Source organism: Paraburkholderia sp., assembly GCF_028283785.1.
Classification (GTDB): Bacteria; Pseudomonadota; Gammaproteobacteria; order Burkholderiales; family Burkholderiaceae; genus Paraburkholderia.
The window spans coordinates 288,190-345,860 of sequence record NZ_JAPWKB010000018.1 but is presented as its reverse complement, the minus strand read 5'-3'; the positions used below and the strand labels follow the sequence as shown (position 1 = coordinate 345,860).

General features: G+C 63.9%; 45 protein-coding genes and 1 pseudogene (2 of these 46 only partly in view). 16 read left to right on the top strand and 30 right to left on the bottom strand.

From position 1 onward, the window contains the following. On the top strand, positions 1-1,347 hold the 3' portion of the coding sequence (locus PW947_RS21350; RefSeq protein ID WP_299634385.1) for a nucleoside-diphosphate sugar epimerase/dehydratase. The gene continues 531 nt to the left of window position 1, outside the view; the window shows 1,347 of its 1,878 coding nt (coding positions 532-1,878); its start codon lies off the left edge, out of view; the stop codon is at positions 1,345-1,347. A gap of 73 nt (positions 1,348-1,420) precedes the next feature. Here the strand turns inward: PW947_RS21350 and PW947_RS21345 are convergent, their stop codons facing one another. The 4 genes from PW947_RS21345 to PW947_RS21330 form a co-directional block, all read right to left on the bottom strand. Further along, positions 1,421-2,521, bottom strand: a complete 1,101-nt coding sequence (locus PW947_RS21345) for a glycosyltransferase (protein WP_299634384.1) — start codon at positions 2,519-2,521, stop codon at positions 1,421-1,423. A 94-nt stretch (positions 2,522-2,615) separates the two neighbouring features. Next, positions 2,616-2,996: a GtrA family protein gene (locus PW947_RS21340; protein WP_299634382.1), complete on the bottom strand. Its 381-nt coding sequence runs from the start codon at positions 2,994-2,996 to the stop codon at positions 2,616-2,618. Between the two features lie 28 nt (positions 2,997-3,024). Continuing rightward, positions 3,025-5,166: a hypothetical protein gene (locus PW947_RS21335; protein WP_299634381.1), complete on the bottom strand. Its 2,142-nt coding sequence runs from the start codon at positions 5,164-5,166 to the stop codon at positions 3,025-3,027. Positions 5,167-5,217: 51 nt separating this feature from the next. After that, positions 5,218-6,201 carry a glycosyltransferase family 2 protein gene (locus PW947_RS21330; RefSeq protein ID WP_299634380.1) on the bottom strand — a complete coding sequence of 328 codons (984 nt, stop codon included), beginning with the start codon at positions 6,199-6,201 and terminating at the stop codon, positions 5,218-5,220. A gap of 506 nt (positions 6,202-6,707) precedes the next feature. On the opposite strand from PW947_RS21330, the gene PW947_RS21325 reads away from it, so the two are divergent. Then, positions 6,708-8,252 carry a methyl-accepting chemotaxis protein gene (locus tag PW947_RS21325; protein ID WP_299634379.1) on the top strand — a complete coding sequence of 515 codons (1,545 nt, stop codon included), beginning with the start codon at positions 6,708-6,710 and terminating at the stop codon, positions 8,250-8,252. Between the two features lie 1,069 nt (positions 8,253-9,321). Here PW947_RS21325 and galE read toward each other — a convergent pair. The 4 genes from galE to PW947_RS21305 form a co-directional block, all read right to left on the bottom strand. Continuing rightward, positions 9,322-10,344: a UDP-glucose 4-epimerase GalE gene (gene galE, locus PW947_RS21320; protein WP_299634378.1), complete on the bottom strand. Its 1,023-nt coding sequence runs from the start codon at positions 10,342-10,344 to the stop codon at positions 9,322-9,324. Positions 10,345-10,355: 11 nt separating this feature from the next. After that, positions 10,356-11,534: a glycosyltransferase family 4 protein gene (locus PW947_RS21315; protein WP_299634377.1), complete on the bottom strand. Its 1,179-nt coding sequence runs from the start codon at positions 11,532-11,534 to the stop codon at positions 10,356-10,358. A gap of 76 nt (positions 11,535-11,610) precedes the next feature. Next, positions 11,611-12,450, bottom strand: coding sequence for a glycosyltransferase (locus tag PW947_RS21310; RefSeq protein ID WP_299634376.1), 840 nt, complete (start codon positions 12,448-12,450; stop codon positions 11,611-11,613). Then, positions 12,447-13,709, bottom strand: coding sequence for an oligosaccharide flippase family protein (locus PW947_RS21305; RefSeq protein WP_299634375.1), 1,263 nt, complete (start codon positions 13,707-13,709; stop codon positions 12,447-12,449). Before PW947_RS21305 ends, PW947_RS21310 begins: the two co-directional genes overlap by 4 nt. A 318-nt stretch (positions 13,710-14,027) precedes the next feature. Between PW947_RS21305 and PW947_RS21300 the strand changes: the two genes are divergently transcribed. From PW947_RS21300 to waaA, 4 genes are all read left to right on the top strand, one after another. Beyond that, entirely contained in the window at positions 14,028-15,422 is a 1,395-nt protein-coding gene (locus tag PW947_RS21300) for a phosphomannomutase/phosphoglucomutase (RefSeq protein ID WP_299634373.1), read from the top strand. 140 nt (positions 15,423-15,562) lie between these two features. Continuing rightward, on the top strand, positions 15,563-16,564 hold the full coding sequence (gene waaC, locus PW947_RS21295; protein WP_366146137.1) for a lipopolysaccharide heptosyltransferase I: 1,002 nt from the start codon (positions 15,563-15,565) through the stop codon (positions 16,562-16,564). A 148-nt stretch (positions 16,565-16,712) separates the two neighbouring features. Next, on the top strand, positions 16,713-17,597 hold the full coding sequence (locus PW947_RS21290; protein WP_299634370.1) for a Kdo hydroxylase family protein: 885 nt from the start codon (positions 16,713-16,715) through the stop codon (positions 17,595-17,597). Positions 17,598-17,646: 49 nt separating this feature from the next. Continuing rightward, the gene (gene waaA, locus PW947_RS21285; protein ID WP_299634368.1) at positions 17,647-18,960 is read left to right on the top strand and encodes a lipid IV(A) 3-deoxy-D-manno-octulosonic acid transferase; all 1,314 of its coding nucleotides are present in this window, start codon (positions 17,647-17,649) and stop codon (positions 18,958-18,960) included. Positions 18,961-19,021: 61 nt separating this feature from the next. Here the strand turns inward: waaA and ureG are convergent, their stop codons facing one another. From ureG to PW947_RS21205, 16 genes and pseudogenes are all read right to left on the bottom strand, one after another. Continuing rightward, on the bottom strand, positions 19,022-19,669 hold the full coding sequence (gene ureG / locus PW947_RS21280; protein ID WP_299634367.1) for an urease accessory protein UreG: 648 nt from the start codon (positions 19,667-19,669) through the stop codon (positions 19,022-19,024). A gap of 9 nt (positions 19,670-19,678) precedes the next feature. Beyond that, positions 19,679-20,359: an urease accessory UreF family protein gene (locus tag PW947_RS21275; protein ID WP_299634366.1), complete on the bottom strand. Its 681-nt coding sequence runs from the start codon at positions 20,357-20,359 to the stop codon at positions 19,679-19,681. Then, positions 20,346-21,021 (bottom strand): annotated as a pseudogene (gene ureE / locus PW947_RS21270) (urease accessory protein UreE). The gene PW947_RS21275 and the pseudogene ureE overlap by 14 nt, the downstream one beginning before the upstream one ends. 12 nt (positions 21,022-21,033) lie before the next feature. Further along, a complete protein-coding gene (gene ureC, locus PW947_RS21265) occupies positions 21,034-22,740 on the bottom strand; it encodes an urease subunit alpha (RefSeq protein WP_299634365.1) in 1,707 nt (568 codons plus the stop codon). Between the two features lie 97 nt (positions 22,741-22,837). After that, positions 22,838-23,143 (bottom strand): urease subunit beta, encoded by a 306-nt coding sequence (locus PW947_RS21260; RefSeq protein ID WP_299634364.1) that lies wholly within the window; start codon positions 23,141-23,143, stop codon positions 22,838-22,840. A gap of 10 nt (positions 23,144-23,153) precedes the next feature. Further along, on the bottom strand, positions 23,154-23,456 hold the full coding sequence (gene ureA / locus PW947_RS21255; RefSeq protein ID WP_006476699.1) for an urease subunit gamma: 303 nt from the start codon (positions 23,454-23,456) through the stop codon (positions 23,154-23,156). 250 nt (positions 23,457-23,706) lie between these two features. Continuing rightward, on the bottom strand, positions 23,707-24,519 hold the full coding sequence (locus tag PW947_RS21250; RefSeq protein ID WP_299634363.1) for a transporter substrate-binding domain-containing protein: 813 nt from the start codon (positions 24,517-24,519) through the stop codon (positions 23,707-23,709). A 254-nt stretch (positions 24,520-24,773) separates the two neighbouring features. Continuing rightward, on the bottom strand, positions 24,774-25,676 hold the full coding sequence (locus PW947_RS21245; RefSeq protein ID WP_299634361.1) for an urease accessory protein UreD: 903 nt from the start codon (positions 25,674-25,676) through the stop codon (positions 24,774-24,776). Positions 25,677-25,929: 253 nt separating this feature from the next. Further along, the gene (gene urtE / locus PW947_RS21240) at positions 25,930-26,622 is read right to left on the bottom strand and encodes an urea ABC transporter ATP-binding subunit UrtE (protein WP_299634597.1); all 693 of its coding nucleotides are present in this window, start codon (positions 26,620-26,622) and stop codon (positions 25,930-25,932) included. 833 nt (positions 26,623-27,455) lie between these two features. Further along, on the bottom strand, positions 27,456-28,319 hold the full coding sequence (urtD, locus tag PW947_RS21235) for an urea ABC transporter ATP-binding protein UrtD (protein ID WP_299634360.1): 864 nt from the start codon (positions 28,317-28,319) through the stop codon (positions 27,456-27,458). Beyond that, the gene (gene urtC / locus PW947_RS21230; protein ID WP_299634358.1) at positions 28,319-29,500 is read right to left on the bottom strand and encodes an urea ABC transporter permease subunit UrtC; all 1,182 of its coding nucleotides are present in this window, start codon (positions 29,498-29,500) and stop codon (positions 28,319-28,321) included. Before urtC ends, urtD begins: the two co-directional genes overlap by 1 nt. Before the next feature lies 1 nt (position 29,501). Beyond that, positions 29,502-31,127, bottom strand: a complete 1,626-nt coding sequence (gene urtB / locus PW947_RS21225; RefSeq protein WP_299634357.1) for an urea ABC transporter permease subunit UrtB — start codon at positions 31,125-31,127, stop codon at positions 29,502-29,504. A 231-nt stretch (positions 31,128-31,358) separates the two neighbouring features. Further along, positions 31,359-32,657 carry an urea ABC transporter substrate-binding protein gene (gene urtA / locus PW947_RS21220; RefSeq protein WP_299634355.1) on the bottom strand — a complete coding sequence of 433 codons (1,299 nt, stop codon included), beginning with the start codon at positions 32,655-32,657 and terminating at the stop codon, positions 31,359-31,361. 378 nt (positions 32,658-33,035) lie between these two features. Next, complete coding sequence (locus PW947_RS21215) at positions 33,036-34,547, bottom strand: TolC family outer membrane protein (protein ID WP_299634596.1); 1,512 nt, start codon at positions 34,545-34,547, stop codon at positions 33,036-33,038. Between the two features lie 196 nt (positions 34,548-34,743). Beyond that, a complete protein-coding gene (locus PW947_RS21210) occupies positions 34,744-35,070 on the bottom strand; it encodes a rhodanese-like domain-containing protein (RefSeq protein ID WP_299634353.1) in 327 nt (108 codons plus the stop codon). A gap of 104 nt (positions 35,071-35,174) precedes the next feature. Then, entirely contained in the window at positions 35,175-35,828 is a 654-nt protein-coding gene (locus tag PW947_RS21205; protein WP_299634352.1) for a protein-L-isoaspartate O-methyltransferase, read from the bottom strand. A 245-nt stretch (positions 35,829-36,073) separates the two neighbouring features. Between PW947_RS21205 and PW947_RS21200 the strand changes: the two genes are divergently transcribed. The 6 genes from PW947_RS21200 (at position 36,074) to PW947_RS21175 (ending at position 42,986) form a co-directional block, all read left to right on the top strand. Then, the gene (locus PW947_RS21200) at positions 36,074-37,084 is read left to right on the top strand and encodes a LacI family DNA-binding transcriptional regulator (RefSeq protein WP_299634350.1); all 1,011 of its coding nucleotides are present in this window, start codon (positions 36,074-36,076) and stop codon (positions 37,082-37,084) included. A 3-nt stretch (positions 37,085-37,087) separates the two neighbouring features. Beyond that, entirely contained in the window at positions 37,088-38,575 is a 1,488-nt protein-coding gene (locus PW947_RS21195) for a sugar ABC transporter ATP-binding protein (protein WP_299634348.1), read from the top strand. Beyond that, positions 38,556-39,569, top strand: a complete 1,014-nt coding sequence (locus PW947_RS21190) for an ABC transporter permease (protein ID WP_299634346.1) — start codon at positions 38,556-38,558, stop codon at positions 39,567-39,569. Before PW947_RS21195 ends, PW947_RS21190 begins: the two co-directional genes overlap by 20 nt. A 166-nt stretch (positions 39,570-39,735) precedes the next feature. Next, a complete protein-coding gene (locus tag PW947_RS21185) occupies positions 39,736-40,707 on the top strand; it encodes a substrate-binding domain-containing protein (RefSeq protein ID WP_299634345.1) in 972 nt (323 codons plus the stop codon). A 48-nt stretch (positions 40,708-40,755) separates the two neighbouring features. Beyond that, positions 40,756-41,805 carry a sugar phosphate isomerase/epimerase gene (locus tag PW947_RS21180; RefSeq protein WP_299634343.1) on the top strand — a complete coding sequence of 350 codons (1,050 nt, stop codon included), beginning with the start codon at positions 40,756-40,758 and terminating at the stop codon, positions 41,803-41,805. A 29-nt stretch (positions 41,806-41,834) separates the two neighbouring features. Then, positions 41,835-42,986 (top strand): Gfo/Idh/MocA family oxidoreductase, encoded by a 1,152-nt coding sequence (locus tag PW947_RS21175; protein WP_299634341.1) that lies wholly within the window; start codon positions 41,835-41,837, stop codon positions 42,984-42,986. A 21-nt stretch (positions 42,987-43,007) separates the two neighbouring features. On the opposite strand, the gene PW947_RS21170 is transcribed toward PW947_RS21175, so the two are convergent. The 4 genes from PW947_RS21170 to PW947_RS21155 form a co-directional block, all read right to left on the bottom strand. Next, positions 43,008-44,081: a J domain-containing protein gene (locus tag PW947_RS21170; RefSeq protein ID WP_299634339.1), complete on the bottom strand. Its 1,074-nt coding sequence runs from the start codon at positions 44,079-44,081 to the stop codon at positions 43,008-43,010. A gap of 14 nt (positions 44,082-44,095) precedes the next feature. Further along, on the bottom strand, positions 44,096-44,365 hold the full coding sequence (locus PW947_RS21165; protein ID WP_299634338.1) for a hypothetical protein: 270 nt from the start codon (positions 44,363-44,365) through the stop codon (positions 44,096-44,098). Positions 44,366-44,427: 62 nt separating this feature from the next. Beyond that, positions 44,428-47,610: an efflux RND transporter permease subunit gene (locus PW947_RS21160; RefSeq protein WP_299634337.1), complete on the bottom strand. Its 3,183-nt coding sequence runs from the start codon at positions 47,608-47,610 to the stop codon at positions 44,428-44,430. Positions 47,611-47,625: 15 nt separating this feature from the next. Next, entirely contained in the window at positions 47,626-48,849 is a 1,224-nt protein-coding gene (locus PW947_RS21155) for an efflux RND transporter periplasmic adaptor subunit (protein ID WP_299634336.1), read from the bottom strand. A gap of 247 nt (positions 48,850-49,096) precedes the next feature. Here PW947_RS21155 and PW947_RS21150 point away from each other — a divergent pair, with 247 nt between their 5' ends. Next, positions 49,097-51,184 (top strand): S8 family serine peptidase, encoded by a 2,088-nt coding sequence (locus PW947_RS21150; protein WP_299634335.1) that lies wholly within the window; start codon positions 49,097-49,099, stop codon positions 51,182-51,184. A 5-nt stretch (positions 51,185-51,189) separates the two neighbouring features. Beyond that, entirely contained in the window at positions 51,190-53,082 is a 1,893-nt protein-coding gene (locus PW947_RS21145; protein WP_299634334.1) for a tetratricopeptide repeat-containing glycosyltransferase family protein, read from the top strand. Here PW947_RS21145 and PW947_RS21140 read toward each other — a convergent pair. Next, on the bottom strand, positions 53,063-54,262 hold the full coding sequence (locus tag PW947_RS21140; protein ID WP_299634333.1) for an ABC transporter substrate-binding protein: 1,200 nt from the start codon (positions 54,260-54,262) through the stop codon (positions 53,063-53,065). The genes PW947_RS21145 and PW947_RS21140 overlap by 20 nt on opposite strands. Positions 54,263-54,436: 174 nt before the next feature. Then, on the bottom strand, positions 54,437-55,378 hold the full coding sequence (locus PW947_RS21135; RefSeq protein WP_299634332.1) for a CysB family HTH-type transcriptional regulator: 942 nt from the start codon (positions 55,376-55,378) through the stop codon (positions 54,437-54,439). Between the two features lie 224 nt (positions 55,379-55,602). On the opposite strand from PW947_RS21135, the gene PW947_RS21130 reads away from it, so the two are divergent. Continuing rightward, positions 55,603-57,282: a nitrite/sulfite reductase gene (locus PW947_RS21130; protein WP_299634331.1), complete on the top strand. Its 1,680-nt coding sequence runs from the start codon at positions 55,603-55,605 to the stop codon at positions 57,280-57,282. Positions 57,283-57,302: 20 nt separating this feature from the next. Beyond that, a protein-coding gene (locus PW947_RS21125; protein WP_299634330.1) for a DUF934 domain-containing protein crosses the window boundary here: on the top strand, positions 57,303-57,671 show its 5' portion. 174 nt of this gene lie beyond the right edge of the window; the window shows 369 of its 543 coding nt (coding positions 1-369); the start codon lies at positions 57,303-57,305; the stop codon falls past the right edge of the window.

The window sequence follows — 57,671 nt, the reverse complement described above, 5'->3', positions numbered from 1 at the left end:
GATCCGGTCAAGCACGGCCGCGAAATCTACGGTCATCGCGTGCTTGGCGCGATCAGCGATCTGCAGAAAATCTCCGCCGACCTCAAGGTCGAACACGTGATCATCGCGGTGCCGTCGGCATCGGTGGAAGCACATCGGCGTATTGCAACGCTGTGCGTGCGCGCCGGCGTCCGCGCGATGGTGTTGCCTGCGCTTACGCCGCTCACGCAAGGTCAGGGCTTTCTGTCGCGGGTTCGTCAGATCGACCTCGAAGACTTGCTCGGCCGCGACCCCGTCGCGATCGACACCGCGCACGTCGAAGCGCTGCTGAAGAATCGCGTCGTGATGGTGACGGGCGCGGGCGGCTCGATCGGCTCGGAACTGTGTCGTCAGATCCTGCGTTTCGGACCGGTCCAGCTGATCGCGTTCGACATCTCCGAATTCTCGATTTACCGCCTCAACGAAGAGTTGCGCGATACCTATCCGGAAGTGTCGGTGGTGCCGACCATCGGCGACGCGAAAGACTCGCTGCTGCTCGATCAGGTGATGAGCCGTTATCGTCCGCACATCGTGTTTCATGCAGCCGCATACAAGCATGTGCCGCTGATGGAAGAGGTGAATACGTGGCAGGCGGTGCGCAATAACGTGCTCGGCACGTACCGCGTCGGGCGCGCGGCGATCCGCCACGACGTGTCGCATTTCGTGCTGATTTCCACGGACAAGGCTGTCAACCCGACCAACGTGATGGGTGCGACCAAACGCCTCGCCGAAATGGCGTGCGCCGCGCTGCAACAAAGCGCGAAGCGCACCAAGTTCGAGACCGTGCGGTTCGGCAACGTGCTCGGCAGCGCAGGCAGTGTGGTGCCGAAGTTTCAGGAACAGATTGCGCGCGGCGGTCCGGTGACGGTCACGCATCCGGAGATCACCCGCTTCTTCATGACGATCCCCGAAGCGTCGCAACTGGTGTTGCAGGCGTCGAGCATGGGACATGGCGGCGAAGTGTTCATCCTCGACATGGGCCAGCCGGTGCGGATCGCCGATCTCGCCCACGATCTGATCCGTCTGTACGGCTTCACCGAAGAACAGATTCGCGTGGTGTTCACTGGTTTGCGTCCCGGCGAAAAGCTCTACGAAGAACTGCTGGCGTGCGACGAAACCACCACGCGTACGCCGCATCCGAAGCTGCGCATCGCGCGGGCGCGTGAAGTATCGGACGATCTGCTGGATACGCTGCTGCCGTGGCTGATGCAGCACCGCGTGCCGAACGACGACGAAGTGCGGCGCGATCTGCGTCGCTGGGTGCCGGAGTATCAACCGGCGGTTGCGCCGGCGTTGCGCAGCGTCACACCGGTGGCGCAGGCATCGTGATTCGGGACGGTTCGATGCGATTCGGTTGAATCGCGAGGGTAAAAAAAGGCGCTCGTTCGAGCGCCTTTTTTATTTACCGATGACCTTTGCGCACCACCAGCCAGCGCGGCGCCTTGAAGCGCACGATCCGCATATAGAGCCACACATACGTCAGCGCGAAGACGACGACGAAGCAGAACAGGTGCAGCGTGTGCCGCCAGAACAGCGTGGCGGGAATCACCGCGATCAGGCACAGCAGCCACAGATACGGCGACGTCAGCGAGTTGCGCCGCGTCAGTTCGCGTGCGGCGCGCGAACCCACTGCCCAGCGCATCAGCCGCTTGTAGACGAGCATATGCAGATGCACGCCGTCGGGGATGCCGGGTGACATGCCACGAATGAATTTCTTCCGGTAGATCGAGAAGCAGGTCTCGAAGATCGGGTACATGAACAGCAGCACCGGATACCACGCGGAGACATCGCGGTTGCGCATCACCAGCATGATCGACAGTTCGGCGAGCATAAAGCCGATGAAGTACGCACCGCCGTCGCCGAGGAAGATCAAACCGGCCGGGAAGTTCCAGATGAAAAAGCCCATCACCGCGCCCATCATGATCAGCGACGCCGACAGCACGACCGGGTCCGATACCTCGAACGCTACGTAAGCGAGCGACGCGAACATCATGAACGCGACCATCGACGCAAGGCCGTTGAAGCCGTCGATGATATTGATCGCGTTGGCGAGCGCGGCGACGGCCAGCACCGTGACCGCGCAGGAAATCACCGCGTACGACAGCAGAAAATCGAGCGGCGGCACGCTGATCCGCGTGACCGCAATATTCAGGAAGAAATAGGCGAGGGCGGCGGCGGCCATCGTGCAGACGAGGCGCGCGAACGGCGACACGCGTTTGGTCAGGTCTTCGACGAGGCCGGAACCGAAGGCGGGCAAACCGCACGCGACCAGACCGAGAATGCCGCCGGATACCGCCGGATACGCGTAATGCAATTGCAGCGCCGACAGCACGAGACCGATCAGAATGCCGGTTCCGCCGATGCGCGGCACCGGGCGTGCGTGGAATTTCTGCACGCCGGCGAGATCCGTGTCGGTCGAGAATTTTTCATGCAGATGCGCATACCGGACGATCAGCAGCGTGACCAGCAATGAGACGATGAAGCCGAGCGCGAAACTGAGCATGAAAGAGAGCCTGTACGGAGACGCGGCATTATACAAATGAAACGCGTCGGACTTCGACGGTGCGCGGCGGCAATCGCCGCGTCCGACGATGTCCCTAGCGATGTTCCTTGAACGTCCAGACCGAGTTGGCGGCGAAACTGTAAAGCAGCAGCAGGCCCGACGTGAGCAGTTGCGACAGCAGATAGTTCGCGTGCAGCATCTGCGTCAGCAGATACATCAACGCCGTATTCAACAGCAGACTGCCACCCGCGATGATCAGAAACTTGTAGATCGTCTCGGTATGCTTTTTCGTGCTGCGAAAAACGAATGAATACGCCAGCACGTAATTGACGACCGCTCCCGCCAGCGCGCCGAGCAGCGAGCCGAGCACCGGATTGCCGCCTGCGCCTTGCACGACGATAAACAGGATCACGTACTGGCACAGCGTGCCGGTCGCGCCGGCACTGGCAAAACGTAAAAACAGCTTGATGAGCATGCCGCCTTGGCCTCGGTTGCGGGTTGGATTACTGCGTGCGCGCTTTCAGCATCGGATCGCGCCAGAACACCGGACGTTGCGGATCGTGGCTCTTCAGATCGACTTCGATCTCGCCGGTGCCGGCCGGAACCGGCAGTTGCACGACGTTGTCGTTGACCGACAGCGTCTTCGTCACCGACTTCCCATCGCGAACGATCGTGACGTCGCCTTCTGTGGCCGCGCGCTGCACGTCGTGAACCCGAATCTGCACCACGCAGTCTTCGCACGACGGGAACCGGAACACCGCACTGCCTGCGTTGACGCCGAGGATCAGCATCGTTTTGCCTTCCTCGTCGGGACGCAGCAGCGCTTCGACCGCTTTGTGGTTCTTGTTGTACGTGTAGACGTTGTCGTAGAAACGGTTGACTAGCGACGGCTTGGCCTTCGGCACCATGATCTCCAGGTTGGTGTCGTACTGGAGCACGCGAACCGGCGTGTAATTCGTCATGATGTAGTTCGACAGATCATGCAGTTGCGGCGACAAGCCGGCCACTTGCACGAGATCGCGGAACACCAGTGTCGGGCGCGATTTCTGAAGGTCGGCGATCGCGTTCGCGACGTCCGTCGGCGTGGTCTGCGGCGCGAACTCGATAAAGCGCGTCGCATGAAGTTGGGTGAAGGCGTAGTACTCGGCGCGGATCGGATAGCTGAAGATCATCTGCGCATGACGCGTGGCGATTTCCTGCTGCACCGCTTCCAGTTCCAGCTTGCGCTGCGGCGACATCTGCACGCCGCTGAACGCGTTGGCGGGTTTGTACTGGTAGGAATCGTAGTCGAACGTGAACGTGCCCCACGTGGTCGGATAGCCGAGCGCGAAGATCCAGAGAAAGCCCGCGAGGCTTGCCGCCCACATCGACGCAAGCGACGGCACGGCCATCCGCGAGACCAGCGGGTCCGTCGAGCCGCCGAAAAACGTCACGTAGCTGAGCCCGAACAGCACGAACGGAATGATCAGCAGCACGCTAGCCGATCCGTGCGTGCCGATCCGCAGCACGACCGCGAAGAAAATCGCGACCAGCAGCGCCGGAACGAAACGCCGGACGATGTCCTCACGCCTGACGCCCACCAGCAGAAACAGCGAAACCGGCAACAGGATAAACAGCTCGGAAATCGAAAACAGCAGATGCAGGAAGTCGGCGCGGCCGAGCATCGAAATCAGTCGCAGACCGGTATAGGCAATCAGCGCAATCGCAGCCGGGTGAAACAGTTTTCGTCTCAGCGTGAATGCGAACGCCGCGAAAATATAGGTGAGCAGCCACACGTAATAAATGGCGTTCTGAAACCTGAACGGCGGGAACGGCAGATCCATGCCCTTCGGCTGGATGAAGAACGCGTAGTACGTCGTGTTGTACAGGAACTGCCTGATATCGACGCCGGCCGAGTAGAAATAAAGAAGGCCGAGCAGGATGGGCGTCAGCGCGCCGATCGCGATAATCACGAGACGGCCGAAAGCCTGTTTGAACGTATAGCGGCGATAAGCGGAAAATTCGGCGGCGGCAATCGCGAGCGACAGAAACAGGAACACTTCCTGGCCGAACCAGAAGCACATGCCGAGCACCACGCCGACAATGCCCAGCCGCGCGAGTTGCGACAGGCCTTCATTCGGGCGCGCAACCAGCGAGAAAATATAGAGCGCGAGGCACAGTGCGGGAATGGCGGTGCGCAACTGATAGATCGGCGGCGTGATCAGAAACAGAACGCCGGTGCAGAACGCGAGTCCGAGCGACGCGCGGTTCCAGAATGCTTTCGACACCGCGAGCGCGAGAAAGAAGCTGCCGATCACCTGTCCGACGTGCGCTTCGGCGAGCAGCGCGAAGCTGGTGGACACGAAGCGGTCGCCCATCAGCGTCTGGACGAGCGCGTAGTAGTAATACGGACCGGGCGTTCTGAAGTGAATGAAATCGCGCGTGAATACCTGTCCGCCGGCAATCCAGTGGCCGAATGCGTGGAACAGCGCGTGGTCGCCGGAGCCGAAGGTAAACGGCGCCTTGCCGATCGACGCCGCGATTCCGCAGGCGACCAGCAGACATAGCGTCAGAAATACCTTGATGGCAGCCGGCGCGTGCGTCCTTTCCGCGCTCGACACGGAAGGCGGCAGGTTTGCCGACAGAGAACTCGATTTGGTTTTCACGTTAATTATTCCGCGTATGGCGTCGCCGCGATGATGGTTCGGGTCGCGATCTTATGCCCGGTCTTTATCGGCGATGACCGCCGTGGTTCCCTGGTCAGCCAGGTTGTATTTTCGTCGGACGATATAAACCGGACGGTTTTTCGATTCCATATACATCCGGCCGATATATTCGCCGAGCATGCCGACGCTGATCAGTTGCAGGCTGCCGATAAACAGAATGGCGACCAGCAGCGACGCGTAGCCCGGCACATCGATACCGTGAATCAACGTTCGCACGACGATATAGATCGCGTAAATCAGCGATGCGCATGCGCCGATCCCGCCGATGTACGTCCACAGCTTGAGCGGCGTCGAGCTGAAGCTGGTGATGCCTTCCAGTGCGAAATTCCACAATTTCCAGCCGGAGAAATTGGTTTTACCGGCAAGGCGCGGATGGCGGACGTAATCGAGCGTGGTGGTCTTGAAGCCGACCCATGCGAACAGGCCTTTCATGAAGCGCTGCTTTTCCGGCAGACGTTGCAGCGCGTCGACCACCACCCGGTCCATCAGGCGGAAGTCGCCGACATTCTCCGGAATCTTGACGCTCGAAACGCGATTGTGAAACTGATAGAACAGTTTGGCGGTTTTGCGTTTCAGATAGGTGTCGGAGCTTCGGTCGATCCGGCGCGCGAGCACCACCTCGAAGCCTTTCGCCCATTCGCTGATAAGGTCGACGATCAGTTCGGGCGGGTCTTGCAGATCGGCGTCGATGGGGATCACGGCGTCGCCGGTGGCCATGTCGATACCGGCCGTCAGCGCGGCTTCTTTACCGAAATTTCTCGACAGCTCGACCACGATATAACGCGGATCCGTCTGGGCGATCTCGATCAGTTTCTGAAGGGTGTCGTCGGAGCTGCCATCGTCGACGCAGACCACTTCAAATGTCACGCCGCCGATATGTTGGGTGGCCTGATTGATTGCCTGATAGAAAAGATTGACGTTCTCTCCCTCGTTGTGAAATGGAGCAACGATGGAGACCTTCTTTTCCGTGTTCATAATGGGTTCGGCCAATTTGAAAACTAAATATAATTAATTCGAATGCCTGTTGTAATCCGGCCGGCCATGATGATCTCGCTTGCTTGACATGTAGCACGTGCCGCCGGAGGAGAGATCAACGGTGAACTGATCGATTGCCGCAGCCGGTTTCGATGGTTGCGTACTTTATCATCCTCGCCCGCCGTCACCTAAGCTTGCGCCGCGCCTCTTCAGACGATAACCCGGCGCGCGCGAACAATCCGGTCGTGGATGCCGCCGATACGAAAGTCCATTTACTGGGATATCAGCGTCGAAAAATCCAAAAATTCGCTTTGTAATCATGGATTTCCCCTATCAAAACAGCGCTCGCGCCGGCCGTTAAACCGGATGCGCAATACTGCGCGCGCCATCCATGCGGCAGATCGGGCCCACGCACGCCGTGCAACCCGACGAACTATCCGCATCGCGCGCCCTGGCTGCATCGGGAAAAAAAATGATAAGTCGCTGACAGGCGAAGGGGAGACTCCATGCTTAACAACATCACGATTCGCGGCGGGCTGACGCTGGTGATCAGCGTATTCGTCGCTTTTTTGCTGACCGTGATCGGCGTCGGTTATGGCGCGCTGAAACTTGCGGGCAGCGGTTTCAACGAAGTCCAGCAGAGCGCGGCCTCGTTTTCGCGTTTGAAGGCCAGTTCCGAGAAGCTGCTTCAGGTGCAACTGGCGCTCGGCAGTTATCAGACGCTGTTTAGCGTCGGCAAGCAGACCGACGACCTGCTGCCGAGCGCGTACAAATTGCTGGGCGTATCGAACGACGATTTCCGGCTTTATATCGACGGACCGTTTTCGACGCCCGACGAGCGCAAGCTCGCGCAGAACGTCGAGCAGGCGCGCAAGGCGCTGGTCGATCAGGCGATCGAGCCGGAATACAAGGCGCTCAACGACAACGACTTCAACACCTTCCGCAATCTCCAGGGCGAGACGGCGAACACGCTTTATGCCGCGTATTCGAAGGCGATCGATGCGCTCGACCGTTATCAGGCCGCCGAAACGCAGCGACTCGGCGACACGCAGGCACAGCGGTTTCAATGGCTGACCGTGCTGTTCGGCGCGATTGCGGTGCTGGCGGTGGGGGTAGGCGTGGCGGCGCGGGTCGGTTTGTCGGCAGCGGTGATCAAGCCGGTCAATCAGACCATTGCGCATTTCCAGCGGATTGCCGCGGGCGATCTGACGATCGACGTCCGCGCGCGCTCGCGTAACGAGATGGGGCAGTTGCTGAGCGCGTTGACGCAGATGCGCGACGGTCTGATCGACACGGTATCGAAAGTACGCGGCAGCACCGATTCGATCACGCACGGTGCGGACGAAATCGCGTCGGGCAATCAGGATCTGTCGCGGCGTACCGAGCAGCAGGCCGCCGCATTGCAGCAGACGGCGGCGAGCATGGAGGAGTTGTCGGCGACGGTGAAGCAGAACGCGGACAACGCGAAGCAGGCGAACCGGCTCGCTCACGGCGCGCTGGAGACGGTGGTGCGCGGCGGCAGCGTGGTGACGCGGGTGGTCGAGACGATGGATGGGATTACGGGGTCGTCGCGGCAGATGGCCGAGATCATCGGGATGATCGAAGGCATAGCGTTTCAGACCAATATTCTGGCGCTGAATGCCGCGGTGGAAGCCGCGCGCGCGGGCGAGCAGGGGCGGGGGTTCGCGGTTGTGGCGGCGGAGGTGCGTAGTCTTGCGCAGCGGTCGGGTGCAGCGGCGAAGGAGATCAAGACGTTGATCGGCGAATCGGGTGTGCGGGTCGAGGAAGGCGCGTCGCTGGTGGCCGAAGCCGGCCGGACGATGAGTGAGGCGATGCAGTCGGTGCGTCGCGTGACGGACATCATGGGGGAGATCGAAGCTGCGGCTGGGGAGCAGAGCGACGGGATCGATCAGGTGAATAAGGCGATCACACAGATCGATGAGGTGACGCAGCATAACGCGGCATTGGTGGAGCAGGCCGCGGCGGCGGCTAAGTCGCTGGAGGAGCAGGCGGGGATGTTGATGGAGGCGGTGGCGGTGTTTCAGGTTTGAAGGTTTTGGTTGCGGTTTTTTGGTTTTTTTGGTTTTTTGGGTTTTTTGCGGAGCCGTGGTTTGGGGGTGCTTGTGGTGCTTGCGGTGCTCGCCGTGCCCCGGTTTGGCTGCTCATCGCTTGTCGCTTGTCGCTCGTCGCGCGCGTCCCGTTTTCACGTCGGTATGCCTGGATCGTCCCTGTGCGGGACCGCACCTACTTTTCTTTGCTCGCGCAAAGAAAAGTAGGCAAAAGAAAGCGCGTTTACCTCGCGCTTCGTAGCGAGTGGCGTCTAGTAATTTTCGGGTAGTGGACCGCGCACGTTTTGAGTTGGCGGTCCGTTTTTCCTGGTGGTCCGCGCCCGCACATCCCGCCCGCTGCGCGGCGGTAGCCTGCTTCAAAAACCCATTTTCGCCACGTCATTTGCTCGCCGTTTCGACGGTTCTGGCGTCCGGCCCAAAGCGCAGTTTGCGCACGGCATCCGCCCATCGTTAGGACCGTTCCGGCGTCGGCTCACAGCCCGGTTTGCGCCACGCCATTCGCCCGCTTTCATGATCGTTCCACCGTCCGACTCAATGGCCGGTTTGCGCCACGGCATTCACCCGACTTCTCGACGGTTTCGACGTTCAGCGCGGCCTGGAATTTTGCGCGCGTGACCGACCGGCGCATGCCAGGAAACTGGGTGTTGTGACGGACGAAGTGAAGCGCGCGAAGAGCGGTGAGAGATAAAGACGGGGCTGTGCCCGTCGGCTGTCGCGAAGCGAACAGCCGGAACGAATGACTGCCTTGTCACCAAGTAAAGCGGTGCGGCAACTCAAATCGTGCGCGGTCCACTACCCGAAAGTCAGTAGACGCCACTCGCTACGAAGTGTCGGTGTAAACGCGCTTTCTTTTGCCTACTTTTCTTTGCGCGAGCAAAGAAAAGTAGGTGCGGTCCCGCACAGGGACGATCCAGGCAAACCGACGTGAAACCGGGACGCGCACGATGAGCGATGAGCGATGAGCAACCAACCCAATCCAGGCAAACCGACGTGAAAACAGGACGCGCACGACGAGCCAGGAGCACCCAACCCAACCCCAAAAACCAACCCTTCAACCAAACCCTTTGGGATTCCCCTCCTGCCACCGCCAGTGATCCACACACATCCTCTCAATCCCAAACTCCGCCCGCCACCCCAGCAACTCCGCGGCCTTAGCCGGATCGGCGAAACACTCGGCCACATCCCCCGCGCGCCGCGCAACGATCTCATAAGGCACGGCCTTCCCCGACGCCTTCTCGAACGCCCGCACCACATCCAGCACGCTATACCCTTGCCCCGTCCCAAGATTCACGACGAAACTCGCGTCATGCCTGACCAGCGCATCGAGCGCCAGCAAATGCCCGCGCGCCAGATCGACGACGTGGATGTAATCGCGCACGCCCGTTCCGTCAGGTGTCGGATAGTCGCCGCCGAAAACCCGCAACGTCTCAAGTTTCCCCACCGCGACCTGCGCGACATACGGCATCAGATTGTTCGGAATCCCGGCCGGATCTTCACCGATCAAGCCGCTCGCATGCGCACCCACCGGATTGAAATAACGCAGCGTCGCAATCCGCCATGACGGATCCGACAACTCCAGATCGCGCAAAATCTGCTCGGCAATCAGCTTCGACTGTCCGTACGGATTGGTGGCCGACAACGGAAACGATTCGTCGATCGGCGAGCTTTCCGGTACGCCATACACCGTCGCAGACGAACTGAACACGAACTGCTTCACGTCGCGCGCCTTCATCACCGCCAGCAGCGCGAGCAACGAGCCCACGTTGTTCTGGTAATACTCGATCGGCTTTTGCACCGATTCGCCCACCGCCTTCAACGCCGCGAAATGAATCGCGGCCGTAATGGGATGCGCGTCGAAAATCCGGTTCAGCGCAGCCGTATCCGTCGCATCGGCTTCGTAGAACGCCACGCGCTTGCCGGTGATCTGTTCGACGCGCCGCAACGACTCGCGATTGCTGTTGACGAGATTGTCGATTGCGACCACGTCGTAACCGCCGTTGATCAGTTCGACACACGTATGCGAGCCGATAAAGCCCGCACCGCCCGTTACCAGAATCGTGCCCTTCGTGGTCATGCTTGGCTCCGTTAAAGTGATACGCCCGTCAATGTCTTAATGGTTTCGATGTACCGCTCGACGACCCCGCGTTCGTCGAATTCCACGGTCACCTTGAGTCGCCCGCGCTCGCCCATCGCGCGGCGCGCACTGTCGGTCATGTCGAGCATCCGCGCCATCGCGTCGCGCAGGCTGGCCGCGTCGCGCACGGTGCACAGCAAGCCGTTGACGCCGTCGTCGACCGTTTCGCGGCAGCCCGGCACATCGGTCGCGATCACCGGCCGTCCCATCGCCGACGCCTCCATCAGCGTGCGCGGCACGCCTTCGCGATACGACGGCAACACCACGCATCCGGCGGCCGCAATCACCGGCCGCACGTCGTGCGCTTCGCCGAGATACTCGATCACACCTTCGCGTTCCCATGCGGCGACTTCGTCGCGCGTGATCGCGCTCGGATTGTCGACGCCGACCGGGCCGAGCAGCGCGAAGCGTGCCTGCGGATAACGCGCGCGCAAACCGCGCGCGGCTTCGACGTATTCGCCGACGCCTTTGTCCCACAGCAGCCGGCCGATCAGCACGAACGTGAACGGCTGCGTCGCTCCGGAAGCGTCCGCGTCGGCCGGCGGCGTGTACGCGAAGTGATCGAGATCGACGCCTTCGCCGTGCAGCAGACGCGCGCGATCCGGATGCACCAGCAGCTTCTGATCGGTGAACGCGGCCAGATCGTCACGGTTCAGGAACCATACTTCGCGCGGAAACCGGAACGCGAAACGGTACAGCTTCTTCGCCACCTGCGCCGCGCGGCTCTGCTGGATAAACACATAGCCCAGCCCGGTAGTCACCGCCACCGATGCGACGCCCGCCAGTTTCGCCGCGATCGAACCGTAAATATTCGGCTTGATCGTATAGTGAAATACGACGTCCGGCCGCACCGTGCGGTAGGCCCGGTACAGCGCCCACAAGGTCCGCAGATCGTCTCGCGGACTGGTACCCTTGGACGCCACCGGCAACTCGATGCAGCGGCAACCCATCGCCGCGATCAGGTCGAAGGTGCGATCGCGCGGCGCAAGCACCGTCACGTCGACGCCGCCGGCAACCAGCCGGCGAATCAGGCCCGGCCGGTACGTATGGATCGCAAACGCCGTGTTGCACACCAGCGTGATGCGCAGCGCGCGGCCGGGCGCAGGATGGGACAGATCGCGAGGCTTCATGCGGAGGGCGTCGTCAGAAAAAATAAGCGAAGTTAAATCGAAGATAAAGCGCAAAAAATGCGGCGATATTCGTGTTTTATTGTTTACCGCGCGCGGCGAACAGCGTGCGCTTCACCCGTTGCAGCGTGCTGTACGGCGTCACGAAGTGCAGCAGGTTCTTCGCGAGACCCAGCCAGTCATAAGGGTTCAGGGGGGTGAAGTGACGTAATTGCAGCCGCAATGTCGAGGCGACCTGGCGGCGCCGTTTCGTCGCGCTGATGCCGCCTTCGTTCAGTTCGTAATAGAGCCCCAGCACCGGCAGATTGGCGCACTCGTAGCGCGCCATCAGCCGCACGAACAGGTCGAGATCTTCGGCGGAACGGTATTGCGCGCGGTAGTTGCCCACCTCGCGGACCGCATCGACGCGCAGCATCATCGACGGATGCGCGAGGCAGCTACGAAAAAAACGTTGCCGGCGAATCTCGCGCGGATCGGCGGGCGGTTGCAGCATAAACAGCGGTGTGCCGTCGCGCGCGATGACCTGCGTCCACATGCCGAGCCCGGCCACCTCGGGATGCGCGTCCAGATACGCGCGCTGTCGCGCGAGCCGATGCGGCACGCTCAGATCGCCCGCGTCGATGCGCGCCGCGTAACGCACGCCGCGCGCGGCCAGCGCGTCGATCCCGTGTTGCAGCGCGCGTTCGATGCCGACGTTCTGCGTCATCCGCAATACGTCGATCGTCATGCCCGGCAACGTGGGCGCGACGATCGGCACGGCGCTGCCGTCATCGACGATCAGCACGTGAACCGGCGCGCTTTCGTCGAACGATGCCAGCGTGCGATCGACGTCGGTCTGCGCGTTGAACGCGGGCATCAACACGACGACATCGTCGAGCGTCGTGCCTTCTGATTGCGCAGTGGAAGAGGGAAACGTCATGGGCGCAATTTGAAACGGATGTAATAAAGATTTACCGATGTAGCGGCCAGATAACCGGCTGCCAGGCCGACCAGCGCACCGTACGAACCAAGCCTCGGAATCGCGATCAGGTTGACCGCGAAGGCGACCGCGAGCGCGAGCAGCCACTTGGTCAGCAACACGAATTTCGCCTGATATTTAAGCACGATCAGATTCCCGATCGCCTCGATGCCGGCCGGCACGGACAGCCACACGGCCCAGCGGAAAATATCGATCGCGCCTTCGTAGCCCGCACCGAACACGCGCCGGATGATAAAGCCCGCAAGCACGTCCAGCACGGCTGCGCCGCCGATCATCAACAGCGCGGTGAGCGCTGTCAGACGCCATATGTTGCGCCGCAATTGCACCGCATCCTGAACCCGGTAGACGAACGCGGGCGCGATGGTTTGCGCGAGCATCAGCGCAAGCGTGATCCAGTTTTCGTTGAGTTGCTGCGCAGCGGAATAGCGGCCGAGATCGGCGAACGAAATGGCCCGTTCGAGCATCAGCCGGTCCAGTTTCAGAAACAGGTACATACCGATCAGACCGAGCCAGAAGACCGTGCCCGCAGACGCAAAATGGCGGAATAGACCACGATCGAGATGCCAGCCCAGCTTGCCGCCATGTCGCCGGATGTAGTAGAACAACAGCACTGCGCCGATCGCTGCGGATTCGAGCGCCCAAAGCCAGCCGAAGCGCGACGGCGACGCAGCGACACGTACCAGCGCGAACACCAGCAAAGCCTTGACGATAGCCGTAGCCATGCTCGTCACGAGTTGCGGCTTGCTGTACGTCATGCTTTGCAGCCATGCATTGACTACGCCGACGAACGGCTCGCGAAACAGCATCGTCATCGCGAGGCCGGCGAGCATCGCGCCGACCAGCGGGTCCGTCAGGCCCGATGCGATGCCCGCCCATGTCAGCAGCAACGCAAAGGCGGAGACGCCGATGCGCAACGCGAACGCGCTGCCCAGCACGGTGCCGAGCTGACCGGCCGGACGGTTCACGATGGTCGGCACGAGGATTTCCGCGCCGCACACCCACGTGATCGGCGACAGCACGAGCAGCAGCGTGTTGGCGTATTGCCATTTACCGAACGTGTCGGGACCGAAGTATCGGGCGAGCATCCCGCTGATCGCAATCGCTACCGCGATCTGCGTCAGACGCTCCATGCCGAGCCAGACGAGGTTGGCGAAGGCGCGGGTGACGTCGGGGTTGGCGAAGCGCCTGAAGGTCAGCATCCGGTGCCTGCTTGCGCACAGAAGTTGCGGCGCGGCCGGTGTAGCGTGCTGTCCGGCATGCGGTTCGACGCAGCGAACGGCATGCCGTGCGGCAGCGGGCCCATCTGTAACACGGCTGTCGTGGCGAGGCTGGCGCGCCGCGGCAACTTTGTGGATAGTGGGCGTCTAAGCATTAGAATAGGCGCCAGTACGGCGTAGCTGAAAAAGCGCAATTATAAGTTGGAACCGGATCGCTTCCGGCAAGGCGCCGCGTGAGAATCACCGTCTCGCGTCGGGTGCTCAGGTCAATCATTTCCATTGCACGCAAGTGAGCCCATCATGATCTCCAAATCGATTTTCAAGGCATATGACATTCGCGGCGTGATCGGCAAGACGCTCGACGCCGACGCCGCACGTTCGATCGGCCGCGCGTTCGGCAGCGAAGTGCGTGCGCAAGGCGGCGATGCCGTCGTGGTCGCGCGTGACGGCCGTCTGTCGGGCCCCGAACTGATCGCCGCATTGTCCGACGGCTTGCGCGCGGCAGGCGTCGACGTGGTGGATGTCGGCATGGTGCCGACGCCGGTCGGCTACTTCGCGGCCAGCGTGCCGCTGAAGCTCGCAGGCGGCGAGCGTCGCGTCGATTCGTGCATCGTCGTGACGGGCAGCCATAACCCGCCCGACTACAACGGCTTCAAGATGGTGTTGCGCGGCGCCGCGATCTACGGCGACCAGATCCTCGCGCTGCATCAACGCATCGTCGATGAAAACTACACCGAAGGCAGCGGCTCGTTCACCGAGTACGACATCGCCGACGCGTACCTCGAACGCATCACCAGCGACATCAAGCTCGCGCGTCCGCTGAAGATCGTCGTCGATACCGGCAACGGCGTTGCGGGCGGTCTCGCACCGAAACTCTTCAAGGCGCTCGGCTGCGAACTGGTCGAACTGTTCACCGAGATCGACGGCAATTTCCCGAATCACCATCCTGACCCGGCGCATCCGGAAAACCTTCAGGACGTGATCAAGGCGCTGAAGGAAACCGACGCCGAAATCGGCTTCGCGTTCGACGGCGACGGCGACCGTCTGGGCGTCGTCACGAAAGACGGCCAGATCATCTATCCGGACCGTCAGCTGATGCTGTTCGCTGAAGAAGTCTTGTCGCGCAACAAGGGCGCGCAGATCATTTACGACGTGAAGTGCACGCGCAACCTCGCGAAGTGGGTCAAGGAAAAGGGCGGCGAGCCGCTGATGTGGAAAACCGGCCACTCGCTCGTGAAGGCGAAGCTGCGTGAAACCGGCGCGCCGCTGGCAGGCGAAATGAGCGGCCACGTGTTCTTCAAGGACCGCTGGTACGGTTTCGACGACGGCCTGTACACGGGCGCGCGTCTGCTCGAAATCCTGTCGCGCGTGCAAGACCCGAGCAAGCTGCTCAACGGTCTGCCCAACTCGCATTCCACGCCCGAACTGCAACTGAAGCTCGAAGAAGGCGAGAACTTCGAACTGATCGCACGCATGCAGCAGAACGCGCAGTTCACCGGCGCGGACGACGTCGTGAAGATCGACGGTCTGCGGGTCGAGTATCCGGATGGCTTCGGTCTCGCCCGTTCGTCGAACACCACGCCGGTCGTCGTGATGCGCTTCGAAGCGGACAACGACGCAGCACTCTCACGCATCCAGGAAGATTTCCGCCGCGTGATCCTCGCGGAAAAGCCGGACGCAAAACTGCCGTTCTGACGGCGGGCTGAAGACAGGACGCGGCGCGGACTTTTTGACCGCGCCGCGTTTTTTCTTGCGCGTTCGCCTGAATATCCGGGCGGCAAGCTAAAATTGCGCTCCACCAATGAGTCTTCGGGCCGGGTTACCGGCATTCCCCCTTGAGCGTGCAAAAGATACTGATCGTTCGCGTGTCGTCGCTGGGCGATGTCGTACACAACATGCCGGCCATCGCCGACATTCGTCGTCGCCATCCCGACGCGCAGATCGACTGGCTGGTCGAAGAGAGCTTCATGGGTCTCGTCGACCTCGTCGGCGGCGTGCGCCGTGCGATTCCCGTGTCGCTGCGACGCTGGAAAAAGCGTCTGCTGTCGGTCGACAACTGGCGCGAGATCGGTGCGTTTCGTCGCGCGCTGGCCGCCGAAAACTACGATCTCGTGATCGATTGCCAGGGTTTGATCAAGACCGCGTGGGTGTCGAGCATGGCGCGCGGGCCGGTCGTCGGCCTCGCCAATCGCACCGACGGCGCGGGCTTCGAATGGCCGGTGCGTTTCTTCTACGACCGTCGCGTGCCGATCGAGCCGCGCACGCACGTGGTCGAGCGCACCCGGCAGCTGGTGGCGGCGGCGCTCGGCGATCCGCGCCCCGAACCGTCGGACGACATCGATTTCGGGCTGGACACCGGCCGCGCGTCGCTGGCGCTGTCGCAAGCCGCGCTGAATCTTCCGGTGCCTTACGTGGTGTTCGTTCACGCCACCTCGCGCGCCGACAAACAATGGCCGGATACCGCGTGGATCGAACTCGGTCAGGCACTGGTGCGTCGCGGCGCGTCGATCGTGCTGCCGTGGGGTAGTGACGCGGAACGCGCCACCAGCGAGCGTCTCGCGAAGGAATTCGGAGCGGCCGCCATCGTGCCGCCCAAACTGTCGTTGCCGGCGGTGGTCGGGCTGATCGACGGTGCGGCGGCGACGGTCGGCGTTGATACAGGTCTAGTCCATATCGCCGCTGCGCTGAAGCGTCCCACCATCGAGTTGTACAATTTTGCGACCGCGTGGCGCACGGGCGGTTACTGGTCGCCGAACGTGATCAATCTCGGCACGGCCGGGCAACCGCCCACGCTCTCGCAAGTGAAGTCCGCACTGGCGGGTTTCGGCTTGCTGTGACGCTTGTTCCCAAGCTCGCCACGCGCTGCGTGTGAAGCGGCGCAACGGCGTTGCGCCCTTTGCGTCACCGGCTTTATTGCGGCCGCCCGGCGACCCTATCGCGGCAGAACCGCGGCAAGACCGCAGCAACCCAGCCTCAAGGGCGATCATGAGCGATACACAAATCATTGAAGTGGCGTCGGCCGACTGGCACGGACAGAACCTGTCCGTGCCGCGCGAGACGTTGCTGGCCGGCGTCGAGCGCGGCAAGGTGCTGTACTTTCCGAACCTGCGTTTCGCGATCGAAGGCGGCGAACAGGCGCTGCTCGATCCGGCACTGGCCGATCCGAACCGCAAGAACATCAGTCTCGAACCGAACGGCGGCGCGCTGCACGGCGTGCTCGGCGACGCGGTCACGCAGTCGGCGGTTCGCGCGCTGATCGCGCGGTATCAGGCGAATGCGCGCACGCTGGTCGATGCGCTGTTCCCGGAATACGACGGCACGCTGCGCGTCGCGCCGACGAGCCTGCGTCTGCATCAGGTCGAAACCCGTGAAACCTCGTGGCGCAAGGACGATAGCCGTCTGCACGTCGATGCGTTTCCGTCGCGGCCCAATTACGGCGAACGCATCCTGCGCGTGTTCACCAACGTGAACCCGAACGGCGTGCCGCGCGTGTGGCGCGTCGGCGAACCGTTCGAGGACATGGCGAAGCGCTTTCTGCCCACCATCAAGCCGCAGATGCCGGGTTCCGCGTGGCTGCAGAATCTGCTGCACATCACCAAGACGCCGCGCAGCGAATACGATCATCTGATGCTGCATCTGCACGACGGCATGAAGGCCGATCTGGACTACCAGAAGGCGAGTCCGCAGGAGACCATGCCGTTTCCGCCGGGCTGCGTGTGGATCTGCTACTCCGACCAGACTTCGCACGCGGTGATGTCCGGCCAGTTCATGATGGAGCAGACCTTCTTTCTGCCGGTCAAGGCGATGGCGCAACCCAAATGCGCGCCGCTCGGTATTCTCGAGCGCCTGAAGGGCAAGGCCCTGGTTTGAGCGGCGTCCTGCTGGTTTCGTCGACGGTGTGCGCGGCCGGGGTCTGCCGATGCTGAGGGCTATCTACAAAGCGCTCTGGTGGTTGATCGCGCCGGTGGCGGTGGTGCGGCTGCTGATCCGCTCGCGCAAGGAGCGCGGGTACCGCGAGCATATCGGCGAGCGCTTCGGTTATACGCGCGGCCGCCTGCCGGAAGATCAGGGTCCGCTGATCTGGGTGCATGCGGTGTCGGTCGGCGAGACGCGCGCCGCGCAACCGCTGATCGACGCGCTGCTTCACGCGCGTCCCGACGCGCGCATTCTGTTGACGCACATGACGCCGAGCGGTCGCGCGACCGGCGAGCAGATTTTCGGCGACCGGGTTTTGCGCAGCTATCTGCCGTACGACATGCCGCATGCGGTGCGGCGTTTCCTGCGCGCGTGGCGTCCGTCGCTCGGACTCGTGATGGAAACCGAAGTCTGGCCGACGCTGATCGACGAATGCCGTCGCGGCGAGGTGCCGCTGGTGCTGACCAATGCGCGGATGTCCGCGCGTTCGTTCAAGCGCGCGGCGAAGTTCGGCACTGCGACGCGCGAAGTGTTCGGCGGTTTCTCGCGGGTGCTCGCGCAAAGTCCGTCGGATGCGGAGCGCCTGACCGCGCTGGGCGCGCGCAATGTCGCGGTGCTCGGCAATCTGAAGTTCGATATGAGCACACCGCCTGCGCTGGCGGCGCGCGGTCATGCGTGGCGAGCGGCGATCGGCGCGCGGCCGGTGTGGGTTGCGGCCAGCACGCGCGAGAACGAAGAAGAACTGGTGCTGCAGGCGTTCGCCGCGTTGCGCGACGCCGTGCCGGACGCATTGCTGATTCTGGTGCCGCGTCATCCGCAGCGCTTCAACGAAGTCGCGGCGCTGGTGGACAAAGCGAACTTGCGGCTGGAACGACGCTCGGCGTGGGCGCCGGCTGCGTCGGTGGCGTTGTCGTCGGGGCAGGCCGCCGTGCCCGCGTTGTCGACCGATGTGAACGTGCTGCTCGGCGATTCGATGGGTGAGATGGGCGCGTATTACGCGGCGTCCGACCTCGCGTTTATCGGCGGCAGCCTGTTGCCGCTGGGCGGACAGAATCTGATCGAAGCGTGCGCGGTCGGTGTGCCGGTGTTGATCGGGCCGCACGTGTTCAACTTCACGCAGGCCACGGCGGATGCGGTGGCGGCGGGCGCCGCGGTTCAGGTGCAGGATCCGGCGGATCTGGGTCGCGCGTTGCGCGAGTTGTTCGCCGACAAGGCGCGCCGGACGGCCATGAGCGGCGCGGCATCGGCGTTCGCCGCGCGCCATCGCGGCGCGACCGGACGGACGGTGGATGTGCTGACGGCGTTGTTGCCGGAGTAAGACCGGCGCGGTCGGCGAACCGATTGGCGAACCCGCAAGGGTCCGCCCGCCGCGCCCGACCTCACACCGTCAGCAAGCCCTTCTTCTCGATAAACGCGATCACATCCTGAAGGCCGTCGAGCGCCTTCAGGTTGCACATCACGAACGGACGCTCGCCGCGCATCTTCTTCGCGTCCGATGCCATCACGTCCAGGTTCGCACCGACCATCGGCGCGAGATCGGTCTTGTTGATCACCAGCAGGTCAGACTTCGTGATGCCGGGGCCGCCTTTGCGCGGAATTTTCTCGCCGCCCGCCACGTCGATCACGTAGATCGTCAGGTCCGACAGCTCCGGGCTGAAGGTCGCGGCCAGATTGTCGCCGCCCGATTCGATGAAGACGATATCGGCATCGGGAAAGCGCGTCAGCATCCGGTCGACGGCTTCGAGGTTGATCGATGCGTCTTCGCGAATCGCCGTGTGCGGACAACCGCCGGTTTCGACGCCCATGATCCGCTCGGCGGGCAACGCGCCCGCGACCGTCAGCAGACGCTGATCTTCCTTCGTGTAGATGTCGTTGGTGATGGCGACGAGGTCGTACTTGTCGCGCATCGCCTTGCACAGCATTTCGAGCAACGTGGTCTTGCCCGAGCCGACCGGGCCGCCGACGCCGACGCGCAGCGGCGGCAGTTTCCGGGTACGCGTGGTGGAGTGGTGCGAAGGTGCGTTCATGATTGGATCTTATGAGCGGAATAGCCGCGAATATTGCGACTCGTGGCGCGCCGACAGAATGCCGAGCTGCGGCGCGAAAGTGTTGATCTGGTCGGGCGAGGTGGCCATCGCGCGCTGGACGGCGTCGTCGATCGGGCCGCGCAGCGCAACGATGATCCGTTGTCCCGCGACCTGGCCGAGCGGCACCGCTTTCAACGCGGCCGCCGCCTGATTTTCGACCCAGCTGAATGCGTATGCGGCGAGCGTGGCTTCGGTCGCGGCGTCTTGCGTGTACGCAGCGAACGCGAACGCCGTGGGTTGCGCGACCGGCGTGATCGACGCGAGCGTCGCGCGACGTGCTTCATCGCCCCATTCGAGCGACGCGCACAACTGCCGCAGCGACCAGCCCATCTGCTCGGTCTCGCGACGCAGTTCGGCGGACTCGCGGCTTGCGAGGAATTCGGCGTTCGCCGCAGCGAGCGCGGCCGCATCGTGCGACCGCCAGCGCTCGATCTGATGCGCGAGGAATGGCAGTTCGCCGTGCGCGAGCACGTTCGTCAGGCCGTTCGCGATCCAGTTCCGGGCGCTGTCGGCATCGGTGACGAGCTGCGCTTCGATGGCGGCTTCCAGCCCTTGCGAGTAGCTGAATGCGCCGATCGGCAGCGCGGGCGATGCGAGATGCAGCAGCGCCGTCAGTTCAGCGATGCGCATGGTTGTGCGTGTGGCCGTCGTGAGCGCAGGCGTTGCAATCGTCGTGCGCGTGGTCGTGGTCATGCTTGTGAGCATGAGCGTCTACGTGACCGTGACCGTGACCGTGATCGTGCGCATGCCCATGATCGTGCGAATGCCCATGTCCATGATGTTCGCCGAACACCTGCTGCGCGATCGCGTAATCTTCCGCGAAGGTTTCGTCGTGGCCGTGCTTATGACCGCCGCCGTACGCGCCGCTTTCCGGCTGGAACGGCATCTCGACCTGTTCGACCGTCGCGCCGATCCGCTTCAGCATATCGGCCAGCACCGGATCGTATTCGAGCTTCAGATAATCGGCCCCGACCTCGACCGGCGTATGACGATTGCCGAGGTGATAGGCCGCGCGCGTCAGCGTCAGCGGATCGCGCGCGCGAACGTACAGCACCGTTTCAACGGCGGCGACCACGCGCACCAGCGCGCCGTCGTCGGCCACCAGCACGTCGCCGTCGCGCAGCACGGTGCCGCGCGGCAGCACCAGCGGCCACTTCCTCGCCGGTGTCGAGCGTCGCGGCGAGACGGCTCTTGCGACGTGCGTCGAAAGTCAGTGTCAACGTCGCCGCGCGCTTCACCAGCACGGCGGCCAGCTTGATATGCGGTTCAATCAGTTTATCGATGGTGCGCATCGTGGATTCAACTCAGAACAGGAAATAACGCTGTGCCATCGGCAAGACCGTCGCCGGCTCGCACGTCAGCAACTGGCCGTCGGCGATCACCTGATATGTTTCAGGATCGACGCTGATCGCCGGGCGCCACGCGTTGTGAATCATGTCTGCCTTCGAAATGTTGCGGCAGTTCTTCACCGCCACGATACGCTTGCTCAGACCGTAACGCCCGGCGACGTCCGCGTCGGCGGCCATCTGCGAGACGAACGTCAGCGACGTCCGGCCCAGCGCGCCGCCGCGCGTCGCGAACATCTCGCGATAGTGCACCGGCTGCGGCGTCGGAATCGACGCGTTCGGGTCGCCCATCTGCGCCATCGCGATCATCCCGCCCTTCAGGATCAGCGACGGCTTGATGCCGAAGAACGCCGGTTCCCAGAACACCAGATCGGCCCATTTGCCCGGCTCGATTGAGCCGACTTCATGCGCGATGCCGTGCGTGATCGCCGGGTTGATCGTGTACTTCGCGACATAGCGTTTCGCGCGGAAATTGTCGTGACGCGCGCCGTCTTCCGGCAGCGCGCCGCGTTGCACCTTCATCTTGTGCGCGGTCTGCCACGTGCGGATGATGACTTCGCCGACCCGGCCCATCGCCTGCGAATCCGACGACAGCATCGACAGCGCGCCGAGGTCGTGCAGGATGTCTTCCGCCGCGATCGTCTCGCGACGGATCCGCGATTCGGCAAAGGCGATGTCTTCCGCGATCGACGGGTCGAGGTGATGACACACCATTAGCATGTCGAGATGCTCTTCGAGCGTGTTGACCGTGTACGGGCGGGTCGGATTGGTGGACGACGGCAACACGTTCGATTCGCCGCACACCTTGATGATGTCCGGTGCGTGACCGCCGCCTGCGCCTTCGGTGTGATACGTGTGGATCGTGCGGCCCTTGAACGCGGCGACCGTCGCTTCGACGAAGCCCGCTTCGTTCAGCGTGTCCGTGTGGATCGCGACCTGCGTGTCGGTGTCGTCCGCCACCGAAAGACAGTTGTCGATGGCTGCGGGCGTCGTGCCCCAGTCTTCGTGCAGCTTCAGACCGATCGCGCCTGCCGCGATCTGTTCGAGCGCGGGCGCGGGCTGGCTGACGTTGCCCTTGCCGAGAAAGCCGAGATTCATCGGATAGCCGTCGGCGGCTTGCAGCATCCGTTCCATATGCCACGGGCCGGGCGTACAGGTGGTCGCATTGGTGCCGGTCGCCGGACCGGTGCCGCCGCCGAGCATCGTCGTGACGCCGCTCGCGAGCGCTTCCTCGATCTGCTGCGGGCTGATGAAGTGAATGTGCGTATCGATGCCGCCCGCCGTCACGATCAGGCCTTCGCCGGCGATCACTTCGGTCGATGCGCCGATCGCGATCGTCACGCCCGGCTGGATATCCGGATTGCCCGCCTTGCCGATCGCGAAGATGCGGCCGTCCTTGATGCCGATATCCGCCTTCACGATGCCCCAGTGATCGAGGATCACCGCATTCGTGATGACGGTATCGACCACGTCCGCATGGACGCGCTGCGACTGGCCCATGCCGTCGCGGATCACCTTGCCGCCGCCGAACTTCACTTCTTCGCCGTAGGTCGTGAAATCGCGCTCGACTTCGATCAGCAGATCGGTGTCGGCGAGGCGGACGCGGTCGCCGGTGGTGGGGCCGAACATTTCCGCGTACGCGCGGCGGCCAATGCGTAATGTCATGGTGTGAGGTCCGTGTGTGCGGGACGCTGATGGAGTCAGTGAGACGAAGACGTGTGGTCGGATCGCCGGAGCGCGTGCCGTCTGGCGGCGAACGCGCTTACAGCTTGCCCATCACCTTGCCGTTGAAGCCGAACACGATCCGGTCGCCCGCCAGTTCGACGAGTTCGACCGTGCGTTCCTGGCCGGGCTCGAAGCGCACGGCAGTGCCTGCGGCGATGTTCAGCCGGAAGCCGCGCGCGGCTTCGCGATCGAACGCCAGCGCGTCGTTGACTTCGTAGAAATGGAAATGCGAGCCGATCTGCACCGGCCGGTCGCCGGTGTTCGAGACGGTCACGCTGACGGTCGGCCGGCCCGCGTTCAGTTCGTGTTCGCCGTCGTCGGTGAGGATTTCGCCGGGGATCATCGTCGGGTCCTTACGGGATCGGGTGGTGAACGGTGACGAGCTTGGTGCCGTCGGGGAAGGTGGCTTCGACCTGAATGTCCGGGATCATCTCCGGCACGCCGTCCATCACGTCGTCGCGGGTCAGCAGCGTGGTGCCGTAGTGCATCACTTCGGCCACGGTCTTGCCGTCGCGGGCGGCTTCCATCAACGCCGCCGTGATGAACGCGATCGCTTCCGGATAGTTCAGTTTCAGACCGCGCGCGCGACGCCGTTCGGCGAGCAGGGCGGCGGTGAAGATCAGGAGCTTGTCCTTTTCGCGGGGTGTCAGCTTCATCGGATAGGTGGTGGTCGTCGTGATGCGCGTCGCGTGAAAACGCGATGCGCCGGGTCTCATGGAGTCTTGTGTTTCTATCGCGCGCGGGCGGGCTGCGTGGCGGCGACAGTCGTGCCGCCGTCACACCGTTGCGCCGCTCGCAACGCGAGCCTTCAACCATATCAAGTCTGACTAACGGCACGCTTACATCGCGTACGAAAATCGCGCGATTCGAGCGTGCCGTCCTGATGCAGATCGTGCCTCGCGTCGATTACATGTCGGCCGGCAGCGGAGCGCCGAACCATTTCTTCGACATCGTGTTGAGCGTGCCGTCGGCCTTGGCCTGGGCGATGGCGGCATCGACCTTCGCCTGCAGCTTCGGCTCGTTCTTGTTCATGCCGACGAAGCACGGCGAGTTCTTGATGACGAACTTCGGTTCCGGGCGGCGCGGCGGGTTCTTCGCGATGATCGCGGCGGCGACGATATTGCCCGCGGCGATCAGCTGAACCTGACCGGACAGGAACGCGGCGATGGTCGCGTTGTTGTCCTCGAAACGTTTGATGTTGGCGTTCGGCGCCATTTGCGTCAGCCCGATTTCTTCGAGCGCGCCACGGGTCGCGCCGACGGTCTTGCCGGTCAGGTCGGCGGGGCCGGTGACCTTGACGTCGGCCGGGCCGAACACGCCCTGGTAGTACGGCGCGTAAGCGGTCGAGAAGTCGATCACCTTGTCGCGCTCGGGCGTCTTGCCGAGCGACGAGATCACCAGATCGACCTTGCCGGTTTGCAGATACGGAATCCGGTTCGCGCTGTTGACGGGCACCAGTTCGAGCTTCACGTTCATCGATTTGGCGAGCAACGCGGCCGTGTCGATGTCGTAGCCTTGCGGCTTCATGTCCGGACCGACCGAGCCGAACGGCGGATAGTCCTCCGGCACGGCCACTTTCAGCACGCCGGCCTTGGCGATGGAGTCGAGCGTGTCGGCGCTCGCGGCGCTCGAAACCGTCAGCAGCGACGCTGCGAGAGCCGGTGCGAGCAGCAGCGCGGCGAGATGGGTGCGGCGGCTTCTGGAAGGGTTCGTAGGCATGCTTTGTTCTGTGTGATCAGGTGGCAAGGCGCCCACAGCGGGCGTGCGCTATCTGAGAGCAAAGGATGTGCCAAGAAGGTGCCGGCGCGATTCCCGCAATCGCGCGCCGCAGTGCTGCACTCCGGTGGGGAATCGATGCGTCGAGATGGTGCGCGACGCTTGCGGGGCGCTTACATCGGTGGCGCTGGTTGCGGGCGGAAATGCGGTCCACGCATCGCGGTGCGGCGCTGATGCGTGGATGTTTGCGGGGACGCTTACGTCGTCCAGATCCGCAGCGGCTTCGCGTCCACCTGATGGACGATCGGCCGCAGTTTCAGCCAGCACTGCGTGAGTGTGTGTTGCAGCGTCTCCATCGAGCGGCTGACCGCGCGGACCAGCACGACGCCCGGCGTCACGCAGGATGCGCCCGCGCGCAGATCGGACGAGAAGGGCAGCGCGGCAGTCAGCGTTTCGGCGAGCGCGTCATCGCACGCCGGACCGACGGCCCACAGCGTGCCGTACGCCGGGAATCCCGCCAGCCCTTGCGGTGCGAGACGCAGCGCGTCGCCGGCGGCGAGATGCGCACGTTCGAGCCACAGCAGGCGACCGTCCGCGCCGACGATCCGCGACACTGCGCCGAGCGTCCCCGCCGACCAGTTTTCGCCCGCCGCTTGCCGGCCGAGCTGGGTCGCATCCCAACCGAGCGCGGTGGCGCCGTCGGCGAGCGTCAGCGTGAAATCGAGCGACGCATGCGCGTGATCGAACACGATGTTGTTCTGCGGCAGCCAGTCGAGCTTTGCGTTCGCGCCGACGCGAATCGCGATGGACTGACGCGCTTCGCGTCCGTTCGACTTGTACCACTTGGTCGCGCCGGGCGTGGTGAGGACCGCGTGCGTGCCCGCGTCGAGCGATACCTGGATATCCAGCTGGTCGCCGCCCGCGACACCGCCGGGCGGATGCACGATCACCGCGTGGCAGATCGTCGGACCTTCCGGATACAGCGGACGTTGAACCCGCAACGGGCCGTCATGCAGCCGATGCGTGAGTGCGGTGCGTGCGCCTTGCGCGGCAAAACCGAGTTCGAGTCGCGCGCGCCATTGCGCGTGGGTGGCCGGCTGGCTGTCGGGCGCCGATGCATGCGGCGTCGCGAGGGTGGCGTGGTTTTCGTGAAGCGACATGCTGGGCGTGCTTGAGTTCGTTGGCGCGAAGCGGGCTGCGATGCGCGCGATAGGGGGCGTTGCGGTTGCCGTCGCGACGTGCGGCGCTTTGCGTCGATCCGGTGCGGCGAGAATAGCACGGGGTTTCAGGCCGTTTCGAGCGGATGGACGTATACCGGCGGCACTGCCGATGCCGGATGCGCGCGGCGTGTTTCGTGCCGCGCGGCAGGTCCGGTCGAACCGTGCAGCCGAACCGCGCGATCAAACCGCTCAATCAAACCGCGATAAGGGCGCGTACACCGTCGTCGTCCATGTTCGCGCCTTCGCCGCCCGCGACGATTTCACCGCGGCTCATGACCCAGTAGCGGTCGGCGATGGCTTTGGCGAAGTCGTAATACTGTTCGACGAGCAGCACCGTCATGCCCATTTCCTCGACCAGTTGACGCAGCGTACGGCCGATGTCCTGGATGATCGATGGCTGGATACCTTCGGTGGGTTCGTCGAGGATCAGCAGTTGCGGGTCGCTCATCAGTGCGCGGCCGATAGCGAGTTGCTGCTGTTGTCCGCCGGACAGATCGCCACCGCGGCGGGATTTCATGTCCTTGAGGACGGGGAACAGTTCGTAGATCCGGTCGGGGATTTTCGACGGCGCTTTTTTGCTGGCAGCGCCGACCAGCAGGTTTTCTTCGACCGTGAGGCGCGGGAAGATATCGCGGCCTTGCGGGACGTAGGCGAGGCCCGTGGCGACACGGGCATGGGTTGGCAGTTTGGTGATCGGCGTACCGCGCCAGGTGATCGAACCCGCCTTTGGGTGGACCGTGCCCATCAGGCAGCGCAGCAAGGTGGTCTTGCCGACACCGTTACGGCCGAGCAGTACCGTTAGTTTGCCGTCGGGGACGGTTAGCTTGACGTTTCGGAGGATGTGGCTGCCGCCGTAGTATTGGTTGAGGTCTGCGACTTCTAGCATTTTGGTTGGTCCGGTTTGCCTGGTTTGTCTGGTGTTGTTGCGGTTGTCCTGGTTTCGCTCGCTTGTCCCGTTTTCACGCTGGTCTGCCTGGATCGTCCCTGTGCGGGACCGCACCTACTTTTCTTTGCTCGTGCAAAGAAAAGTAGGCAAAAGAAAGCACGTTTACACCGCCGCTTCGTAGCGAGTGGCGTCCTTCCAGAACGGGTAGTGGACCGCGCACGATTTGAGTTGCCGCACCGCATGTCTTGGTGACAAGGCAGTCATTCGTTCCGGCTGTTCGCTCCGCGACAGCCGACGGGCACAACCCCGTCTTTATCTCTCAGCGGCATTCGCACACCGCACTTCGTTGGTCACAAACCCCATTTTTTTGTCATCCCTGATCAGATCTCCGTAAAAAAATCGGGTAAATCCAAGCCCGGGAACCGTCGTAAAACTAAAGAAAGGCATTGCTGCAAACTGGTTTTTGAAGTGGGCTACCGCCGCGCAGCGGGCGGGATGTGCGGGCGCGGACCACCGGGAAAAACGGACCGGCAACTCCAAACGTGCGCGGTCCACTACCCGAAAATTACTAGACGCCACTCGCTACGGAGCGCGAGGTAAACGCGCTTTCTTTTGCCTACTTTTCTTTGCGCGAGCAAAGAAAAGTAGGTGCGGTCCCGCACAGGGACGATCCAGGCAGACCGACGCGAAACCGGGACGACCGAGTCAACCAAGTCAACCCACCGTGAAACCGGGACGACCGAGTCAACCCACCGCGAAACCGGGACGACCAAATCAACCCAAGTCAGCCCAAGCAAAACCACTGCAAAACCACAAAAACCAGCCCACGGCAATCACCGCCCTAAGTAACTCTCAATCACCACCTCATCCCGCTTAACCTCATCCAGCGACCCATGCGCGAGCACGCGCCCTTCCGCCATCACCGTCACCCGTCCCTTCTCCCCAGCCAGCGCAGCCACAAACTCCATGTCATGTTCGACGACCATCATCGAACACGTACCGCGCAGATGATTCAGCAACTCGGCCAGCTCCATCGTCTCGTGGTCGGTCATCCCGGCTGCGGGCTCGTCGAGCAACAACAGCGACGGCTGCTGCATCAGCAACATGCCGATCTCGAGTCGCTGCTTCTGCCCGTGCGACAACTCGCCCGCCAATCGCCTCGCCTCGCTCTCGAGGCGAATCAACCCAAGCGTTTCTTCGATCCGCGCCTGCGCCTCGCGATCCAGCCGCGAACGTAACGACGAAAGCCATCCCTTGTCCGCCTTCATCGCGAGTTCGAGGTTCTCCCACACCGGATGCTGCTCGAATACGGTCGGCTTCTGAAACTTTCGACCAATCCCCGCGCGCGCAATCGACGGTTCGTTCATCCGCGTCAGATCGATCGTCTGGCCCAGAAACACCTTGCCGCTATCCGGCGTGGTCTTGCCGGTGATCACGTCCATCATCGTCGTCTTGCCCGCGCCGTTCGGACCGATGATGCAGCGCAATTCGCCGACATCGATCGACAGCGTCAACGCATTCAACGCCCGGAAACCATCGAAGCTCACGGTCACGTCTTCCAGATACAGGATCGTCCCGTGCGAAATGTCGATCTCGCCCGGCACGACCGCGTGACCCATCCCGGCCACGCCGCTCAACGACGTTTCGGACGGCGCTTCAGGCAACGACAGATCGGGCACCATCGGGTTCTCGTTCATCAATGTTTCCTCTTGCGCGTCGCAAGCTCGATCAGACCCATGATCCCGTTGGGCAGCAGCAGCGGCACCAGCACGAAGATCAGACCGAGAAAGAACAGCCAGTATTCAGGGAAATTCGCCGTGAAAAAGCTCTTCGCGCCATTCACCGCAAACGCGCCGATGATCGGTCCGATCAACGTGCCGCGTCCGCCGACCGCGACCCAGATCGCCATTTCGATCGAGTTGCCCGGCGACATCTCGCCCGGATTGATAATCCCGACCTGCGGCACGTATAGCGCGCCCGCAATCCCGCACAACACCGCCGAAACCGTCCACACGAACAGCTTGTACGCGAGCGGGCTGTAGCCGAGAAACATCAGCCGCGTTTCACCGTCGCGCACGGCGGTGACGACGCGTCCGAGCTTCGACGTGACGATCGCACGCGCGCCGAGAAACGCCAGCACCAGCACGCCGAACGTCAGCAGCAACAGCACCGCGCGCGTGCCCGGATGCGTGATCGGAAAACCGCCGATCCGCTTGAAGTCGGTGAAGCCGTTGTTGCCGCCGAAGCCGGTCTCGTTGCGATAGAACAGCAGCATCGCCGCAAAGGTCATGGCCTGCGTGATGATCGACAGATACACGCCCTTGACCCGCGAACGGAACGTGAAGAAGCCGAACACCCACGCGATCACGGCGGGCACCAGCACCACCAGCAGCAACGCGTAACCGAGATGCTGCGTGCCTTGCCAGTACCAGGGCAACTGATGCCAGTCGAGAAACACCATGAAGTCGGGCAGGTCGCTGCCGTACTTGCCTTCATGGCCGATCGCGCGCATCAGGTACATGCCGATCCCATAGCCGCCGAGCGCGAAGAACAACGCATGCCCGAGGCTCAGAATGCCGCAATAGCCCCACACCAGATCGAGTGCCAGCGCAGCGATCGCGTAGCACATGAACTTGCCGGTGATGGTCATCATGTACGCGGACAGATGGAACGCGCTGGTTTCCGGCAACACCAGTGCCGCGAACGGCACACCCAGCCCGAACACGACGATCAGCGCGATCAGCGCGAGCCACGCGCGCCGCGACAGCAGCGCGGGACGGGGCGGCAAACCGAGCGCGAAGCCCGATTTCAACGCACGCTCGGTGGCCGATGCGTCGTCGTCCGGTGAAACGGAAGCGGGAGAAGTCAGGGATGTCATGTCATGCCTCCGCGCTGCGGCCCTTCAGGGCAAACATGCCCTGCGGACGCTTCTGGATAAACAGCACGATCAGCACCAGGACCGCGATTTTCGCGAGCACAGCGCCCCAGAACGGCTCGATCGCCTTGCTGACGAGACCCAGGCCGAAGCCGCCGATCACGGTGCCCGCCAGCTGGCCGACGCCGCCCAGCACCACGGCCATGAACGAATCGATGATGTAGCTCTGGCCGAGATCCGGTCCGACATTGCCGATCTGCGACAGCGCACAGCCGCCCAGACCCGCGATGCCCGCGCCGAATGCGAACGCGTACGAATCGACCCGCGCCGTCTTCACGCCGACGCACGCCGCCATCCGGCGATTCTGCGTGACGGCGCGCACGAACAGCCCGAGCCGCGTTTTGGTCAGCACCGCCCACGCGATCCCGACCACGATCATCGCGAACGCGAGAATCGCGAGGCGGTTGTACGGCAGGATCAGACTCGGCATCACCGTGACGCCGCCGCTCATCCACGACGGATTCCGCACCTGCACGTTCTGCGCGCCGAAGATCATCCGCGTGGCCTGGATCAGGATCAGGCTGACGCCGAAGGTAGTCAGCAGCGTTTCGAGCGGACGGCCATACAGATGCTTCAGCACCAGCCGTTCGAGCACGATCCCGACCAGTGCCGCCGCAGCGAACGACGCCGGAACCGCCAGCAGCGGATACCAGTCGAATGCGCCGGGCGCATAGCGCTGGAACAGGTTCTGCACGACGTACGTGGCGTAGGCGCCGATCATCAGGAATTCGCCGTGCGCCATGTTGATCACGCCGATCAGCCCGTACGTGATCGCGAGGCCGAGCGCGGCCAGCAGCAGCACGCTGCCGAGCGACAGCCCGGCGAACAGCGTGCCGGCAATTTCACTGCGGCGCTGGATCGAGTCGAGTTCGTCGAGACCGACCTGCGCGGCGGCGCGCACGGCCGTGTCGCTTTCGACGAAGGTGCCGTCCGGCTTCTTCGCGACCAGCGGACGCAGCAGTTCGTTCATCTCCAGATTGTGGCGCGCGGCCACCAGCTTGACCGCTTCGAGGCGGTTGGCCGGATCGGTGTCGTGCAGCGCGGTCATCGCCCACAGCGTGTCGAGACGCGCTTTCAGCTTCGGATCGCTTTCCTTGGCGCGCGCCGCGTCGATCATCGGTTTCATCGACGGGTCGGGGTTCTTCAGCAGCGCTTCGATCGCGGCGCTGCGTTGGGTGGTGTCGGGCGAGTCGAGTTGCAGACCCGACAGCGCGCCCGCTACTTTCGAGCGCAGGAAGTTGTTCAGCGTGATCGGCTGCGCATTGTCGGCGGCAACGGTCTTGCCGGTGATCGCGTCTTTCGTCGCGTCGCCGTCTTGCAGCAGCACTTCGTTCGAATCGGTCGCGAGCGCGCTGTCGTCGTTGAGGCCTTTGAGCAGCGCCATCGACGGCGCGTCGTGATTGGCGATCAGCTTGTCGATCGCCGCCGACTTCGCGTCGAAATCGTCACCGGCAAGCGGCGCGACGTCGTCGGCCGTCAATGCATACGCGCCGGCCGGCAACGCCGCCAGCAACGCGATGCCGAGCGCGCCGACACTGCGCCGCACGAACGAGAAGAAGGGAGATGCCATGGTTGGCCTTAGAAGGTAAAACCGGCGGGGCGGCGCGACGTCGCGAGGCCGCCGCGCGTGAATAAAGAGCGAAAACGTTGCCGCGCTGACCCGCTAACCGGGTCACGCGGCAACGGTGAGTCGGTACCGCATGCGACGGCGGCGAGGTTGCCGGGCAACCCGCGCGCCGCAGCATGCTTTCGACGGCATGCCGATATCAGGTCGGACGCAGCATCGGCTGCGCCGGCAACATCACGCAGCGCGACGGCGGCGCAGGAAGTCGGGAATCGAGCTGACGACATCCGGCTTGCCCTGATTGCCCTGGATATACGGGCTCCACGGTTGCGCGCGAATCGTGGTCTTGGTGCGCCACACGACGTTGAACTGACCGTCCGCGCGCACTTCGCCGATCATCACCGGCTTGTGCAGATGGTGATTGCCGTCCATTTCGAGCGTGAAGCCCGACGGTGCCGCGTACTTCTGGCCGATCATCGCAACGCGCACCTTGTCGACATCCGTGCTCTTCGCTTTTTCGACGGCCTGCTTCCACATATGGATACCGACGAACGTCGCTTCCATCGGGTCGTTCGTCACGCGCTTGGTGCCGCCCGGCAGGCTGTTGGCCTTGACCCAGTCGGCCCATTGCTTCTTGAACTTCTCGTTGGTCGGGTTGCGCAGCGACATGAAGTAGTTCCATGCCGCGAGGTTGCCGACCAGCGGCTTCGTATCGATCCCGCGCAGTTCTTCTTCGCCCACCGAGAACGCCACCACCGGCACGTCGGTCGCTTTCAGGCCCTGGTTGCCCAGTTCCTTGTAGAACGGCACGTTGGAGTCGCCGTTGACGGTCGAGATCACGGCCGTCTTGCCGCCTTGCGAGAAGGTCTTGATGTTCGCGACGATGGTTTGATAGTCGCTATGGCCGAACGGCGTGTAGACCTCTTGAATGTCGGAATCCTGAACGCCCTTCGACTTCAGGAACGCGCGCAGGATCTTGTTGGTCGTGCGCGGATACACATAGTCGGTGCCGAGCAGGAAGAAGCGCTTGGCGCCGCCGCCTTCCGCGCTCATCAGGTATTCGGTGGCGGGAATCGCCTGCTGGTTCGGTGCAGCGCCCGTGTAGAACACGTTGCGCGACATTTCTTCGCCTTCGTACTGAACCGGGTAGAACAGCAGGCCGTTCAGTTCTTCGAAGACCGGCAACACCGACTTGCGCGATACCGACGTCCAGCAACCGAACACCACGGCGCACTTTTCCTGCGTAATCAGTTGACGCGCTTTTTCGGCGAACAGCGGCCAGTTCGATGCCGGATCGACGACGACGGGTTCGATCTTGCGGCCCATCACGCCGCCGCTCTTGTTGATTTCCGCGATGGTCATCAACGCGGTGTCCTTCAGCGACGTCTCCGAGATCGCCATCGTGCCGGACAGCGAGTGCAGGATGCCGACCTTGATCGGGCCTTTGTCATCCTGCGCATTGGCAAACGGACTACGGCCAGCGAGCGCCAGAGCGCCAGACATCGAACCGAGTTTCAACAGACTACGACGTTTCATTTACTTCCCCTATGTCATGGATGGTCAATCTTTTTAGGCGTCGATTGCGCGGTAAGGCGCACGGCTGCATGGCTTGCCGTTTGCTCTTATGCAAGGCATATGCCAAGCGGTAAGAGCTTCCGGAGTTGTCCGTCGATATGGGTCGACGCGGCCGTTTTTGACTATGCGATCGAGTCGTTGCGAACCAAAGCGGTGCATCGATCGGCGCGATGCGTCGTCGCGGTGCGCGTGACGCCGCTGCGGCGCATCGTGGAACCGAGAGGTGGAAACGTGCGGTGCAACGATGCCGTTCGGTTGTGCATGCAACCGAATGGCGGATGAAAGGAGGGTGTCGGCTTGAGGCGAAACGCGGCGTCGAGGATGACGCCGTCACCGGCGCTATTGCGCGCCGGGTGTCTTCGGCATCGTGTGCCGTCCCGATTGGCCGGCCGCGCCGCGGGCTGCGACGCCCGGATGCGGGACGCTCGGGGCGACCGGCAACGCGGTCAGCAAACCATCGTCGACGGGCGATAGCAGCGCGCTCAGTTGCAGCACGTCTTCGTCGGTCAGGTTCGCGGTTGCGGCCTTCAGCTTCATGCTGTTGACGAGCGTGTCGTAGCGCGCTTTGGCCAGATCGCGGCGCGACGAAAACAGCTGGTCCTGCGCGTTCAGCACGTCGATATTGATGCGCACGCCGACCTGATAGCCCAGCAGATTCGATTCGAGCGAAGTCCGCGCGGAGCGTTCGGCAGTCTGCAACGCGCGGACCTGCGCGAGCCCGCTGGACACGCCCAGAAAGGCCTGACGCGCGGACAGTTCCGCATTGCGTCGGGCCGTGTCGAGATCGGCGGCGGCCTGGTCTTCGAGCGCGAGTGTCTGTCGCACGCGGCTTTGCGTAGCGCCGCCCGCGAAGATCGGGATCGTCACCTGTACGCCGATCGTATTGTTGGTGTACGACGAGCCGAGATTGCCCAGCTCCGCCGCGAGCGCGGGCGTGCCGGACACGGCCGTGTTCGTGCCGCTGCCGAATCCACCGCCGAAGTTGCCGCCGAAATTGCCCGCGCCCGCTGCGCCCAGACTGCTGCGCGAACGGCTCGCGACCAGATCGACGGTCGGCAGATGACCGGCTTTCGCTTTCGATGTTTCGCGCTGCGCGTTGTCCAGCGCGAGCTGTTTGAGTACCACCTGGTAGTTCGCGTCGGCGGCGGTGTCGACCCACTGGTTGATGTCTGCGGGGACGGGCGGCGGCAGCGGCGCACCGGCCGCGAGCCCGTCGAGATGCTCGACCGGATGCCCGACGATCTGCTGAAGCGCCGCGAGCTTCACCGCCAGATCGTTCTGCGCGCCGATCTCCTGCGACACGGCCTGGTCGTATCGGGCTTGCGCCTCGTTGGTATCGGTGACGGTGGTGTTGCCGACTTCGAACGCGTGCTTCGCCGATTCGAGCTGCTGCGCGATCGACGCCTTTTGCGAGCTGGCAATCGCGACGCTGTCCTGTGCGGAGAGCGCGTCGAAATACGCCTGGCCGAGGCGCAGGATCAGATCCTGTCGCGCCTGACCGAACGACGCCTGCGCCGATTCGACCGCGATCTTGCCTTGCGCGTAGCCATACCAGGTGTCGACGTGGATCAGCGGCTGCGTGAGCGAAACGGTGTAGCCGTTGCTATTGCCGGTGGACGCGGGAAAACCGCCGCCGAAGTCGGTGTTCTGCCGGTTCGCGCTCAACGACGCCGACAGTTGCGGCAACAGCTTGGCGCGCGCGAGCGGCAATTCCTCGCTGTTCGCGGCCATCGACGCGCGCGCGCTTTGCAGCTGCGAATCGTTCGACAGCGCTTCGTCGTAAAGCTGGGAGAGGTTGACCGCGCGGGCCGGTGCGGCGGCAAATGCAACGCAGGCTGCGAGCGCAGCCAGAGACAGATGAGAGATCGAAGCAGTGCGCGAAACGGTGCGGGAAATGGCGCTTGAAGCAGCGCTTGAAACAGCGCTTGAAACAGCGCTTGAAACAGCGCTTGAAACAGCGCGCGGGAGACGGGAACAGCGCGCTGTCGATCGCGCGCGGGCGGCCAGCAGGACCGGCACGGCCCGGCGCGTCATGCGGAGGGCGGGCTCAGTAAGTCGGAACCGACGGATCGACCTGGCGCGACCATGCGTCGATTCCGCCTTGCAGGTTGATCATGTTCTTGAAGCCGCGCTGGGTTTCGAGAAACATCGCGACGCTCGCACTGCGCGCGCCGTGATGGCACACGCACACGATGGTTGCGTCGTCGTCGAGTTCTTCGCTGCGGGCGGGAATGTCGCGCATCGGGATCGACACGCTGCCGGCGATATGCGCGGTTTGCACTTCCCACGGTTCGCGTACGTCGAGCAGCACGGGCGAGGGACGCGATTCGTCGGCGAGCCACGCGGCGAGGTCGGGAGCAGTCAGGTTTTGCATCGGCGGGACATCCAGTTCGGGTGACGGCTAAAAAGAATGGGCGACAGCGACGTCCGACCGGCAGCGCATCACGGCACGACGGCCGCGACCCGCGCCGGCGGCGTTCAGAACTTGAAGCGCGGCGGTTGGGCGGCGTTGATCAGCGGTTCGACATAGGTTTCGAACACATCGGCGATCCGGTATTGCTTGTCGTCGATACGCGTGATGATTTGCGCCTTCATGACCGGCGCGGTGCCGACGAACGCCGCGAGACGGCCGCCCACTTTCAGTTGTTCGAGAATTTCTTGCGGCAACACCGGCAGGCCGCCCGACACGCAGATCACGTCGTACGGCGCCGCTGCGGGCCAACCGCGCGATGCATCGCCGGTCGCGACTTCGGCGTTCAGGACGCCGTTGGCGCTCAGGTTGCTTTTGGCGAGTTCGGCCAGCTCTTCGTTGATGTCCACCGTCAGCACGTGCTGCGCGCGCGCGGCCAGCAATGCCGCCATATAACCCGAACCCGCGCCGATCTCGAGCACGGTTTCGTGCTTGCGAATCGCCAGTTCCTGCAACACGCGCGCTTCGATGCGTGGCGCCAGCATGTGTTGACCCGCCGGCAGCGGCACTTCGAAGTCGACGAAGGCCAGATCGCGGTAGACGGCCGGAACGAAGTTCTCACGCTTGACGATCGACAGCAGGTTCAGCACGTCCTGGTCGAGCACTTCCCAGGGGCGGATCTGCTGTTCGATCATGTTGAAACGCGCTTGCTCGATATTCATGGTGGATTCGGCGGTTGAGTGCAGCGAGTGGGTTGGGGAACGGCGGAATTGTACCAAACCACAGGTGGATTCCGTCCGCTTCCGGGCGCGCCACGGCCCCGGCCGGAGCCGCGCCGGTCGGTGTTTATCCCTACGCGACAGGACCTTGCGCTTCGGCGTGCGATCACCCAAAAATGTAATCGATTACATTTTCGCGGGGATCGACAGTGTCCAGCACGCGGCAAAACGGTCGGACGGTCTCGGGGATGCGCGCGCCAATTGCCGCCGCGCATTCGATCGCGGGCGTCGCCGAGCAGGCCGGCGTGTCGGTCGCCACCGTGTCGCGGGTGCTCAACGGCCATTCGAACGTGCGCCCGGCGACCCGCGACAAGGTGCTCGCCGCGGTCGAAAGCAACGGCTACCGCGTCAACGAACTCGCGCGCAATCTGCGCACCGCCGCAAGCCGCCTGCTGCTGACCATGGTGCCCGACGTCGGCAATCCGTTTTACGCGGAGATCGTGCGCGGCATCGACAGCGTGGCGGGCCAGCACGGCTATTTCATGCTGCTGTGCGACACGGGCGCCGATCCGGGTCGCGAGCGCAGCTATTTCGACCTGCTGCGCCGCCGCCGCGCCGACGGTGCGATCTGCCTCGATCCCGCCACCGTGCAGCAGGCGCTGGCCGAAGAGTCGGGCGCGTTGCCGTGGGTCGCGTGCTGCGAGTTCGATCCGGCGATGGGCGTGCCGTACGTCGGCATCGACAACTATCGCGCGGCCGGCGACGCGGTGCGTCATCTGCTGGCGCGCGGCCACCGGCGCATCGCGCTGATCAACTCCGACGTCGGCTATCTGTACGCGCGTCAGCGCCAGCAAGGCTATCTCGACGCGCTGCACGACGCGGGCATTACGCCGCTCGACGGCTGGCGGCGCAATCTGAACAGCCTCGACTACGAAGCGGGCGCATCGGCGGCTGCGCATCTGATGCAGCAGGCGGATGCGCCGAGCGCGATCTTCGCGGTGTCCGACACGCTGGCGATCGGCGTGATGCACGGGCTGCGCAGTGTCGGCAAGCGCGTGCCGGACGATGTCGCCGTGTTCGGTTTCGACGATATTTCGCTCGCCGCGCAGATCGATCCGCCGTTGACGACCATTGCGCAGCCGATGCGCGAACTCGGCGAAACCGCCGCGCGGCTGTTGCTGCAACGGCTCGCGAATCCGTCGGCGGAGGTGGCGGGCGTGCTGCTGCCGCATCGTGTGATCGTCAGAAGGAGCGCCTGAGCGATGAGCCTCGCCGTCCGTTTCGACGATATCCGCAAGGATTTCGGGCCGGTGCGCGTGCTGCACGGCGTCAGCTTCGATCTCGCGCCGGGCCGCATCTACGGTTTGCTGGGCGAGAACGGCGCGGGCAAATCCACGCTGATGAAAATCCTCGCGGGTTACGAAACGGCGAGCGCAGGCACGTTGACGGTCGACGGCACGCCGCAGCAATTTGCCGGTTCGCGCGACGCCGAAGCGGCCGGCATCGTGCTGATTCACCAGGAATTCAATCTTGCCGAGCATCTGAGCATCGCGCAGAACATGTATCTCGGTCACGAGAAGCGGCGTGGCTGGCTGCTCGACGACGCCGCGATGAACCGCGACGCGACACGCTATCTCGCCGAAGTCGGTTTGCAAAAACCGGCGGATACGCGCGTGCGCGATCTGATCGTCGCGGAAAAGCAGATGGTGGAGATCGCCAAGGCGCTGTCGCGCCGTGCGCGTCTGCTGATCATGGACGAACCCACGGCCACGCTGACGCCGTCCGAAACCGAGCGGCTGTTCGCGTTGATGGCGAAGCTGAAAGCCGACGGCGTGACGATCGTCTATATCTCGCACAAGCTCGACGAAGTCGAACGCATCACCGACGAAGTGATCGTGATGCGCGACGGCCGGTTTGTCGCGCGCAGCGAAACGGCGGGGCTCGCGCGTCAGCTGATGGCGAACCTGATGGTCGGGCGCGACGTGTCCGATATGTTCCCGCCCAAGCAAACAGTGGCCGCCGACGCGCCCTTCGCGCTGAAAGTGGACGACCTCGTCGTGCCGGATTGGGTCGAACGATTGAGCTTCGGCGTGCGCGCGGGCGAAGTGCTCGGATTCGCGGGACTGGTCGGCGCGGGCCGCACCGAGGCGTTCGAGGCGATCGTCGGCTTGAGGACGCGCAGCGCGGGGCGCATCGAGATCGCGGGGCGGCCGGTCGCGATCGACAGTCCGCGCCGTGCGATGCGCCACGGTCTCACGTATCTGAGCGAAGACCGCAAGGGCAAGGGGCTGCACGTCAATCTGAACTTGCAGGACAACCTCACGCTGATGACGCTCGAACGCTACGCGCATCCGCTGCTCGACCTGAAAGCCGGACGCGCCGCGCTGACCCGCGCGGTCGGCGATTTCGGCATCCGCACCGGCGATCTCGCGAGCCGCGCGCGCATGCTATCGGGCGGCAACCAGCAGAAGCTCGCGCTCGCGAAGTTCCTGCAACCGGACCCGAACGTGATCGTGCTCGACGAACCGACGCGCGGCGTCGATGTCGGCGCGAAACGCGACATCTATTTCCTGATTCACCGGCTCGCCGCGCAAGGCCGCGCGGTGATCGTCATCTCATCCGAACTGATCGAGCTGATCGGCTTGTGTCATCGCGTAGTGGTGATGCGCGCGGGACGCCTGCAAGCCACGCTCGACCTCGAACATCTGACCGAAGAGGAGTTGATCGCCCATGCGACCGGCACCCACTGAAGCCTCGCACGGCGGCCGCGCGTGGCGGCTTGCGCATCGTTTGCACGGACTCGGACCGCTGCTCGGACTGATCCTGCTGTGTGTACTCGGCACCGCGCTGAATCGCGATTTCGCCACCGTCGACAACATGATGAACGTGCTCACGCGCACGTCGTTCATCGGCATCATCGCGGTCGGTATGACTTTCGTGATCATCTCGGGCGGCATCGACCTGTCGGTCGGATCGATGGCCGCGCTGATCGCGGGCAGCATGATCTGGCTGATGAACGCGCTCGCCGCGGGCGTCGGCGGGCACGCGTTCGCGCCGCTGACGATCGTCATGATCGGGATCGTGTTCGCGCTTGTGCTGGGCGGCCTGTTCGGCTGCGCGCACGGACTGTTGATCACCAAAGGACGGATCGAGCCGTTCATCGTCACGCTCGGCACGCTGGGGATTTTTCGCGCGGTGCTGACGTGGCTCGCGGACGGCGGCGCGCTGACGCTCGACAACGGCTTGAGCGACCTGTACGGCCCCGTCTACTACGCGAGCCTGTTCGGCGTGCCGGTGCCGATCTGGGTGTTTCTCGTGGTGGCGGCCGGCGGCGCGTTGATCCTGAACCGCACCGCGTTCGGACGACACGTGCAGGCGATCGGATCGAACGAGCAGGTTGCGCGCTACGCGGCGATTCGCGTCGATACGGTGAAGATCGTCACGTACGTGCTGCTCGGCATCTGCGTCGGCGTGGCGACCGTGCTGTACGTGCCGCGTCTGGGATCGGCCACGCCGACCACCGGCCTGTTGTGGGAACTCGAAGCGATCGCGTCGGTAGTGGTCGGCGGAACCGCGCTGAAGGGCGGCGAAGGCCGCGTGGTCGGCACGGTGATCGGCGCGGTGTTGCTGTCGGTGATCGCGAACATCCTGAATCTGACCAGCATCATCAGCGTGTATCTGAACGCGGCGGTGCAGGGCATCGTGATTATCGTCGTCGCGTTCCTGCAGCGCGGACGGCGCTGAACGGATCGAAGTTTTCTGGTGGACGGCAGTAGTGGCGTGAGTGGCAGTGGCGAAGGAGTAGCAGTCGGGCGGCATGGCAAACGCGGTGCAGATATCGACGCGTGCGTGACAGATGGCCGGGCAGCGACGGCCACGCGCATCCGTCATAACAGATATGGAGACGAACATGAAACAGATCAATCGCGCCGTTCGGGCGCTCGGTGCGGGCGTGCTGACGTTGAGCATGCTGGGAACGGCGTCGCTCGCGCGCGCCGACGAAAAAGTCACGCTCGGCGTCGCGATTCCAACCGCCGATCACGGCTTTACCGGCGGCATCGTCTGGTGGGCGAACAAGGCGAAAACCGATCTGGAGAAAGCCCATCCCGATCTGAAGATCATCGTGAAAACGGCGGCGGGCGCGCCCGAACAGGCGAACCAGTTGCAGGATCTGGTGACCGTCAACAAGATCAACGCGCTGGTGATTTTCCCGTTCGAATCGGCGTCGCTGACGCAACCGGTCGCGCAGGTGAAGAAGAAGGGCGTGTACGTGACCGTGGTGGATCGCGGCCTGACGGATACGAGCGCGCAGGATGCGTACGTGGCGGGCGACAACACCGCGTTCGGCAAGCTGCCCGCCGAATATCTGGCGAAGGAACTCGGCGGCAAGGGCAATATCGTCGCGCTGCGCGGCATCCCGACCACGCTCGACAACGAACGCTATACCGCGTTCTCGAACGTGATCAAGAACTATCCGGAGATGAAGATTCTCGACGCGAAGTATGCGAACTGGAATCGCGACGACGCGTTCAAGGTGATGCAGGACTTCCTGACGCGCTTCAAGCATATCGACGCCGTATGGGCCGCCGACGACGATATGGCAGTCGGCGTGCTCAAGGCGATCGACCAGGCCAAACGCAGCGATATCAAGATCGTGTTCGGCGGCGCGGGATCGAAAGGCATGGTGAAAAACGTGATGGACGGCGCGCCGATGCTCAAGGCCGATGTGTCGTACTCGCCGAAATTCATCTACGACGCGATCAAGCTGACCGCCGAAGCACGGCTGAAAGGCGATAAGCTGCCGGCCACGACGATCATTCCGTCGGTGCTGATCACGAAAGAGAACGCGCAGCAGTTCTACTTTCCCGACTCGCCGTTCTGACGGTCCGGCCTGCTCCGCAACCGCTATCGCAACCACGGACTTCGCACGATGAAAACCATCAAGGGACCGGCGATCTTTCTGGCGCAGTTCATGGGCGACGACGTGCCGTTCGACGATCTCGCGCATCTGGCGGGTTGGGCCGCGAGCCTCAGCTACAAGGGCATTCAGGTGCCGGCCGATGCGCGTCTGATCGACCTCGAACGGGCGGCGGCCAGTCAGGCGTATTGCGACGACCTGCTGCAAACCGTCGATGACGCGGGCGTGGCGATCACCGAGTTGTCCACCCATCTGCAAGGGCAACTGGTGGCCGTGCATCCCGCGTACGACACCTTGTTCGACGGATTCGCCGCGCCGCAGGTGCGCGGCGATCCGGCGGCGCGCACGGCATGGGCCATCGGGCAACTGAAGCTCGCGGCGCTGGCGTCGAAGCGTCTGGGGCTGACCAGCCACGTGACGTTTTCGGGCGCGCTCGCGTGGCCGTATCTGTATCCGTGGCCGCAGCGTCCAGCGGGTCTCGTCGAAGCCGCATTCGACGAACTCGCGCGCCGCTGGCTGCCGGTTCTCGATGCGTTCGACGCGGCGGGCGTGGACGTGTGCTACGAATTGCATCCGGGCGAAGACCTGCACGACGGCGTGACCTTCGAGCGCTTTCTCGACGCCGTGAACCAGCATCCGCGCGCGAACATCCTGTACGACCCGAGCCACTTCGTGTTGCAGCAACTCGATTACCTCGCGTTCATCGACATTTATCACGCGCGGATCAAGGCGTTTCATGTGAAGGACGCCGAGTTCCGTCCGGATGGACGGCAGGGCGTGTATGGCGGCTACAGCGGCTGGGTGGAGCGGGCGGGACGGTTCCGCTCGCTGGGCGACGGGCAGATCGATTTCGGCGCGATCTTCTCGAAGATGGCGCAATACGACTTTCCCGGCTGGGCCGTGCTCGAATGGGAATGCGCGCTGAAGCACCCGCAGGACGGCGCGCGCGAAGGTGCCGCGTTTATCCGGCAGCACCTCATTCGCGTGGCCGACCACGCGTTCGACGACTTCGCGGGCAGCGGCATCGACGCGGCGCAAGTCAAAAGCGTACTGGGCATCTAGCGGTTTTCGCGGTTCGCGGAGGGCGTGCAATGACACGGCATCGAAGGCTCAGGCTCGGGATGGTCGGCGGCGGACAGGGCGCGTTTATCGGCGCGGTGCACCGGATCGCCGCGCGCCTCGACGACCGTTTCGAACTCGTCGCGGGCGCGCTGTCATCCGATCCGTCACGCGCGCAAGCGAGCGCGGACGAAGCGGGTATCGCGCGCAGTTACAGCGACTGGCGCACGATGGCGCACGCCGAAGCCGCGCGCGACGACGGCATCGACGCCGTATCGATCGTCACGCCGAATCATCTGCACGCGCCCGTCGCAAGCGCGTTTCTCGAAGCGGGCATTCACGTGATTTGCGACAAGCCGCTCGCCGTGTCGCTGGCCGAAGGCGAAGCGCTCGCGAAGCTTGCCCGCGACACAGGCAAACTGTTTGCGCTGACCCACACGTATTCCGGTTATCCGCTGGTGCGGCATGCGCGCGCGATGGTCGCGTCGGGCGAGTTGGGCGAGTTACGGATCGTGCAGGTCGAGTACGCGCAAGACTGGCTCGCCACGCCCATCGAGGCGAGCGGCACGAACCGGCAGGCGGCCTGGCGCACCGATCCGGCGCTGGCAGGTCCGGCCGGTTGCCTCGGCGACATCGGCACGCACGCGTATCAGCTCGCGGCGTTTATCAGCGGCATGCTGCCGGAGTCGATCGCAGCGGACGTGCATACGTTCGTCGCGGGCCGCCGTGTGGACGATCACGTGCAAGCGCTGCTGCGATATCCGAACGGCGCGCGCGGCACCTTGCTCGCGAGTCAGGTCGCGAGCGGCGCGGAAAATGCACTGCAGGTGCGGATCTACGGAACGCGCGGTAATCTGCTCTTCGATCAGCAGACGCCGGATCGATTGTGGTTGACGCCGTTGGGCGGCGCAGCGCAATGCCTGACACGCGGTCGGGTTCACAGCGCGGCCGCGACGCACGCGACGCGCTTGCCGCCGGGTCATCCGGAAGGGTATCTGGAGGCGTTTGCACAGTTGTACGCCGACGCGGCATTGCAGATCGAAGCGATCGACGCCGGCCGGCCGCCGCCCGCCGAAAGCGCGTTGCTGACGACCGTGGACGATGGCGTCGAAGGCTTGCGGTTTATCGACGCCGTGCTGGCGAGCAGTGCCGCGAATGCGGCGTGGCGGATGATCCGCCGCTGACCGCGCGGACGCCTGGCCGCTTTAATAGCGCGACACGGCCTTGATCCAGTCCTTGAAGTAACGAATATCGTCGAACATCTTCAGATCGAGGTTGACCGCCTTGAGGCCGCTTTGCATTCTGGCGATTTCCTCGTCGAGCAAGCGGCCCATGCTACGTGGCGTCACCGCGAATTCGGGATCCAGAGCGAAGCCCGACGCGAACTCGAACTCGATCCGGTAAAGCGCGTCGTCCAGTTCCTGCACCTGCTCGCGCAGGATCTTGTTGTAGCGCTTCAGCGTGTCTTCGCTGAAAGTGTTGATGGCGCGCTGGTCGATGTGTTCGATTTCGAGTTGCAGTTCGAGCAACTGAAGCAGGTTCCCCTTGCGATACGCGTCGTTGACGCGCTGCATCAGTGTCGTCTTGCGGACGCGTTCGTCGGGGTCCTGTTCGCGATCCGGATGCAACGCGCTGGCCAGCTTTCGGTAAATCTCGCGCACCGACATGCTGAGTTTCGCGTCTTCCGCCTGTTGCCGCGCGTCCCGCTTTGCCTTCGCCGCCGCCTCTTTCGCGGCCTTGCGCCTGTCGGCATGCTGCGCCTTCGCGTGGCGCGCTTCTTCTGCGCGACGTTCGGCTTCCTCTTCCGCGTCGATCCCGGCGTTGTATTCATCGATCGTCGCGGCGAGCGCTTCCTGAATCAGCGCGAATTGCTCCGGTGTGAAGTCGGGTTCGGTCGCGCGGAAAGGCGCGTCGCTATGCCGGTCGTGAACCGCCTCCAGCCTCGCGTCGTCCTGTTCGCGCAGACGCCGGCTCGCCAGTCCGGTGATCAATCCGGAGACCCGGTTTCGCTCGGCCTTGCTCAGCTTTTCGCCGAGACTGATTTCGTCGAGCCGGTAGACCATCTTGATATGCGCCTGGCGCAAGGCCTCGCGCGCAGGCAGCAACTGCGTGGCGTATTTGCGGTGGAATTCGACCTGGAAGCTCTCCCACGTGATCAGCCGTTCACGCCGAAGCTCGATCTTTTTGACGAGGTCGTTGAAGCTTTTCTGGCCCTTCGTGTGCAGCGGTTGCGCGTCGTCGTTTGCGATCTTGACGGTTTTGACAGAGTTCTTCGACATGGTGGGATATCCGCTTATGACGCGTCGCCTGCCTTGCTTTTTGCGATCTGCGCTTCGAAGGCTAGATCGAGCTTGCTTGCCTTGCGCGGTTTCGCCGGGCCGTGCGCATCGACGAACTTGACGAAGTCGTCGAGCGGCAACGGATCGCAGAGTTTGTTGTCCGCGCCGCCGGATTTATCGACGAGATACAGCAGGCCGCCAGGCAGACTCACCGCGGCGAATTGCGGATTGCCGCTGCGGGTTTTGAGGCGCTCGACGGCGTTGATGGCTCGGGTGGTGCGCATGGTGGCTCGGGCGGAACGGGAAACCGGTACTTTAACAATATCGCGGGGCGGGTGCGTGCGGATCATCGCCGCCGGCGCTGCAACGTGCGCCGCACCCACGCACCCCAATCCTCCAGCACCGTATACACGACCGGCACCACCACCAGTGTCAGCAGCGACGACGTGATCACGCCGCCGATCACCGTCTGTCCGAGCGGGCCGCGCTGCTCGCCGCCTTCGCCGAGACCGGACGCGAGCGGCAGCATGCCGAAAATCATCGCGAGCGTGGTCATCAGGATCGGGCGCAGACGCACCTTCGCCGCTTCGAGCAACGCGTCGCGCCGGGCCATTTCGCGCCCTTTGCCCGACGCATCCAGCAACGTGCCGCGTCGCGCCTGGTTTGCGAAATCGATCAGCAGAATGGCGTTTTTCGTCACGAGCCCCATCAGCATCACGAAACCGATGATCGAGAACATGTTCAGCGTGCTGCCGAACAGCAGCAACGCAATCAGCACGCCGATCAGCGTCAGCGGCAACGATGCCATGATCGCGAGCGGCTGCGCGAAACTCGCGAATTGCGACGCCAGAATCATGTAGATGAAAATCACCGCGAGCGCCAACGCCTGAACCGCGTACACGAACGATTCGTTCATGCTCTTGGTCGAGCCTTCGAAACGGTAACGGTAGCCGGCCGGCAAATGCATCGCGTCGAGCGTCTTCGAGATGTCGGCGGCGACTTCGCCCGGCGAGCGGCCGTTGACGTTCGCGGACAGTTCCACTTCGCGTTGCAGGTCGCGCCGGTTGATCACGTCCGGCCCGGTCGTCTCGACGATATCGGCGATCTGCCGCAGCGGCACCAGCACCGGCGAGCCGCTCGCATCGGTGCGGTTGGTGGTGATCATCAGCCTGGCGAGGTCGGCGACGTTCTGCCGTTGCGAGCGCGGCAGGCGTACGCTCACGTCGTAATCCTGATCGTCGGGCGCGCGCCACGTGCTGATCGCGTCGCCGGACAGCAGCGGCCGCAAGGCCGTGCCGATATCCGCGACGCCGACGCCGAGATCGGACGCCAGTTCGCGTTTCACGTTGATCGCGACCACTGGCTTGTCGGCCTTCAGGCTCGCGTCGAGATCGACGAGGCCGGGAATTTTCAGCATCCGCGCCTGCGCCGTGTCGGACAGCCGGCGCAGTTCGTCGAGATTGTCGCCCTGCAGACTCAGCTGGATGGCTTTCGTGCTGCCCGCGCCGTCGGGCATGCCGATCTCGTTGATCGCGATGCCCGCGACATCGGCGAGCCGCGCGCGAAACACCTGATTGAGCGTCTGCACGCTGCGGCTCCGGTCGCGACGATCCTTCAGCCGCACGGTGATCAGCGCGCGATTCTTGCCCTGCGTATTGCCGGAGTTGACGGTTGCGTACGTGTAGCGGACCTCCGGATAGCGCGCGAGGATCGCCTGAACCTGCTGAACCTTCGCCGATGTCGCGTCGAGCGAGGTGCCGACGGGCGTCGATAGTCCGATCTGCGTCTGCGAAAAATCGGCGTTCGGCACGAACTCGGTGCCAACGAACGGCACCAGCGTCAGCGCACCGAAAAACGATACCGCGGCAATCGCCAGCGTGATCGCGCGATGCTGCAGCGACCAGCCGAGCAGCCGCTGATAAAACACCGCGAGCGTGTCCACCTGGCGATCGAAAAAGCCGAGAAAACTCGCGATCCAGCGGCCATACCGATAGCCTTTGCGGTTGGTTTCGGCATCGTGCAGATCGGGGTCCGGCCAGATCGACGACAGCATCGGATCGAGCGTGAACGACACGAACATCGAGATCAGCACGGCCGCCGCCACCGTCACGCCGAACTGATGGAAAAAGCGCCCGATGATGCCGCCCATGAAGCCGACCGGCAAAAACACCGCGACGATCGAAAACGTGGTCGCCAGCACGGCGAGCGCGATTTCCTTCGTGCCGTCGAGCGCAGCCGTGCGGTGATCGGCGCCGAGCTGCACGTGACGCACGATGTTTTCGCGCACCACGATCGCATCGTCGATCAGTAATCCGACGCACAGCGACAGCGCCATCAGCGTAATCACGTTGATGGTGAAACCGGACAGATACATGAAGCCGAACGTGCCGATCAGCGCGATCGGCAGCGTGAGGCCGGTGATCACGGTGCTGCGCCACGAGCCGAGAAACAGGAACACGATCAGCACGGTCAGCAACGCGCCTTCGAACAGCGTGCGCTTCACTTCGTTGACGCTGTTTTCGATATTGATCGACGAGTCGTCGGTGATGTCGAGTTTCACGCCGGGCGGCAACTGCGGCTGCAATTGCGCGACGGCCGCGCGAATGCCATGTGCCACGTCCACGGTGTTTTCGCCCTGGGCCTTGATGATCGACAGGAACAGCGCGCGGCGGCCGTTCAGCAACGCGGTGCTGTCCGGTTCTTCCTGGCCGTCCACGACGTTCGCGACCTGATCGAGCGTGACGGGCGCGTTGGTTTGGCCGGCGCCCTGGCCGCCCCGGCGCGCCACGATGATCCGTTTGAAATCGTCGGGCGTCGCGAAGCGGCCCTTGATCTGCACATCCTGTTCGATTGCGCGCGACGTCAGCGGGCCGGCCGGAATTTCCTGATTCTCGTTCTGGACGGCGCGGGTGACCTGATCGACGCCGATCGACAGCGCTTGCAAGCGCTGCGGGTCCACGTCGATCTGCACTTGCCGCTTGACGCCGCCTACCAGCGTCACCGAGCCGACGCCGCGCACGGTTTCGAGCCGCTTGCGCACGATCTGGTCGGCGACGGTGGTGAGATCGCGCGTGGATAGCGACGCGCCCGGCTGGTTCGACACGGCGACGGTGACGATCGGCATGTCGGCCGGGTCGTAGCGCAACACGCGCGGTTCCTTCACGCCGTCGCGCAGGTCGGGGCGGATCAGCGCGATCTTGTCGCGCACGTCCTGCGCGGCCTGGATTGCATCGACGGACAGATCGAACTGCACGATCACCACCGACTGCGCGTCGTACGAGCGCGACGAAATCTGGTCGATGCCGCTGATCGTGTTGACCGCTTCCTCGATCTTGCGCGTCACGTCCGATTCGACGGATTCCGGCGATGCGCCCGGATAGGCGGTCTGCACGACCACCACCGGAAACGTGATGTCCGGAAACTGATCGACCTTCAGACGCTGATACGAGAACAGCCCGATCACGACGAAGGCCGCCATCATCATCGTGGCGAGCACCGGGTTGCGGATGCTGATGCGCGTGAACCACATGGCAGTCGGCTCCGGTCAGCGCGCGGCGTTCGGGTTCGCGCCGGGCGCGCTTGCCGCCGCCGCCGTCGCGGTTCCTGCGGGCGCGATCGCCGGTTGGACGATCCGCACCGTGCTGCCGATCCGCAACGAACCCAGGTTGTTCCTGACGATCTGCTGCCCCGCCAGCAACGAGCCGCCGACGATTTCAGTCCACGTTTCGCCGCGCGGCGCACCATCGGCCTCGCCGGTCGTGCCGGTCTGGACAGCCTGCTCGACCAGCGTGCCGTGCGAGATCGCATACACGCTGTGGCGCGTGCCGTCGGTGCGAACCGCCGTCGACGGCACGACGAGCGCATCCGGACGGCTGCCGAGCGCGATCGTGCCGGTGCCGAACATGCCGACCCGCAGCGTGGCGCCGGGATTGGCGACCTGCACGTAGACCATGATCGAGCGCGACCCGGCCAGCGCGGCCGGATTGATTCGCGTGATCGCGCCGTCGATGGGCGTATCGACGCCGTCGAACGCGATCCGCACCGGCTGGCCGACACGCACCCGGCCGATTTCGCCGACCGGCACCGGCGCTTCGAGTTCGAGCGTGCGCAGATCGACGACGCTGAACAGCGTGGTGTCGACGGCGACTTTCTCGCCCGGATCGACACTGCGCGACGCGATCTGGCCGTCCAGCGGCGAGCGCACGATGGTGTCCGCCAGCGACAGGTTCGACGACGCCAGCACCGCGCGCGCCGCGTCGAGATTCGCCCGCGCGATCGCGTACTGGCTTTGCGCGGTATCGAACGCGTTCTTCGAGATAAAGCCTTTTTCGACCAGCACGCGATTGTTGTCGAGCGTCTGCTTCGCGATGTCCATCTGGCCGGACATCGCCGCCATCTGTCCGCGCGACTGTTCGGCCCGGGCGACGTAGTCGCGCGCATCGATCTTCGCGAGCATCTGGCCGGTTTTGACGGTATCGCCCTCGCGCACCAGCACGTCGAGCGCGGAACCCGCCACTTTGGCCTTGACGGTCGCCTGCGTGACCGCGCGCAACGAACCGGTCAACGGCAAGGTTTCGGACAAGGTGCGATGGGTGACGGCGGTGAGGTCGTCGGGCGTGAATTCGACGACGGCGGCGGCGGTGGCGTCCGCGACGCCGGTGGACGCTGCGTGGCTGCGTTTGCGGATGGCCTGCGTGATGGCGATACCCAGTACCAGCACAACGACGACGGCGGCGATCAAGGCTCTACGTTTGACGATGGCTTGCATGCGCGATGGGACTCATTGGCAACGCGCGGCGGACGGGCGCCGGCACGGGAGCGGCAACCTTAGCGTGCGGCGGCCCGTGCTGCAAGCCACGGGCGGCGCGCTACACAGGAAAGTGCTGGATGGCGTTTTCGGAATCATCCTATTCGGGATTTTGGTCCAGTCCTTTAAATATCTCGGTTCCGATAAAAATAGCCCGATCCGGCAGCGCTACGGCGCGGGACGGGCGATAAACGAGAGCCCCAAAAATATGTATCGCACGATTTCCCGCGCGCTCGGCGCGCTGCTGCTCGTCGTCGTGGCCGGTTGCGGCGGCAGCGATCCGGCGTCACTGTCGGCGGCTGCGTCGCCGGTGATGGCCAATGCCGGTCTGCGCGGCGACGCTCCGGGCGACACGGCTGCCAATGCCGCGTCCGATGCCGCTTCCGGCAGTTCGCCCACCATCGACGCGACGCCCGCCGACGCGCAACCCGCGCCCGTTTCCACCGACACGTTCAATGCGCGCAGCCTGCAGGCGGGCGCGTCGAACCAGCGTTTCATCGTCAAATACCGGACCGGCACCGTGGCGCGTCGCGATGCGGCCTCGGTCGAGCCGCGCGTCCGGCATCTGAAGTCATCGTCCGCGCCGGCCGCGCGTCATCTGCGACGGCTTGCGACGGGCGCCGACGTGATCGTCACCGAGCGTCCGCTCGATCGCGCCGACGCCGAAGCGTTCATGCGGCAACTCGCCACCGATCCCGACGTGGAATACGTCGAACCGGACGCGACGATGCACACGCAAATGGTGCCGAACGATCCGTCGTATAGCGGGCTGTGGGCATTCAACCCGAGCACGTTCGCGACGCGCTGGCCGGGCGGCATGAATATGGAACCCGCGTGGGACATCACGAACGGCGCGGGCATCGTGATCGCGGAACTCGACACCGGCGTTACCCATCATCGCGATCTCGACGCGAACGTGCTGCCGGGCATCGACTTCATCAACGGTCGCGCAAGCGGCGACGGTCATAACCCCGGCGGGACGGGCGAGGGCTGCGCGGTGACGTGGCACGGCACGCACGTCGCCGGCACGCTGGCGGCGGTCGCGAACAACCGCGAGGGCATCGTGGGCACCGCGTGGGGCGCGAAGCTGTTGCCGGTGCGCGTGTTGAGCCCGTGCGGCAACGGCCTCGCGTCGGACGTCGCGGACGGGATCGTCTGGGCGTCGGGCGGCGACGTGCCGGGTGCGCCGCTCAACCGGACGCCCGCGCGGGTGCTCAATCTGAGCCTGTCGGGCAACGGCGCGTGCAGCCGCGCGTATCAGGACGCGATCGACGGTGCGGTCAGCCGCGGCACGACCGTGGTGGTCGCGGCGGGTAACGACGGCGCCGACGCGACGAATTTTCAGCCCGGCAACTGCAACAACGTGATCACGGTCGGCGCGCACAACGGCGACGGCCAGCGCGTCGGCTTCTCCAACTTCGGACCCGCCGTGACCTTGTCCGCGCCCGGCGTGACCGTTTACTCGGCGTGGAACACTGGCACGGCGGCGCCGGACGCGGACAACTACATCTTTCTGAACGGCACGTCGATGGCGACGGCGCATGCGTCCGGCGTGGTCGCGCTGATGCAGTCGGCGGCGGCAAAGCCGTTGACGCCGATGCAGGTCAGGAGCGTGTTGATCAACACGCTCCGCCCGTTTCCGGTCGCGCTGGACCGGCCGATCGGCGCGGGCATGGTCGACGGCGGCGCCGCAGTGGCCGCCGCGCGCGCCGGACGTCTCCCGCCCGTCGCGGACTTCAGCTTCGCGCGCACGTTCGACCAGCAGATCACCTACACCGATACGTCGAGCGCGGGCGCGAGTCCGATCGTGTCGCGCGTGTGGGATTTCGGGCTGGGCACGCAGTGGCAATCGCCGGATGCGTCGGTGCGTCCGTATTTCAACTACGAGTACGTCGGCACCTACAACGTGAGCCTGACCATCACCGACAGCGCGGGCGTATCGAACCGCGTGACGAAATCGGTCACGATCGATCCGCCGCCGGTCACGCCATTGTCGTTAGGCCGACGCGTGAGCGGCTTGTCGGGAAGCTTGCGTGAGGTGCTCTATTTCGCGATCGACGTGCCGCAAGGCGTGTCGAGTCTCACGTTTACGACCTCCGGTGGCAACAACAAGGCTGTCCTGTACGTGCAACGCGATGTGACCACGCTGACGCGGCCGCTGTGCACGGCCGCGATCAACACCGGCAGCGAGGCGACCTGCAAATTCGACGCGCCGACGCCGGGCACTTATTACGCGATGCTGTATGGCAGAGACGCGTTCTCCGGCGCGACGCTGGTCGCCAGCTATCTGCGGTGAACGCGATGAGTGTCGCCACGCGGGCGCTCGCGGCGTCCTTGAATGCGGAAGCCGACGCGCATTTCGCGGCCGGCCGGATCGATGACGCCGCGCAATGCTACGGCCGGCTGCTCGACGTCGAGCCGGACAACCTGTCGGCGTTGATCCGGATGGCGTCGGCGTGCTGTCACCGCGAGCGTATCGATCTCGCGATTCCGTATCTCGACCGCGCGCTGCGGCTCGCGCCCGATCGCGCGGACCTGTGCGAGCATCGCGGCTGGCTGGCGGCATCGAGCGGCGATCTGGCGACGGCCGACGCGCTGTACCGGCGCGCGCTCGCTCGCGGCGGCGCCCGTGCGCCGCTTTATTGCAAGCTGGCCGATTGCCTGCGACTGGCCGGGCGCATCGACGAAGCGCGCGATCGCTACGCGCAGGCGCTCGAATGCGATCCGGCGATGCATCACGCGAGCCGTGCGCTGGCCGCGCTGTGCGTCGCGCAACACGATATCGACGGCGCGTTCCGGTTTCTGCTGCGGGCGTGGCGCGCGGCGCCCGGACACGTCGCCGATCTCACCGCTTTTCTGACGACGCTCGCTGACAGCGGCGCGGGCTCGCTCGACTTCGTCGTCGCGTCGTTGCGCGACGCATTCGCCCGCGACGCGCATGCGCTGAAGGAACTCGCGTTCACGCTGAACGCGGTGTCCCGGGTTCAGGACGCCGCCGACGTCGCGCTGCAAGGCCTGAGCCTCGCGCCCGGTCACGCGCTGCTGCATCACAACGCGAGTTACGCGTTTCACGTACTGGGCGAGCATCGGCAGATGCGTCTGCATGCCGAGACCGCGGCCACGCTGGAGCCGGACAATCCGACGTTCCAGTACAACGTCGCCACGGCGCTGCTGCGTTTCGGCGAGTTCGACGAAGGCTGGTCGCGGTACCGATGGTTCGAAATGCTGCCGGCGAACCGGAATCTGCCGCGCGCGCGGTGTCCGGAATGGGACGGCGAGCCGGTCGAAGGATGCACGTTTCTGTTGATCGGCGAGCAGGGGCTAGGCGATCAGTTGCAGTGTCTGCGGTTCGCCGCGTGGCTGGCGCAGCGCGGCGCCACGGTCGATGTCTGGGTGGATGCGCCGCTGCGCGATCTGGCCGCACGCGCGAGCGGGGTTCGCGCTGCGTGGGCGCAACGTCCGCCCGGCGATTATCGGTTCTGGTGCCGGATGTTGCAGATGCCGCGCCGGATGCGGTTGCAGATGTCGATGCTGCCGCTGCAGATGCCGTATCTCGCCGTCGATGCGCGTTGCCGGGAGCGCTGGCGCGCGCGTCTCGACGCATCGGCCGGTTCAGCGCGCGGGGCGGGCCGGCGCGTGGGTCTGCGGGTCGGTCTGCGGGTGGGTCTGGTGTGGGCGGGCAATCCGGAATATGGGTTGGACCGCTACCGTTCGATTCCGCTCGCGAGCTTGATGCCTTTACTCGGCTGCGATGGCGTGACGTGGTTTTCGCTGCAACTGGGTCCGCGCGAGCGCGACGCCGACGCGTTGCCGGGCGGCGTGCGGATGCATCGGTTAGGCAACGTGATCAAGACGTTCGACGACACGCTCGCGATCCTTCACACGCTCGATCTCGTGATCACGGTCGATACGGCGGTCGCGCATCTGGCGGGCGCGGCGAATCTTCCGGTGTGGATCCTGTTGCCGACCGGTTGCGACTGGCGATGGCTGACCGATGCCGCGGACAGTCCGTGGTATCCGTCGGCGCGGCTGTTCCGGCAGCGGGAATTCGACCGGTGGGAGCCGGTCGTCGAGACGATGCGAGGTGCGCTGGCGAATCTCGTCGACGCGGCCGCGGGCGGGCAGTCGGGCGATGAGTCGGACGAATTGCCATCCGCCTCGCCGCCCGTTCGCGTTACTGGCTCAGATACGTGAACTTGCCGCCCTTGATGATGCCCATCACGCTCGCGCGCTGATCGAGCCCGACGTGATCCTTCGCGCTGGTGTTGACGACGCCGTTGGGCACGATCAGTTCATGCGCGTGTTCCAGTTCGTCGCGCAATGCGACGCGAAACGCCACCGTGCCCGGTTGCGCGGTCTTCAGCGCGCGCGCCACCGCATCCTGCAAACGCGGATACACGCCCGCTGCGTCACCGGCGAATTGCGTCACGGTGTTCGGGCCGTACTTCGCTTCATAGTCGCTGACGAACGCGAGCGCCGCTTTCTTCGCCGGATGATCGGCCGGCAACGTGCGCGCGACCACCACCGGTTGCGTCGGGAACAACGTGCCCTCTACATCCTTGCCGCCGAGCTTGATGAACTCCGGCGTCGCGATGCCGTGCGTCTGGTAGATCGCGCCCTTGTAGCCGCGTTCGACCAGCGTGCGCTGCGGCAGCACGGTCGGCGTGCCTGCGCCGGCGATCAGGATCGCATCCGGATGCACCGACATCAGCTTCAGTACCTGACCGGTCACGCTGGCGTCGGTGCGGTTGAAGCGTTCGGTGCCGACTACCTGAATATGGCGCAGCGCCGCGAATTTCGTGAACTCGTTGAGCCAGCTGTCGCCGTAACTGTCCGCGAAGCCGATAAAGCCGACCGTCTTCACGTTGTGATTCGACATGTAGCGCGTCATCACGTCGGCCATCGCGCTGTCGGTCTGCGCCATCTTGAACGCCCAGATCTTCTTGCCTTCCTGCGGTTCGACCACGCTTGCCGAGCCGATCAGCGTAATCATCGGCGTCTGGTTTTCGGCGATCGGGTCGAGTGCGGCCAGCGCGGCGGGTGTGATATTCGGCCCGACGATCACATCGACGTGGTCTTCGTTGATCAGCTTGCGGATATTGCGCACCGCGTTGCCCGGATCGGAGCCGTCGTCGAGCACGATGTAGTCGGCCTTCTGACCGGCGATGGTCTGCGGCCACATCAGCATCGCGTTCTTGCTGGTGATGCCGATGGTTGCGGCCGGACCCGTGCTCGACAGGTCGATGCCGACCTTGATGTCGGCGTGCGCGGTGGCGGCGACCAGCAACGCGCCGAGCGCGCCGATGGTCTTGAGCCGGCGGAACGGGCTGAAACGGTTATGTTGGGACTGGCGGCGATTCTTGTTGGACGTCATAGCAGGTGGGGTCTCCGTGGCGGCAAGCGAGTGTAGCGCGGCCCAATTGTTATTAAAAAGCGTGTCAAAAACCTTGCGGATCACGTCGGCGGGAACGTCGGACCCCGCCGCTTATAAAAAAGGCCGTCAACGTGTCCGTCGACGGCCGGCCGTGTGGTCGGATTTACGCTGACGTCACAGCTCGTAGGTTTCGTGTTCGCCCTTCAGCGCCTGTTCGATCAGACGCCGGTTCATGCTGGGCGACAGCAGTTCGACCAGCGTGTAGACATAGCTGCGCAAATACGCGCCGTGTTTCAGCGCGACGCGCGTGACGTTGCTGCCGAACAGATGGCCGACCGGCATCGCGCGCAAATGGCGGTCGCGCTCGGCGTTGAACGCGATGTCGGCCATGATCCCGACGCCGAGGCCCAGTTCCACGTAAGTCTTGATCACGTCGGCGTCGATCGCTTCCAGCACGATGTCCGGATGCAGCCCGCGCAGCCGGAACGCTTCGTTGATCTTGGTGCGGCCGGCGAACGCGTTGTCGTACGTAATCAACGGATATTGGGTCAGATCGTCGAGCGACAGCAGCTTGCGATCGAGCAGCGGATGATCCGGCTGCATCACGGCGACGTGGTGCCACTGGAAGCACGGCAGCGACACCAGTTCCTTATAGTTGGCGATGGCTTCGGTGGCGATCGCGAGGTCGGCCTGGTCGTGAATCACCATTTCCGCGACCTGGGTCGGGCTGCCTTGCAGGATTGAAAGGTGAACTTTCGGGAAACGCTTCTTGAATTCGGCGATGGCGGCCGGAAGTGAGTAGCGGGCCTGTGTGTGCGTCGCGGCGATCACGAGATTGCCCTGATCCTGTGCGGCGTAATCCTTACCGACACGTTTCAGACTTTCGACTTCCTGCAGGATCCGCTCGACCGATGCGAGAATGATGCGCCCGGGCTCCGTCAGCGAGCGGACGCGCTTGCCGTGCCGCGTGAAGATTTCGACGCCGAGTTCGTCTTCCAGCTCGATGATCGCCTTCGAAACGCCCGGCTGGCTGGTGAACAGGGCTTTGGCCGCCTCGGTGAGGTTGTAATTCTGGCGGACGGCCTCGCGGACGAACCGGAACTGATGCAGGTTCATATATAACCTCTCCGCATATCAAAAGAATTTATTAGTCGTTTGAAATATAAGGCGAGTTTATTACGATTTGTCCATCTTTTCCAATATGAATAGCTGTATTCGTCATTAAGGAAGCCGCGAGGGGTCTAACAGGCTCGCGGGTTGCTCGAAAGCAGGATGGAATTCAGACGCGGCGTAACCGGAACGCCGTGGTGTTGAAAGTTACGAAAACTTGGGGTCCCCGAATGTACCAATACGATCAGTACGACCAGACCATCGTCGACGAACGCGTCGCGCAGTACAGCGACCAGGTTCGCCGCCGGCTGTCGGGCGAATTGAGCGAAGAGGAGTTTCGTCCGCTGCGGCTGCAAAACGGCCTGTATCTCCAGCGCCATGCGTATATGCACCGTATCGCGATTCCGTACGGCAACCTGCGTAGCGACCAGATGCGCATGCTCGCGCGCATCGCCCGCGAACACGACCGCGGTTATGGCCACTTCTCGACGCGCTCGAACATCCAGTACAACTGGATCAAGCTCGAAGAAACGCCGGAAATTCTCGCGAAGCTCGCGTCGGTCCAGATGCACGGCATCCAGACGTCGGGCAACTGTATCCGCAACATCACCGCCGACCAGTTCGCCGGCGTCGCGCCCGACGAAACCGTCGATCCGCGCGCGTGGGCGGAAATCCTGCGTCAGTGGTCGACTTTCCACCCAGAATTCGCGTGGTTGCCGCGCAAGTTCAAGATCGCGGTGTCGGGCTCGGCGGAAGACCGTGCGGCCGTCCAGATCCACGATCTGGGCGTCTACATGAAGAAGAACGCGCAGGGCGAACTGGTGGCCGACATTCTGGCCGGCGGCGGCATGGGCCGCACGCCGATCATCGGCGCGATCATTCGCCAGGATCTGCCGTGGCAACATCTGCTGACGTACTGCGAAGCCGTTTTGCGTGTGTACAACCGCTATGGCCGTCGCGACAACATGTACAAGGCGCGGATCAAGATTCTCGTGAAGGCGCTGTCGCCGGAGAAATTCTCGGCGCAGGTCGAAGAAGAATGGCAGCACCTGAAAGACGGTCCGTCGACGCTCACGCAGGCGGAAGTGGATCGCGTGTCGCAATTCTTCGCGCCGCCCGTCTACGAAAAACTCGCGGACACCGACGCATCGTTCGAAAAGCATCTGCTCGAAAACCGTCAGTTCGCGCGTTGGGTCGAACGTAACGTGCGTCCGCACAAGGTGTCGGGTTACGCATCGGTGACGCTGTCGCTGAAGCCGACCACGATCGCGCCGGGCGACGCGACGGATACGCAGATGGAAGCGGTCGCCGATTGGGCCGACCAGTTCTCGCTCGGCGAGATTCGCGTGTCGCACGAGCAGAACCTGATCCTCGCGAACGTGAAGAAACGCGATCTGTACGACCTGTGGGAACTGGCGAAGTCGCAAGGTTTCGCGACGCCGAACATCGGCCTGCTGACCGACATCATCGCGTGCCCGGGCGGCGATTTCTGCTCGCTCGCAAACGCGAAGTCGATCCCGATCGCGCTGGCGATCCAGGAACGCTTCAACGACCTCGATTACGTGTACGACCTCGGCGACGTGTCGCTGAACATCTCGGGCTGTATCAACGCGTGCGGTCACCACCACATCGGCAACATCGGCATTCTGGGCGTCGATAAGGACGGCTCGGAGTGGTATCAGGTGACGCTGGGCGGCGAGCAGGGCAACGGCGCGACCGGCGCTCATCTCGGCCGCGTGATCGGCCCGTCGTTCTCGGCGGAAGAGATGCCGGACGTGATGTCGAAGGTGATCGACACGTTCGTCGAACACCGCCGGGAAGGCGAGCGTTTCATCGAAACGTACAACCGGATCGGCGTGACGCCGTTCAAGGAACGCGTGTATGCATCGCGTCAACCGGCCCACGCGTAACGAGATAGAGGATTCTGCAGATGGCTTTGATCATTAAGAACCGCACGATCGTCAACGATGACTGGACGGTGGTGCGCGCGGCGGAAGACGGTACGTTCCCCGACGTGGCGGCGTTGCCGGCGGGCAAGGTAATCGTGCCGTTCGCGCTGTGGAAGGCGGAGCGCGACGCGCTCGTCGCGTCGCGCGGCGCGGCTGAAATCGGCGTGTGGCTGGAGCCGGACGCCGAACCGGCTGACGTCGTAGCCGACTTCGACACGGTCGCGCTGATCGCGGTGGATTTCCCCGTGTTCCGCGATGGCCGCGGCTATAGCATCGGTCGCCTGCTGCGCGAGCGTTATGGCTACAAGGGCGAACTGCGCGCGATCGGCGACGTGTTGCGCGATCAGGTG

Coding starts and splice junctions, on each gene's coding strand:
- PW947_RS21345 (WP_299634384.1), bottom strand. CDS start 2,521: ATGCTCAGTTTCGCGCTCGGCTTCATCGTCTCATTGCTGGTCACGCTG.
- PW947_RS21340 (WP_299634382.1), bottom strand. CDS start 2,996: ATGCTCATCAAGCTGTTTTTACGTTTTGCCAGTGCCGGCGCGACCGGC.
- PW947_RS21330 (WP_299634380.1), bottom strand. CDS start 6,201: ATGAACACGGAAAAGAAGGTCTCCATCGTTGCTCCATTTCACAACGAG.
- PW947_RS21325 (WP_299634379.1), top strand. CDS start 6,708: ATGCTTAACAACATCACGATTCGCGGCGGGCTGACGCTGGTGATCAGC.
- galE (WP_299634378.1), bottom strand. CDS start 10,344: ATGACCACGAAGGGCACGATTCTGGTAACGGGCGGTGCGGGCTTTATC.
- PW947_RS21315 (WP_299634377.1), bottom strand. CDS start 11,534: ATGAAGCCTCGCGATCTGTCCCATCCTGCGCCCGGCCGCGCGCTGCGC.
- PW947_RS21310 (WP_299634376.1), bottom strand. CDS start 12,450: ATGACGTTTCCCTCTTCCACTGCGCAATCAGAAGGCACGACGCTCGAC.
- PW947_RS21305 (WP_299634375.1), bottom strand. CDS start 13,709: ATGCTGACCTTCAGGCGCTTCGCCAACCCCGACGTCACCCGCGCCTTC.
- PW947_RS21300 (WP_299634373.1), top strand. CDS start 14,028: ATGATCTCCAAATCGATTTTCAAGGCATATGACATTCGCGGCGTGATC.
- PW947_RS21290 (WP_299634370.1), top strand. CDS start 16,713: ATGAGCGATACACAAATCATTGAAGTGGCGTCGGCCGACTGGCACGGA.
- waaA (WP_299634368.1), top strand. CDS start 17,647: ATGCTGAGGGCTATCTACAAAGCGCTCTGGTGGTTGATCGCGCCGGTG.
- ureG (WP_299634367.1), bottom strand. CDS start 19,669: ATGAACGCACCTTCGCACCACTCCACCACGCGTACCCGGAAACTGCCG.
- PW947_RS21275 (WP_299634366.1), bottom strand. CDS start 20,359: ATGCGCATCGCTGAACTGACGGCGCTGCTGCATCTCGCATCGCCCGCG.
- ureC (WP_299634365.1), bottom strand. CDS start 22,740: ATGACATTACGCATTGGCCGCCGCGCGTACGCGGAAATGTTCGGCCCC.
- PW947_RS21260 (WP_299634364.1), bottom strand. CDS start 23,143: ATGATCCCCGGCGAAATCCTCACCGACGACGGCGAACACGAACTGAAC.
- ureA (WP_006476699.1), bottom strand. CDS start 23,456: ATGAAGCTGACACCCCGCGAAAAGGACAAGCTCCTGATCTTCACCGCC.
- PW947_RS21250 (WP_299634363.1), bottom strand. CDS start 24,519: ATGCCTACGAACCCTTCCAGAAGCCGCCGCACCCATCTCGCCGCGCTG.
- PW947_RS21245 (WP_299634361.1), bottom strand. CDS start 25,676: ATGTCGCTTCACGAAAACCACGCCACCCTCGCGACGCCGCATGCATCG.
- urtE (WP_299634597.1), bottom strand. CDS start 26,622: ATGCTAGAAGTCGCAGACCTCAACCAATACTACGGCGGCAGCCACATC.
- urtD (WP_299634360.1), bottom strand. CDS start 28,319: ATGAACGAGAACCCGATGGTGCCCGATCTGTCGTTGCCTGAAGCGCCG.
- urtC (WP_299634358.1), bottom strand. CDS start 29,500: ATGACATCCCTGACTTCTCCCGCTTCCGTTTCACCGGACGACGACGCA.
- urtB (WP_299634357.1), bottom strand. CDS start 31,127: ATGGCATCTCCCTTCTTCTCGTTCGTGCGGCGCAGTGTCGGCGCGCTC.
- urtA (WP_299634355.1), bottom strand. CDS start 32,657: ATGAAACGTCGTAGTCTGTTGAAACTCGGTTCGATGTCTGGCGCTCTG.
- PW947_RS21210 (WP_299634353.1), bottom strand. CDS start 35,070: ATGCAAAACCTGACTGCTCCCGACCTCGCCGCGTGGCTCGCCGACGAA.
- PW947_RS21205 (WP_299634352.1), bottom strand. CDS start 35,828: ATGAATATCGAGCAAGCGCGTTTCAACATGATCGAACAGCAGATCCGC.
- PW947_RS21200 (WP_299634350.1), top strand. CDS start 36,074: ATGCGCGCGCCAATTGCCGCCGCGCATTCGATCGCGGGCGTCGCCGAG.
- PW947_RS21195 (WP_299634348.1), top strand. CDS start 37,088: ATGAGCCTCGCCGTCCGTTTCGACGATATCCGCAAGGATTTCGGGCCG.
- PW947_RS21190 (WP_299634346.1), top strand. CDS start 38,556: ATGCGACCGGCACCCACTGAAGCCTCGCACGGCGGCCGCGCGTGGCGG.
- PW947_RS21185 (WP_299634345.1), top strand. CDS start 39,736: ATGAAACAGATCAATCGCGCCGTTCGGGCGCTCGGTGCGGGCGTGCTG.
- PW947_RS21180 (WP_299634343.1), top strand. CDS start 40,756: ATGAAAACCATCAAGGGACCGGCGATCTTTCTGGCGCAGTTCATGGGC.
- PW947_RS21175 (WP_299634341.1), top strand. CDS start 41,835: ATGACACGGCATCGAAGGCTCAGGCTCGGGATGGTCGGCGGCGGACAG.
- PW947_RS21170 (WP_299634339.1), bottom strand. CDS start 44,081: ATGTCGAAGAACTCTGTCAAAACCGTCAAGATCGCAAACGACGACGCG.
- PW947_RS21165 (WP_299634338.1), bottom strand. CDS start 44,365: ATGCGCACCACCCGAGCCATCAACGCCGTCGAGCGCCTCAAAACCCGC.
- PW947_RS21160 (WP_299634337.1), bottom strand. CDS start 47,610: ATGTGGTTCACGCGCATCAGCATCCGCAACCCGGTGCTCGCCACGATG.
- PW947_RS21155 (WP_299634336.1), bottom strand. CDS start 48,849: ATGCAAGCCATCGTCAAACGTAGAGCCTTGATCGCCGCCGTCGTCGTT.
- PW947_RS21150 (WP_299634335.1), top strand. CDS start 49,097: ATGTATCGCACGATTTCCCGCGCGCTCGGCGCGCTGCTGCTCGTCGTC.
- PW947_RS21145 (WP_299634334.1), top strand. CDS start 51,190: ATGAGTGTCGCCACGCGGGCGCTCGCGGCGTCCTTGAATGCGGAAGCC.
- PW947_RS21140 (WP_299634333.1), bottom strand. CDS start 54,262: ATGACGTCCAACAAGAATCGCCGCCAGTCCCAACATAACCGTTTCAGC.
- PW947_RS21135 (WP_299634332.1), bottom strand. CDS start 55,378: ATGAACCTGCATCAGTTCCGGTTCGTCCGCGAGGCCGTCCGCCAGAAT.
- PW947_RS21130 (WP_299634331.1), top strand. CDS start 55,603: ATGTACCAATACGATCAGTACGACCAGACCATCGTCGACGAACGCGTC.